Source organism: Treponema primitia ZAS-1 (assembly GCF_000297095.1).
Taxonomy (GTDB): Bacteria; Spirochaetota; Spirochaetia; order Treponematales; family Breznakiellaceae; genus Termitinema; species Termitinema primitia_A.
The window spans coordinates 1-46,063 of record NZ_AEEA01000079.1; the positions used below are offsets into that span (position 1 = coordinate 1).

The 46,063-nt window shown below is 44.3% G+C and carries 52 protein-coding genes and 1 tRNA gene; 15 read left to right on the plus strand and 38 right to left on the minus strand.

Annotated elements, in window-relative coordinates; all coding sequences use genetic code 11:
• Positions 1–395: 395 nt before the first annotated feature.
• The 10 genes from TPRIMZ1_RS0112990 to TPRIMZ1_RS0113035 form a co-directional block, all read right to left on the minus strand.
• Positions 396–1,577: a hypothetical protein gene (locus tag TPRIMZ1_RS0112990; RefSeq protein WP_010260575.1), complete on the minus strand. Its 1,182-nt coding sequence runs from the start codon at positions 1,575–1,577 to the stop codon at positions 396–398.
• A 349-nt stretch (positions 1,578–1,926) separates the two neighbouring features.
• Positions 1,927–2,892 carry an Rpn family recombination-promoting nuclease/putative transposase gene (locus tag TPRIMZ1_RS19020; RefSeq protein ID WP_010260579.1) on the minus strand — a complete coding sequence of 322 codons (966 nt, stop codon included), beginning with the start codon at positions 2,890–2,892 and terminating at the stop codon, positions 1,927–1,929.
• A 52-nt stretch (positions 2,893–2,944) separates the two neighbouring features.
• Positions 2,945–3,784, minus strand: a complete 840-nt coding sequence (locus TPRIMZ1_RS0113000) for a radical SAM protein (protein ID WP_010260582.1) — start codon at positions 3,782–3,784, stop codon at positions 2,945–2,947.
• Positions 3,785–3,827: 43 nt separating this feature from the next.
• Positions 3,828–4,931, minus strand: coding sequence for a histidinol-phosphate transaminase (gene hisC / locus TPRIMZ1_RS0113005; protein ID WP_010260585.1), 1,104 nt, complete (start codon positions 4,929–4,931; stop codon positions 3,828–3,830).
• Positions 4,928–6,268, minus strand: a complete 1,341-nt coding sequence (hisE, locus tag TPRIMZ1_RS0113010; protein ID WP_010260587.1) for a phosphoribosyl-ATP diphosphatase — start codon at positions 6,266–6,268, stop codon at positions 4,928–4,930. Before hisE ends, hisC begins: the two co-directional genes overlap by 4 nt.
• Positions 6,262–7,062, minus strand: coding sequence for an imidazole glycerol phosphate synthase subunit HisF (hisF, locus tag TPRIMZ1_RS0113015; protein ID WP_010260589.1), 801 nt, complete (start codon positions 7,060–7,062; stop codon positions 6,262–6,264). Before hisF ends, hisE begins: the two co-directional genes overlap by 7 nt.
• Before the next feature lie 13 nt (positions 7,063–7,075).
• Positions 7,076–7,708, minus strand: coding sequence for an imidazole glycerol phosphate synthase subunit HisH (hisH, locus tag TPRIMZ1_RS0113020; RefSeq protein WP_010260591.1), 633 nt, complete (start codon positions 7,706–7,708; stop codon positions 7,076–7,078).
• Positions 7,705–8,340 (minus strand): imidazoleglycerol-phosphate dehydratase HisB, encoded by a 636-nt coding sequence (gene hisB / locus TPRIMZ1_RS0113025; protein ID WP_010260594.1) that lies wholly within the window; start codon positions 8,338–8,340, stop codon positions 7,705–7,707. Before hisB ends, hisH begins: the two co-directional genes overlap by 4 nt.
• A gap of 16 nt (positions 8,341–8,356) precedes the next feature.
• The gene (gene hisG, locus TPRIMZ1_RS0113030; protein ID WP_010260596.1) at positions 8,357–9,208 is read right to left on the minus strand and encodes an ATP phosphoribosyltransferase; all 852 of its coding nucleotides are present in this window, start codon (positions 9,206–9,208) and stop codon (positions 8,357–8,359) included.
• A gap of 420 nt (positions 9,209–9,628) precedes the next feature.
• Entirely contained in the window at positions 9,629–10,159 is a 531-nt protein-coding gene (locus tag TPRIMZ1_RS0113035; protein WP_010260600.1) for a hypothetical protein, read from the minus strand.
• A 379-nt stretch (positions 10,160–10,538) separates the two neighbouring features.
• Here TPRIMZ1_RS0113035 and TPRIMZ1_RS0113040 point away from each other — a divergent pair, with 379 nt between their 5' ends.
• The 7 genes from TPRIMZ1_RS0113040 (at position 10,539) to TPRIMZ1_RS0113070 (ending at position 16,806) form a co-directional block, all read left to right on the plus strand.
• The gene (locus TPRIMZ1_RS0113040) at positions 10,539–11,069 is read left to right on the plus strand and encodes a nitroreductase family protein (RefSeq protein ID WP_010260604.1); all 531 of its coding nucleotides are present in this window, start codon (positions 10,539–10,541) and stop codon (positions 11,067–11,069) included.
• Positions 11,053–11,514, plus strand: coding sequence for a DUF3842 family protein (locus TPRIMZ1_RS0113045; RefSeq protein WP_010260607.1), 462 nt, complete (start codon positions 11,053–11,055; stop codon positions 11,512–11,514). The genes TPRIMZ1_RS0113040 and TPRIMZ1_RS0113045 overlap by 17 nt, the downstream gene beginning before the upstream one ends.
• Positions 11,515–11,517: 3 nt before the next feature.
• Positions 11,518–12,753, plus strand: a complete 1,236-nt coding sequence (locus TPRIMZ1_RS0113050) for an MFS transporter (protein ID WP_010260611.1) — start codon at positions 11,518–11,520, stop codon at positions 12,751–12,753.
• A 106-nt stretch (positions 12,754–12,859) separates the two neighbouring features.
• Positions 12,860–13,783 (plus strand): nickel pincer cofactor biosynthesis protein LarC, encoded by a 924-nt coding sequence (larC, locus tag TPRIMZ1_RS19025; protein ID WP_420082996.1) that lies wholly within the window; start codon positions 12,860–12,862, stop codon positions 13,781–13,783.
• 234 nt (positions 13,784–14,017) lie between these two features.
• Positions 14,018–14,090, plus strand: a tRNA-Asn gene (locus tag TPRIMZ1_RS0113060).
• A gap of 159 nt (positions 14,091–14,249) precedes the next feature.
• Positions 14,250–15,467: a tyrosine-type recombinase/integrase gene (locus TPRIMZ1_RS0113065; RefSeq protein WP_010260616.1), complete on the plus strand. Its 1,218-nt coding sequence runs from the start codon at positions 14,250–14,252 to the stop codon at positions 15,465–15,467.
• Positions 15,468–15,663: 196 nt separating this feature from the next.
• The gene (locus TPRIMZ1_RS0113070; protein ID WP_010260619.1) at positions 15,664–16,806 is read left to right on the plus strand and encodes a hypothetical protein; all 1,143 of its coding nucleotides are present in this window, start codon (positions 15,664–15,666) and stop codon (positions 16,804–16,806) included.
• Here TPRIMZ1_RS0113070 and TPRIMZ1_RS0113075 read toward each other — a convergent pair.
• The 10 genes from TPRIMZ1_RS0113075 to TPRIMZ1_RS0113120 form a co-directional block, all read right to left on the minus strand.
• Positions 16,803–17,936: a tyrosine-type recombinase/integrase gene (locus TPRIMZ1_RS0113075; protein WP_010260622.1), complete on the minus strand. Its 1,134-nt coding sequence runs from the start codon at positions 17,934–17,936 to the stop codon at positions 16,803–16,805. The genes TPRIMZ1_RS0113070 and TPRIMZ1_RS0113075 overlap by 4 nt on opposite strands.
• Before the next feature lie 121 nt (positions 17,937–18,057).
• Positions 18,058–19,008: a hypothetical protein gene (locus tag TPRIMZ1_RS0113080; RefSeq protein WP_010260625.1), complete on the minus strand. Its 951-nt coding sequence runs from the start codon at positions 19,006–19,008 to the stop codon at positions 18,058–18,060.
• Positions 19,005–19,187, minus strand: coding sequence for a helix-turn-helix domain-containing protein (locus TPRIMZ1_RS21145; RefSeq protein WP_010260628.1), 183 nt, complete (start codon positions 19,185–19,187; stop codon positions 19,005–19,007). Before TPRIMZ1_RS21145 ends, TPRIMZ1_RS0113080 begins: the two co-directional genes overlap by 4 nt.
• Before the next feature lie 1,106 nt (positions 19,188–20,293).
• Positions 20,294–21,859: a hypothetical protein gene (locus TPRIMZ1_RS19035; RefSeq protein WP_010260643.1), complete on the minus strand. Its 1,566-nt coding sequence runs from the start codon at positions 21,857–21,859 to the stop codon at positions 20,294–20,296.
• 67 nt (positions 21,860–21,926) lie between these two features.
• A complete protein-coding gene (locus TPRIMZ1_RS0113095) occupies positions 21,927–22,655 on the minus strand; it encodes a hypothetical protein (RefSeq protein ID WP_010260645.1) in 729 nt (242 codons plus the stop codon).
• 8 nt (positions 22,656–22,663) lie between these two features.
• Entirely contained in the window at positions 22,664–23,275 is a 612-nt protein-coding gene (locus TPRIMZ1_RS0113100; protein WP_010260647.1) for a TM1812 family CRISPR-associated protein, read from the minus strand.
• Between the two features lie 9 nt (positions 23,276–23,284).
• Positions 23,285–24,100 (minus strand): viperin family antiviral radical SAM protein, encoded by an 816-nt coding sequence (locus TPRIMZ1_RS0113105; protein WP_010260650.1) that lies wholly within the window; start codon positions 24,098–24,100, stop codon positions 23,285–23,287.
• Positions 24,101–24,155: 55 nt separating this feature from the next.
• The gene (locus tag TPRIMZ1_RS0113110; protein WP_198429939.1) at positions 24,156–25,403 is read right to left on the minus strand and encodes a hypothetical protein; all 1,248 of its coding nucleotides are present in this window, start codon (positions 25,401–25,403) and stop codon (positions 24,156–24,158) included.
• Positions 25,348–27,480 carry a DUF3696 domain-containing protein gene (locus TPRIMZ1_RS19845; protein WP_010260655.1) on the minus strand — a complete coding sequence of 711 codons (2,133 nt, stop codon included), beginning with the start codon at positions 27,478–27,480 and terminating at the stop codon, positions 25,348–25,350. Before TPRIMZ1_RS19845 ends, TPRIMZ1_RS0113110 begins: the two co-directional genes overlap by 56 nt.
• Positions 27,481–27,513: 33 nt before the next feature.
• Entirely contained in the window at positions 27,514–27,885 is a 372-nt protein-coding gene (locus tag TPRIMZ1_RS0113120) for a hypothetical protein (RefSeq protein WP_010260657.1), read from the minus strand.
• Between the two features lie 509 nt (positions 27,886–28,394).
• Here TPRIMZ1_RS0113120 and TPRIMZ1_RS19050 point away from each other — a divergent pair.
• Positions 28,395–28,613 carry a hypothetical protein gene (locus tag TPRIMZ1_RS19050; RefSeq protein WP_010260659.1) on the plus strand — a complete coding sequence of 73 codons (219 nt, stop codon included), beginning with the start codon at positions 28,395–28,397 and terminating at the stop codon, positions 28,611–28,613.
• Positions 28,606–28,797 (plus strand): hypothetical protein, encoded by a 192-nt coding sequence (locus TPRIMZ1_RS0113135; RefSeq protein WP_010260662.1) that lies wholly within the window; start codon positions 28,606–28,608, stop codon positions 28,795–28,797. The genes TPRIMZ1_RS19050 and TPRIMZ1_RS0113135 overlap by 8 nt, the downstream gene beginning before the upstream one ends.
• Before the next feature lie 33 nt (positions 28,798–28,830).
• Here the strand turns inward: TPRIMZ1_RS0113135 and TPRIMZ1_RS0113140 are convergent, their stop codons facing one another.
• The 18 genes from TPRIMZ1_RS0113140 to TPRIMZ1_RS0113230 form a co-directional block, all read right to left on the minus strand.
• Positions 28,831–29,532 carry a GNAT family N-acetyltransferase gene (locus TPRIMZ1_RS0113140; protein WP_010260665.1) on the minus strand — a complete coding sequence of 234 codons (702 nt, stop codon included), beginning with the start codon at positions 29,530–29,532 and terminating at the stop codon, positions 28,831–28,833.
• A 112-nt stretch (positions 29,533–29,644) separates the two neighbouring features.
• Positions 29,645–30,118 (minus strand): hypothetical protein, encoded by a 474-nt coding sequence (locus TPRIMZ1_RS0113145; protein ID WP_010260668.1) that lies wholly within the window; start codon positions 30,116–30,118, stop codon positions 29,645–29,647.
• A 32-nt stretch (positions 30,119–30,150) separates the two neighbouring features.
• Positions 30,151–30,684: a lecithin retinol acyltransferase family protein gene (locus tag TPRIMZ1_RS20105; RefSeq protein WP_081503675.1), complete on the minus strand. Its 534-nt coding sequence runs from the start codon at positions 30,682–30,684 to the stop codon at positions 30,151–30,153.
• A complete protein-coding gene (locus tag TPRIMZ1_RS0113160) occupies positions 30,672–31,205 on the minus strand; it encodes a helix-turn-helix domain-containing protein (protein ID WP_010260675.1) in 534 nt (177 codons plus the stop codon). Before TPRIMZ1_RS0113160 ends, TPRIMZ1_RS20105 begins: the two co-directional genes overlap by 13 nt.
• A gap of 13 nt (positions 31,206–31,218) precedes the next feature.
• Positions 31,219–31,380 carry a hypothetical protein gene (locus TPRIMZ1_RS20735; protein ID WP_010260677.1) on the minus strand — a complete coding sequence of 54 codons (162 nt, stop codon included), beginning with the start codon at positions 31,378–31,380 and terminating at the stop codon, positions 31,219–31,221.
• Positions 31,381–31,382: 2 nt separating this feature from the next.
• Positions 31,383–31,709, minus strand: coding sequence for a hypothetical protein (locus TPRIMZ1_RS0113170; RefSeq protein WP_010260680.1), 327 nt, complete (start codon positions 31,707–31,709; stop codon positions 31,383–31,385).
• A gap of 105 nt (positions 31,710–31,814) precedes the next feature.
• Positions 31,815–32,204, minus strand: a complete 390-nt coding sequence (locus TPRIMZ1_RS0113175; RefSeq protein ID WP_010260683.1) for a hypothetical protein — start codon at positions 32,202–32,204, stop codon at positions 31,815–31,817.
• Positions 32,194–33,024, minus strand: a complete 831-nt coding sequence (locus TPRIMZ1_RS0113180) for a hypothetical protein (RefSeq protein WP_010260699.1) — start codon at positions 33,022–33,024, stop codon at positions 32,194–32,196. Before TPRIMZ1_RS0113180 ends, TPRIMZ1_RS0113175 begins: the two co-directional genes overlap by 11 nt.
• A 127-nt stretch (positions 33,025–33,151) precedes the next feature.
• Positions 33,152–33,559 carry a single-stranded DNA-binding protein gene (locus TPRIMZ1_RS0113185; protein ID WP_010260702.1) on the minus strand — a complete coding sequence of 136 codons (408 nt, stop codon included), beginning with the start codon at positions 33,557–33,559 and terminating at the stop codon, positions 33,152–33,154.
• A gap of 60 nt (positions 33,560–33,619) precedes the next feature.
• The gene (locus TPRIMZ1_RS0113190) at positions 33,620–34,390 is read right to left on the minus strand and encodes a hypothetical protein (RefSeq protein ID WP_010260707.1); all 771 of its coding nucleotides are present in this window, start codon (positions 34,388–34,390) and stop codon (positions 33,620–33,622) included.
• A 131-nt stretch (positions 34,391–34,521) separates the two neighbouring features.
• Positions 34,522–35,583: an ATP-binding protein gene (locus TPRIMZ1_RS0113195; RefSeq protein ID WP_010260718.1), complete on the minus strand. Its 1,062-nt coding sequence runs from the start codon at positions 35,581–35,583 to the stop codon at positions 34,522–34,524.
• A gap of 340 nt (positions 35,584–35,923) precedes the next feature.
• Positions 35,924–36,802 (minus strand): PD-(D/E)XK nuclease family protein, encoded by an 879-nt coding sequence (locus TPRIMZ1_RS0113200; protein ID WP_010260727.1) that lies wholly within the window; start codon positions 36,800–36,802, stop codon positions 35,924–35,926.
• Between the two features lie 9 nt (positions 36,803–36,811).
• Complete coding sequence (locus tag TPRIMZ1_RS0113205; RefSeq protein WP_010260730.1) at positions 36,812–37,276, minus strand: hypothetical protein; 465 nt, start codon at positions 37,274–37,276, stop codon at positions 36,812–36,814.
• Position 37,277: 1 nt separating this feature from the next.
• Positions 37,278–37,526, minus strand: coding sequence for a hypothetical protein (locus TPRIMZ1_RS0113210; protein ID WP_010260732.1), 249 nt, complete (start codon positions 37,524–37,526; stop codon positions 37,278–37,280).
• 18 nt (positions 37,527–37,544) lie between these two features.
• Positions 37,545–37,736 (minus strand): hypothetical protein, encoded by a 192-nt coding sequence (locus TPRIMZ1_RS0113215; RefSeq protein ID WP_010260735.1) that lies wholly within the window; start codon positions 37,734–37,736, stop codon positions 37,545–37,547.
• Positions 37,733–37,966: a hypothetical protein gene (locus TPRIMZ1_RS0113220; protein ID WP_010260737.1), complete on the minus strand. Its 234-nt coding sequence runs from the start codon at positions 37,964–37,966 to the stop codon at positions 37,733–37,735. The genes TPRIMZ1_RS0113215 and TPRIMZ1_RS0113220 overlap by 4 nt, the downstream gene beginning before the upstream one ends.
• A gap of 78 nt (positions 37,967–38,044) precedes the next feature.
• Positions 38,045–38,998 (minus strand): DUF932 domain-containing protein, encoded by a 954-nt coding sequence (locus tag TPRIMZ1_RS0113225; RefSeq protein ID WP_010260739.1) that lies wholly within the window; start codon positions 38,996–38,998, stop codon positions 38,045–38,047.
• A 116-nt stretch (positions 38,999–39,114) separates the two neighbouring features.
• Positions 39,115–39,582, minus strand: a complete 468-nt coding sequence (locus TPRIMZ1_RS0113230; protein ID WP_010260741.1) for a JAB domain-containing protein — start codon at positions 39,580–39,582, stop codon at positions 39,115–39,117.
• Positions 39,583–40,532: 950 nt separating this feature from the next.
• Here TPRIMZ1_RS0113230 and TPRIMZ1_RS19850 point away from each other — a divergent pair.
• The 6 genes from TPRIMZ1_RS19850 to TPRIMZ1_RS0113265 all read left to right on the plus strand — a co-directional run.
• Complete coding sequence (locus TPRIMZ1_RS19850) at positions 40,533–42,218, plus strand: ATP-binding protein (RefSeq protein ID WP_010260745.1); 1,686 nt, start codon at positions 40,533–40,535, stop codon at positions 42,216–42,218.
• Between the two features lie 128 nt (positions 42,219–42,346).
• The gene (locus TPRIMZ1_RS19065) at positions 42,347–42,721 is read left to right on the plus strand and encodes a TerY-C metal binding domain-containing protein (RefSeq protein ID WP_010260747.1); all 375 of its coding nucleotides are present in this window, start codon (positions 42,347–42,349) and stop codon (positions 42,719–42,721) included.
• A gap of 17 nt (positions 42,722–42,738) precedes the next feature.
• Positions 42,739–44,016, plus strand: a complete 1,278-nt coding sequence (locus tag TPRIMZ1_RS0113250) for a protein kinase domain-containing protein (RefSeq protein WP_010260751.1) — start codon at positions 42,739–42,741, stop codon at positions 44,014–44,016.
• 20 nt (positions 44,017–44,036) lie between these two features.
• Positions 44,037–44,777 carry a vWA domain-containing protein gene (locus TPRIMZ1_RS0113255; protein ID WP_010260754.1) on the plus strand — a complete coding sequence of 247 codons (741 nt, stop codon included), beginning with the start codon at positions 44,037–44,039 and terminating at the stop codon, positions 44,775–44,777.
• Between the two features lie 3 nt (positions 44,778–44,780).
• Positions 44,781–45,776, plus strand: coding sequence for a protein phosphatase 2C domain-containing protein (locus tag TPRIMZ1_RS19070; RefSeq protein ID WP_010260758.1), 996 nt, complete (start codon positions 44,781–44,783; stop codon positions 45,774–45,776).
• Between the two features lies 1 nt (position 45,777).
• Positions 45,778–46,063 (plus strand): hypothetical protein (locus TPRIMZ1_RS0113265; RefSeq protein WP_010260761.1); only part of this gene is annotated, 286 nt, incomplete at its 3' end.

The window sequence follows — 46,063 nt, forward strand, 5'->3', positions numbered from 1 at the left end:
TTGGTCAATTGACAACGCGCCTACTGAAGATAGGCAACTTCCGCACCCCGGAGCCGGTAACGCCTAACTAATCCGAACCACCAAGCTACGTTGAGCGTATTCCCTAGGAAATATGCTCAAACACAGGCCCATCGTACAGGCGCCGGTGGGGACGGGGAAGCCACGCTGCGGGATATTGCGGACCTACGGTCCGAGGAATTCCCTGCTGTAGGAGACCCGAAGGGGCTCCGGAAGCAGACTCTACAGGCATCCCGCAGTGGGGATTCCCCGCCCCCACCGGCGTTTTTTCGATACGCCCGGATCGATGTCCCGAGCATATTTTCTACCCCCCACTACACCATAAAAAAACCGGCTCCCTAGGGAACCGGTTAGTAAAATCTAGGTTTCTAGTTAAATTAGAAAGCTATACGGAAGTCAAAGGAAACAGCATGCTGAGTAGCGGTAATGTCTTTGGCACCAGAAACATCAGGAGTAAGGGTAGCATTATCGAAAGCATAGGCAAATGTGATACTGGCATTCTCAGCAATGCTAAACCCAACACTCGGTTTAACCTGGAAATACACGATATCGGCTTTCGCTGCGGCACCATCAACTCCAGTACCACCGATAGCAAATGAAAGCTTAGGAAGGATGTTGCCAATGGCGTAGGAAACCCAAGGACTAAACTTCCAACCTAATTTAGTATCTTCAGCAGGTACTCCTTCTAAATATTTTCCAACAGTTTCATCACTATTACCCGTACCGATACCATCAAGATAGCCAGCTGAATTCACTTGGTTAATCCACTGATAAGCGGTAAGCCCTACATCTAAGGCGCCGAGATCGTAACTAATCTTTTCATCAATCTGCCAAGCGATATCCTTATCAGAGAGGTTTTTGCTGAACGCTTCAACGGCCAAACCGAGCTTATCAATAGCCTTAAGAGAGACACCGAACCAGAACTGGCGTAACATAGTATCGCTGGCACGAGCACTGAGAGCTACCCTGAAAAGATCATGGTCGAATGCAGCGCCAATGGTATAATCAGCATAAAAAATCCCATCATCACTCGAACTCCCTGGGGTGTACTCAGAATTGATCTCATTGTCATCATTGATGTAGAGACCAGCACCCACTGTTAAACCACCAATAGGAGCAACCTGTACCAAGGCACCAAGGCCTTCCCCGGCATCGCCGTCCTCATCACCACCGGTGTTCCAAACGCCGTTGTCTATCTTACCAGCATAGAGATCAATTATGTCAATAAACTTATAGGATAAATATGCAAAGTCAAAAATACTATTAACACCAAGTTTTTTAGGTTCTTCCAATTTGAACTTTATTTTGGCGCCAACGTTTCCATTAGCATAATCAAGTACCAGCTGAGCACGGAGAGGAGCGCCATTGTCTGCATCATAGCTATAGAACTTAAAATCCTCATCCTTGGTTGTATCATTACTACTTGGTAAGTTTTCATTCTTCGATTCTAAATAACTCGATTCGAAGCCGGTGCTTACATCACCGCTCCACTTTAATTCCTGAGCGAAGGCTCCCATAGCCATCGCAAGGATCAATAAAACAACTAACATTTTCTTCATTTGATAGGACCCTCCTAGATACGACAAGAGCGAATATTCTACGAATACCCGTGATCTCTTTATGCTTTGCCTTTAGTATATCGGTATTAAATCAGAATTGTCAAGATTTTTAGGAGATTTTGATTTTTTTTCGAATTTTCCAAGCATTTGGCAATTCCTTATAATATAACGAATTAAGTTAATAGACGACCGAGTGGGGATAAAACGGTTAAAAAAAGGTATGCTTTTTTCCGCAAATTATGTGTCGGATTATTGTGAAATTGGGGATCATTCAGGGGCATAGCCCGAACTATGGTTCAGCAGCGCCTTCGGTAACTCCACCCCACAATTTTAGCTTACTGCGGTAGTTTCAATATATTATCCCGGCTTCCTGTAGCTTTCGTCTAAGCTCCTGGTTTTCCCGATCTTTTTCCGCCAGTATGGACTGGTATTTCGCTTTTGTTTCTTCCCGGCCTTCCTCCCGGCCTTCTTCTCGACCTTCCTCTCGCCCCTCTTCCCTTTGAATACGGCGTTCCTCTTTTACTGCCTCTACAAACCCATCAAAAAGCATATTACCCTCCTTCCCGGTAATTTGCATGGTCACCTCCCGGATTGTTTCTTCGGGGTATTCCAGGCGGTTTAACAGAACGGTTATGACATCATCTATCACTTTACGCAGGTTTTCCGGGATTTTCAATGCCCGTTTTGCAAAATATTCCCGGGGTATTTTACTCAGCACCGAATTCCCATCATGGGTTTTCAGCTGATCGATGAGCATGATTAGGGAAATGGTGTCGTTAAACCGGGTAAGATCCTCCTGGGTATACTGGTTTAGATTCACCAGTTCGTACTCAAACTTGGGGATGTACTTGTAAAATACCTCATTCAGATCAGTCCGGTTCAGAAAGTTCAGCTCCGCCGTCCAGGGACCGGGGCCGTCATAGAAGACCACCGGCAGTACCGGGGGATAGTGGAAGTCCTTGGTTGAGCTTATCCCCTTCGTTTTTTGATTTTCCTCCTTTTCGTAGTTGTCCAGGACCAGACAAATGTACTGCAGCATTTTGAAGCTGGACCGGAAATTAACCTTGGACTCATGCTCCACGATGGCGATAACGAAAAGGGGTGTTTTTCCCCTTAGGCTAATCCGCTTCACCGTGTCCGAATCCTGTCCGTCCTGGAATAGGGGCAGGAACCGTTCGGTGAGGTCTTCTATATCCTCCGCTTGGATATCCTTTAACAGGTCGATGGGTATGAAATCCCGCAGGAATTCCACAAAAAGTTGGTGATTGCCCAGGATAAGTTTAATACTGTTATCCCTGGAATGATAAATAACCATAAATGCCTCCTAACCGGGATTAGGGGGTACACGTGGATTTTGCTTTAGTGTTCTATAAAAAAACTTCCACCGGGATGGGTTTTCCGTCCGGACTGCGCAGGCCGGCGGCGCTCAATGCGGTTCTCAGGGAGGCGGCGCGCTCTTCAAGGATCGGCGCCGGCAGGGAGGATGCGGCGGGGTCCCCGGGGCTTGGCCGGGCCTTGCCGTAGATTTGGAAGGAGGCGATATGGCCTGCGGCGGCCAGTTCCAGGGCGAGGCGCTCCCAAGCTGCTGCTTCCACCGGCGGCGGGGGGGCGCCGTTTATGGCGCAAATCATGGTCTGGAGGGTAAAGGGGGCGGTACGCGAAAGGGCTTTTATTGCGGCGATTAAACGGTCATAGGGTACGGCGGAACGATCCATTTGGGCGTACCAGTCTTCGGTACCGGCGTCCAGTTTGAGCCAGATCTTCAAAGCCTCCGGACCGACGGCGGCGCGGCGCAGAAACTCAAAGGTTTCGTCCTTCAAGAGGCCCGTAGCATTGGTAATCAGTACCAGAGCCGCCTGGGGAACAAGCTCAGAGCGGATCCGGGCCGCCGCTTCCAGGGCTTCGGGAAAATGCGGGGAAACCGTGGGCTCCCCGTTGCCGGAAAAACAGATATCCCTCACCACTTCGGACCGGCTATGGGCCTCTGCAAGAACATCCCGCAGTGTTTCCGCCATGGTATCCACAGAAAAACTAATATCAGTTTGAAAAGGAAAAACTTCACAGTAGGGACAATCAAACGTACAAATCTTACGATCCGGAAAAAGATTGATCCCAACAGAAAGGCCCTTGGAACGGCGGGAATAAACAGGGTACACCATGGCGCCCCCCTCACGGCCGCGGTGATTTTCCACAGAACCGATAGTCATATAACCCTCCTGGAAACTATTCCGTTAAAATATACTACAAACCTTAGTCAAAAACAATCTCTCCGCAGGCTTTGAGAAAAGCGTCCATATCTTCATCGGTACCGATGCTGACCCGGAGGAAATCTACGATCCGGGGCTTGTTAAAGTGCCGGACCAAAATGCCCCGCTCACGGAGGGCGGCGAATAACTCCGGGCCGGGTTTTTTTGGAGAACTGACAAAAAGGAAATTCGCCCCCGAGGGGATCACCCTAAAGCCCAGGGCAATGAGGGCGGCGGCGGTCCGTTCCCGGGTGGCGATTACTTTTTGTGTTACCCCGTCATAATAAGCAGTATCCCTGATGGCAGCGGCAGCCCCGGCCTGGGCAAGACGGTCCAGGGGGTAGGAGTTGAAGGAGTCCCGGACACGGCAGAGCCCTTCGATGAGCTCCTCACTGCCTATGGCGAAACCGGCCCGGAGCCCCGCCAGGGAACCCATCTTTGAAAAGGTGTGGACCGTAAGAAGGTTGGGATACTCCTTTATATGGGGAACCGCCGACACATCCCCCGCAGAGCCGCTAAAGGCGGTGTACGCTTCATCAACCACCACCACCCGGTTCTGCTTTTTCTGATAGCCTGCCACTGCCAGTATGTCCCGGAGGGGCAGAGTCCGGCCGGTGGGAGCGTTGGGGTTGGGAAAGATCACCCCGCCGGAGGGCACGAAGTAATCATCACTATTGATAGAAAAATCCTCCGTCAACGGGATGGTACGGAAGGGGATATTCCAAAGCCCCGCATAGACCGGATAAAAGCTATAGGTAATATCCGGAAACAGTATTGGTAACGCAATGTTACTGTTGAAAAACGCCCCAAAAACAAAGGCCAGAACTTCATCGGAACCGTTACCCGCAAAGACCTGATCAGGCTTGACGCCGTACCGCGCGGCGACAGCCTCCCGCAGTTCCCGGCAGCCGGGGTCGGGGTACAGCCGGAGCCGGTCCCCCATGGCGGGGCCGTCGGAAAGAACATTCCGTATCGCCTCTATCACCTTTGGTGAGGGCGGATAGGGGTTCTCGTTGGTGTTCAGCTTGACAAACTGTCCGTCCCGGGGCTGTTCGCCCGGCACATAGGGGTCCAGTTTTTGAACGCGGTCGTTCCAATAGCTGCTCATTTTTTGTGCCTCCGGTCCAGTTCGTCCAGTACCTCCCCCACGTCAACACCGGCGCGGGTGATCAGGGCGGTGGTGAAGTACAAAAGGTCCGCCGCTTCCCAGACGATTTCGTCGTGGGTTTTGGCGGTACAGACTTCCTCGGCTTCCTCCATCACCTTTTCCCGGACCAGTTCGTCGTCCAGGGTGGCGGTGTAAGAGCCCGGGGCGGGACTGCGGAATCGTTCGGCGATAATGGCCTGGAGGTATTCCCAGGTGTAGCGGCGGCCGGTCTCAAAGCAGGTCCAGGCGCCGGTGTGGCAGACGGGGCCTCTGGGCTCCACCACGGCGAGAATGGCGTCCCGGTCACAGTCGGCACGGAGACGCAGCAGTTTTAGTGTGTTTCCGGAACTCTCGCCCTTCATCCAGAGTTTGTTACGGGTGCGGCTGTGGAAACAGAGACTGCCCCGCTTGAAGGTTTCGCTCAGCGCTTCCCGGTTCGTGAAGCCGGTCATCAGGACCTGGCCGTCGGGGGACTGGGCTATTACCGGGAGAAGCGCCGCGGCATTTTCCGATGAAGCGGCTTTCTTCCAGTTGAGGGAGGCGATAAAGGCATCGGCGAGTTTTATTTTACCCGTATAGAGGGCCATACCCAGCTGAACATCACAGTTACGGGCGGCCAGGGATTCGATTTCTTCCAAGGTGGAAACCCCGCCGGCGGCGGTAATACCGCAGGAAACGGCTCCCCGCAGTTTTTCTACCGGGCCCAGGTCAATGCCGGTCATGGTACCTTCCCGGTCCACGCAGGTAAAGAGGAGTTCCGATGCGTAGGGCTCCACCGCCTTGGCGCTTTCAATAAGATCCAGCCCGGTTGGAGTTTTCCAGCCGTCCACTACGATTTCGTAGTTTCCCGTTCCATCACTCTGGGAATCTTTGATTCCCGAAGCGTCCACCGCAACGATCACCCGCTCCCGGCCAATGGCCTTAACCAGGGCTTCCAGAAAAGGTATATTGACGGTGAATTCTCCCCCGCTCATACCGGCCCCTTTCTTGGCGGGGTTACGAAACACCGAGGAGCCCAGGATAATTTTCTGTGCCCCAAGGCTTACCAATTCCCGCGCCTGTTCGGGGGTCCTGATCCCCCCTCCCACCCGGCACTGTGCCTTGCGGAACAGGGGTTTGATAAGATCCGCATTGCTTCCCTTACCCATGGCGGCGTCCAGGTCGATCACCGCCACTTCACCATAGCGGTCGAATTCCGCGGCTAACTCTTCCGGGTTGTCCCGTTGTAACACCAATTCTGAACCCTGTTTTAGCTGAACGACCTTGCCGCCCTGCACATCTATAGAAGCGATTACCATCTGACACACACTCCTTTTGATTCGGCGTATTTCTTTATTTCCGGTATGGTAGTTTTCCCAAAATGCAGCAGCGATGCTACCAGAGCAGCATCAGCGTTACCCCATTGATCGCCGCTCTGTTCCCCGGGGGGCAGCAATACGTTAGCAATCTGGTCCAGGGTCCCCGCCCCACCGGAGGCTATCACCGGAACCGGGACAGCTTCCAGGATGGTCCGGGTCAGTTCCAGATCGTAGCCCTCCCCGGTACCGTCGGCGTCGATGGAGTTGAGGAGTATTTCCCCCGCGCCCAGTTCCACCGCCCGTATCGCCCACTCCACCGCATCAAACCCCGTGTCCTCGCGGCCGCCGTGGGAATAGGCATGCCAGTAGGGTTTACCGCTGGGGGTAGTTCCGGCACGGGCGGCGTCTATGGACAGTACCACGCACTGGCTCCCGTAGGCCCTTGCCATTTCGGTAAGGAGGCCAGGGTTCTTCAAGGCCGAGGTACAGACCGAAACCTTGTCCGCACCGGCGTTCATGGCTTCCCGCATATCCTCCACGGTACGTATGCCGCCGCCCACGCAGAGGGGTATGAACACTTCCGCCGCCACCTTGCGGACCACGTCCAGCAAAGTAGCGCGGCTCTTATAGGAGGCGCCAATGTCCAGGAAGGTAAGCTCGTCCGCCCCTTGATCGTTGTAGCGCCGGGCCAGTTCCACCGGGTCTCCGGCGTCCTGTATACCCTTGAACTTTATTCCCTTAACCACCCGGCCATCGTCTACGTCCAGACAGGGAATTATTCGCTTGGCTTGCATATAAACGCCTCCTTTACTTGGCCCAGTTTTCCAGCAACTTCAGTCCCAGGGCGCCGGACTTTTCGGGGTGGAACTGGACGGCGGCTAGGGCGCCCCGCTCCACAACGGAACAGTAGCGGACATAGTATTCGGCCCAGGCGGCTGCGGCGGAATCATTATTCGGGACCGTATAATAGGAATGTATATAGTAGAAAAATGAATTTTCCGGCAGGTCCCGGAATAGTTTGGAGCCGGATCGGGCCTGGGTTTGGTTCCAGCCGATTTGGGGGACCTTGCGGCCGGGGAAGCGCTTTACCGTACCGGGGATCACCCCCAGGCCGGGTATGGGCTTACCATCAACCGGAGGTGCCTCCTCGGAGGAGTCGAACAAAAGCTGGAGGCCGATACAGATCCCCAGGAAGGGCTTATCCGCCTGTATCCACTCCCGCAAGGCCGCTGCGTAACCGGACTTTTCCAGGGAGGCCATGGCGGTGGCAAAGTGGCCGTCACCGGGGAAGAGGATCTTTTCGTAAGGCGCTTTAGCGCCCCCCATGCCGCCGGCTAACTCCTCCGGACCCTTAACAAAGCTGCTTTTATGTCCCAGCTGTTTCAGGGCGTTCATCACCGAACCCAGATTGCCCGCGCCATAGTCAATCACCCCTATCATGCCAATACGCCCTTTGTGGAGGGGATCAGGTCCGGCAAGCGGGGATCAATTTCCGACGCCTCCCGGAGCGCCCGGGCTGCGGCCTTGAACAGCGCTTCTATTTTGTGGTGATCGCTCCTGCCCCGGAGTATGTCCAGGTGCAGGGTTACTGCCGCCGCCGAAACAAAGCCCTGCCAGAAGTCCTCAATGGTATCGGTCTGGAATGTGGACGCCGCAGCGGAGCTGGAAGCAGAACCGGCGGGAGCCGACACCAGGGGTATCCCCGAAAGCTGGGCGTCAAATACCAGGAAGGCCCGGCCGGAAACATCCACCGCTGCCCGGGACAGGGTTTCGTCCATGGGGTAGAGACAGCTCCCTACCCTGCGTATCCCCCGCTTTTCCCCCAGGGCTTTAGCAAAACACTGCCCCAACACTATTCCTGTGTCTTCCACCAGGTGATGCTGATCCACCTCCAGGTCTCCCCGGGCCCGAACATCCAGATCAAACAAGCCGTGCCGGGCAAAGGTATTGAGCATATGCACCATAAACCCGATAGGATAATCCAGTTTCGCCTCTCCGGTCCCGTCCAGGTTCAACCGTATGGTAATATCCGTCTCCCGAGTCGCCCTGGTAATCTCCGCAATCCTCGCCATCATTCACCCCCTATTCTCAAGGAACTACTTTCCGTAAATCATATTCCACAATATCCACGGCGCCGAGTCTTTTTAAGCGGGGGATAATATCCGGAACTTCGTTTTTCCTTACCGCAATCTTCACCGCGTACCCCTCATCCCCATAGAGGGGCGCCACGGTGGGACTCTTCATGGCGGGAAGCCCGGCAACAAGCGCCGGGAACCGGTCCTTGGGGACATTCATTTCCAGCATCACCCTATCCCGGCCGTCCAGCACCGCCTTAAAAAGCATGGCCAGTTCTTCAATGCGCGACCGTTTTTCCGGATCCCCCATGGCCGCCCGGGAAGCCACAAAGCGGGTAGAGGATTCCAGAATTGTAGCGATGATCCGCAGGCCGTTATCCTTCAGGGTTTGGCCCGAGGAGGTATTGTCGATGATCATATCCGCATCGTCCGGAGGGAAAACCTCGGTAGCCCCGTACGTACGGAGTATGCGGTAGTTGTAGCCCCGGCTTTTAAGCCAGCCTTCGGCGATGTTCACATATTCCGTAGCCGCCGCCAGCTTCTTTGTTTTGAGGCTATCGTCGTCCAGCCCTATGGGAACCGCCGCCACGATCCGCACCCGGTCTAAGCCCAGGTCAAGCAGCTCCACCACATCGGCGCCGCTCTCCTTAATCCAGTCGACACCGGTAAACCCCGCATCGTGGCTCCCCATTTCCAGCAATTCCCCCACATTCTGGGGCTTCATGATCTTGGCATCCAGCCAATCGGCGATCACCGGCCTATAGGTCCGGTCCGCCAGGTAAATGGGGAACCCAGCCTCGGTAAAGAGCCTGGAAACATTGTCAAAAATCCGTCCCTTGGGGATCAAAATCCGCAGCTTATCCATATTTTTCTCCAAAAAAAAACCGTGGACTCCGGAGAATCCACGGTTATTACCGTTTTAACGCCTATAAGGCGCCGGACTCCGGGGTGAGTGGGTATCCCTGATGATGATGGTGGTCCAAAGTCCTGTACATATTTCGAGTTTATCTAATATTTGTTATCTGTGTCAATATGTGTTTCCATATTGATACAGATATCTCTATCGGCAAAAACGGGCGGGGGGAGGGGTGTACCCGGCTTCATGTGCGTGTAGAGTCTGCTTGCGGAGCCCAGTAGGTCTCCTCCAGCAGGGAATTCCACATACATGAAGACGGGTACACCCCTCCCCCCGCCCGCCTTTATCGGCTGGATAATGGCCAAAACTACGCTTAAACTTAATTGCCAAACTTCTACGAAGCGCCTTGCACGGATGCGTGGTGTGCTTTTAGTTTTTTCTGGATTCAAATTCTTTTATTTTATGTCTATTATACAGGTTAACCGCTTTAAATAGACTTTCCTGTCCTGACGGCAAAATAAAGGTGCCAATTAATTCGGTAACTAAACCACCCAACATTACGCCAAGTGATATTTGTACATTTTGTAAATAGGTATCAGAATCAGAATCATTATTTAATGCGAATAATGGATAATAGGCGCCACCCAAGACAACAGCTAAACCGCCCCACATTAAAATATTACCCGCTATATTTTTCCGATGATACGAATCATAATATTCCTTAGTATCTGCGTATTGGTTAAATGCCAAAACCATATTTTTATTTATTCCAAATAATGTTGCTGAATTAATATTTTGCAAAGTAAGATTCAATCCGCCAAGCACATTATAATCCCACCGGAATAATTCAGTATCATAAAATACCGTTAACTCATTATTAGCCGATATTACATCTTCCTGAGCATAAAGACCCAAGCTAATCATTATTACCATGAAAAATGCAACACCTGTTTTTTTCACAATAATTCCCCCTGCATATTACCAATGCCTCTTCCATAATATAATCAAACCCAACATTAATGTATATATTCCCTTAGCGGGCGTCAGCCCCTCCCCTCCCACCCCGGCATGCGAAGCCATCTGAGAAATATCCTTCTTCGTACTATGTGACATAGGCGGGCGGGGGGAGGGGTACACCCGGCTTCATGTATGTGGAATTCCCTGCTGGAGGAGACCCGAAGGGGCTCCGCAAGCAGACTCTACACGCACATGAAGCCGGGTGCACCCCTCCCCCCGCCCGTTTTTGCCGATAAGTCCGAAAAAAGGGTATTCCTCCGATATTGGTACTGGAAAATTTCCTGCCAATATGATTAAGTAAAACATAATAACGGAGGCGTCCATGTCTGCGATTTTTCAGCGCCGCTCAGTGCGGAGTTATCTGCCCAAACCGGTGGAAAGCGACAAAATAGAACGGCTTCTTCGGGCCGGAATGGAGGCCCCCTCGGCCCATAACCGGCGGCCCTGGGAGTTTTTGGTGATTACCGATAAGGCGGATCGGCAGGCTATTGCCGATATGAGTCCCTACGCCAAAATGATGCCCTCCGCTGCGGCGGCCATCGCGGTCTGCGCCAACCTCGACCTTGGCGGGGGCGGTGACCTTGAGGATACCTGGTGGGTCCAAGACCTGGCGGCGGCTACGGAAAATATCCTTCTGCAGATTGTGGAGGAAGGGCTGGGCGGCGTATGGCTCGGCTGGTATCCCGATAAAAACCGGGTCGGAGCCTTTTCGCAGCGCTTCGGTCTGCCGGGCAATATTGTTCCCTTCGCGGTGATCGCCCTGGGATATCCTGACCCTGAAAAAGTACCGGAAAAGAAGGATCGCTTTGATCCGCGCCGGGTCTATTATGGTGCATATGGCAAACAGAAATAGCAAAAAAACTATTGTAATTGTGGACGGTATGGGCGGTGGTATAGGGGGCCAGCTGATAGTCAAGATCCGGGAACTTATTGAAACGGAATGGCCCGGGGCGTGGGATATCATTGCCCTGGGGACTAATTCCGCCGCCACAGAACGGATGGTTAAAGCCGGCGCTCACCGGGGGGCTACGGGAGAAAACGCAGTAAAAGTATCGGTCTGCCTGGGAAATTTTATCCTCGGCCCCATCGGCATTGTATTGGCCAACAGCCTCATGGGGGAGATAAGCGCCTCCATGGCAGAGGCAATCCTTGCCGCGCCGGGGGAAAGAATTCTTATCCCCATACAGCAGGATCATTTTATCTTGGCGGGGTTTGATCCACTTCCCCTGGGAAAAATGATTGAACGGGCGGTGGAAATTCTCAAAGAACGGATGATCAGTTTTGCTAAGGAGCAATAATTCATGAAGCTTACTATTAAGCGGATTTCCCTAAAGGATATTTACCGTCCGGATATTAAATATTTACGTTTCCTCGCGGTCCTTCTCTTTACCGGTATCTCCTACGGCCTGTACCGGGGCATACAGGATAATTACCTGGCGGAGCTGGTCCATATCACCAACTTTGAACGGGGGGTGGTGGAATTCTTCCGGGAGATTCCCGGCCTTCTGGTGGTGGTGATATTCGCGGTACTGTACCGCCTCTCGGAAAACCGGATATTCAAGATCGGTTTATGTTTCATGACCCTGGGCCTCATTTGTCTTCTTTTCGCGGGAACCGGGAAGTTCATTGTAGTACTTTTCATGGTACTCTACAGTCTGGGTGAACATATCGTACTACCCCTGCGGAGTACCATATCCATGCATCTGGCAAAAAAAGAAACCGGCGGCGCAGCCCTGGGTGTAGCCGGCGCCCTTGATAATGTGGGGAGAATTACCGGGTTTATCCTGGTATCGATACTGTTCCTCATCTTCGCCCGGTTTGGATACAAACGGAATGATCTACTCCCCTTTAAAGTAATATACGGCGTATCCGTAGTTTTTATGATCGCCACAATAATCTTCGTATTGCCCCTGGAGGAAACGCAGAACAAAGCTCCGCGCCGACGTTTTTACTTTGCTAAAAAGTTTACCAAGTTCTATATGCTGGAAGTTTTTTACGGCGCCCGGAAGCAGGTCTTCCTCACCTTTGCGCCCTACGTACTGATCCTCCAGTACGGCGCCGATGCATCGGTCATCGCCATGCTTATGGCGATCAGCGCCGCCTTCGGTATCATCTTTAATCCCCTGATAGGAAAGCTCATCGATAAGGTGGGGTATAAGTTTATCATGGTTACCGATACCCTCATCCTGGTGGTGGTCTGTTTCTTCTATGGTTTTGCCCACCGGATTTTTCCCCCGCACATCGCTTTTAAAGTGGTCTATGCAAACTACATCCTGGACGCCATTATTTCCCTGGCTAGTATGGCCAGCAGCGTTTATGTTCGGGATATTGCCTCCAGCCAGGAGGAGGTTACCGCCACCATTTCCACGGGCATATCGGTAAACCATGTGATCAGCATCTTTATCGCCCTTATGGGGGGCTGGATATGGAAAGTTACCGGCATCGAGGTACTCTTTTCCCTCTCCGCCGTCCTGGGTATCCTCAACAGCATCTATGCGGCGACCATTAAGAAACCTTCGTTGACGGAAGAACCCTGAAATAGTATGACGGACATAGGAGCATTTTCATGCCGACACCTGAACAAACATTAGATAAAAAATACCAAGGTCTGTTGGCCATGATTGCCGAAAGAGCAGCCGGGCCCTGGATATTTTTACCCGCATCGCCGAAGCGGAAGCCCATGTGCACGGGACGGCGGTGGAGGATGTAGCCTTCCACGAAGTGGGAGCCCTGGATTCGATCATTGATATTGTGGGAGCCGCAATCTGCCTGGATCTATTGAGACCGGATCGCATCACCTGCTCGGAAGTCGAGCTCGGGGGCGGTATGGTCCGCTGTGCCCATGGCCTGCTGCCCGTACCCGCGCCGGCCACAGTAATCCTAACCCGGGGTATGCCGGTTAAAACCGGGGGCTTTCCGAAAGAGATGACCACCCCCACCGGAGCGGCGATCCTTGCCTCCTCTGTGGACGAATTTATCAGCGCCGCAAGTTTCCGGGAACTGAAAACCGGATACGGCATCGGGACCCGGAAGATGGATAAGCCCAATCTGCTCCGGGTTTCCTGGCGGGAAGAATCCGCCGCCGGTGATACCGGGACTAAAGCCCCTGGAACTGTAGTTCCCTGGAAAACCGAAGAACTGGTTCTGATGGAAGCCAATATCGACGACATGACCGGTGAGGCCCTGGGCTTCCTTATGGAGAGCCTCTTTGCCGCAGGAGCCCTGGATGTCACCTTTACCCCCTGCATGATGAAGAAGTCCCGGCCGGGAACTATTGTCTCGGTTTTGACCGGGCAGGAAAAGCTCAATATGCTCCGGGAAACCCTGTTTCGCGGCTCCACCACCATCGGCTTCCGGGAGAATACGGTACGGCGGCTTTCCCTGCGCCGGGAAGAGGAAAAACTGGACGCCGAGTATGGCGAAACGCAGCGGAAAACCGTGTACTACGGCGTAGAAAAGCTACGTTCGAAGGTCGAATTTGAAGACCGTGCCCGGCTTGCCCGGGAACGGGGCATAAGCCTGGAAGAAGCGGAAAGGATCATCAACAATGGATTCGCCGGAAAATAAGGACGATGAAACTTTAGATTGACAGCCGCCGGCGCCTCGGACCTCCCCATCACCAAGGAGGCAGCCTTTCCGCCCTGCTGGGCATATTCACCTCCTACGCTCCGGGTATCTCGGTGGTAAACATCGACAACGGCTTTGGCAGGGGTATCAGGCGCGGAACTGCATTAAAAGTTTCCACTTATGGCCCGCGGGCTTGACATATTTTTGCCATTTCGGATATACTATTTGCATCATTCCCCTGTAGCTCAGTTGGCAGAGCAAGTGGCTGTTAACCACTGGGTCCGTGGTTCAAACCCGCGCGGGGGAGTCTGTAGCCCATCCTTTCGGATGGGCTATTTCTTTATATGGCAAAGAATTAGTTCATCAGGTCAATTCTGACATATTTTAAAAACATGTCAGAAAAGTGACCAGAAAGCCCCTGACAACAGAACTGTCAACAAACTGTCAACAAAGTGTGGAGGTTTGTATGGCGGTTAAGATCGGGAAATATCACCTTTTCCAGCGTCGGCAGGATACCGGAACATTCTGGTATTACTGGTTTGAAGATGACGAGGGTAAACGAGTCCAAAGGGCTTGTGGACATGGATGCGAAAGTAAACGTGATGCAGCAACTTTCATTGAAAATCTGTTACGCATGGATCTTCTGGAAGAAAAGCGAAAGATTGAATTACGGACAAAGACCCTCTCAGACTTTGCCCAAGGAATGTTCCTTGACGGAGCTCCTCATTTAGCGCGATGGAAGGCTAAAGGTAAAATCCTGAAACCACAAACCATTGCACAGCATCGGCGACATCTGGTTAATTATCTCCTGCCTAAGTTTGGCAGATTGACCTTGGATAAGATCAAGCCGACTGCCGTTGAAGATTATCTTTTGGAAAAAGAACTCTCCAACTCCTGCCGAAATACCATTCTCTACACCTTGCAACTGATCATGCGGGAAGCCAAAAGGGATGGACTTATCGAAATGACGCCGGAATTTGAACCTTTTAAAAGGACCGGAAAACGGCAAGATATTCTATCCAGTAAGGAACTAACTTCACTTTTCCCATTTGATGAAAAAGAACTCATCGAGATATGGAAACGTCCTGACGATATGCGGAAGGAACAAGACTGGATAGCGCTGATGTTTGGAACCCTCTTTTGTGTAACGGTCTCTGCTGGTTTGCGTTCCGGGGAAATCCGGGCACTCCATAAAGAGCAAATAAGTATCCCCAATAGTGGTTTGGTGATAGACCGGGCCGTAGATGAGCGAGGACAGATAGGATCACTCAAGAAAGCTACCGCCGAAGATCCACGAAGCCGGGCAGTTATTATTCCCGAAATCACCTTGAAGATGCTAGAACGCTGGCTGGACAGAGTACCAGAAGTTCCCGATTATCCCGGCCTTGTATTTCCTTATCACGGGAAGCCCATCGCCAACTATTACATCCTTGATCGATTCCAGTTTGGCCTTGATCGCTTAAAAATAGACCATGAGACACGGCGGCTTACCGTCCATTGCCTTCGGTATACCTATAATACCCGGATGCGGACCCTGCTTTCGGAACAGGTCTTGCGGGAGTTTGTCGGGCATCGTTCTGTAGCCATGACGGATCACTATGATAATCCGATTCTAGCCGAGCGTTTAATCGCCTATCAGGGTGTACGGCCATCTGTGGAACAATTTTGGGGTAAATCCGGATAGAACAAAAACCAGTGGGTAGTCTGGAAGCCACCCACTGGTTTAATTATCTGAATTCGCCTTATCTTATCTTATATTAAAGAATATTAATATAATATTCTGTTATATTTATACTGACATATTATTGCATTTTTAGACATATTCGTCTATATTTAAATCATGGATATTCATATCAACCACCTTTTCTCAGGAAAAAAACATGGACAGAGATGAAAAAATGGCCGATGCCCGGATACGGGCAGAAGCAGAGCTAAAAACCAGAACTGAGAGGTTCTTGGATGAGCTTCAAATCCGCCACAGTTCGTTTAAAAAATTATACGAGAATGGACATACCCATGAGGTCGTGAAGACCTTCGGTATCAGTTATGGCGCTTTTTATAAGCTTATTGAGCGGATGCCAGGAGGAGGAGGATTATACAATAACCCTATACTACTCCGGGCAGTTCTGCATGATGCCGGATATCCGGCAAATTACCTGTTTGAGACAGAGGATGAAAAGCCGTTAAAGGCGGAACTAGTCTTAGGCCCGGGTACGGCAGATGAAGTTCGGCGTATCGTATCTGAAGCCGTACGCAATTCTTATATAAAACCGATGAGACAGCTAGGAATTAAGCGGCGGATAAATGCTGCATTTGTAGTTTTAACAATTACGCAAATACTTAGAAAGAATGAAAATTATGCCAATGCCATATGCATCCTTTTTTTCTCATATTCAAAATCAAATCTAGCTTCATATCCTCATGGTCGAATTAAGTCCATAGATGCCATCGACAATCTTATCCGATTTCATTTTTTAAACTGGTCTTCTGAGCAATATACGTTACTTGGCAGTGTATTGGTATTAGCATATTTACTTTTTGAAATTGCCCGGATCACATATTCATTGTTAACATATACAGAAAAATCAAAAAATAAACAAGAGGAATTACAGCCTGAAATATTAGGGTTTGTATTTGATAATGAAAATACCAAAAGAAACATTCGAAGTAAAATAGTATCGATTGAAGATACATTTTCCAGTGTCATCACTAATATCACAAATAGAAATGAATTTCCAAATTTTGTAATACCGAGTCATTCAATTAATTTTGCTATAGAATTGCTAGCAAAATTATTGTCATTTGAATATAAATATCCTAATAATTTCTTTACGATAAATGGAGATACTATAAATATGTTCAAATATTTTGTTGATTTACCAACCGATGTTACATTTCACAGCTATATTAATGTTACCGATGAGTTACTTTTATTATACAATAAGATTTTTAATTGTTTAACTGATTTCAATGATGACTTAACAGGTGGAAGCATTGTGTTACCTCCACCTGTTAAAAGCTAATTCGCTTCTAACCCAGTAACAACATTATTGTCAAATGATAATGCCGGTATCTGTAGATGGCTATAATGCGCCGTCATTTTCGCAGAATGTCCTGTAATCAGTCTCACGGTCTCCGGATTCATACCAGATTCAAGCAGCAGAGTATTAAAGGTGTGCCGATATGAATGAAAGCTAATATTCCGCTTTTCTTTTATATCCGGTTTGATACCGATTTTGCCCAAAGCCTGCCAAAAATACCGATACACCGTTTTATGGTCATAGGGTTGTTTACCATTACTGGCTGAAAAGATGAATTCCGTCTGATTGCTCTGAGATAGTCTATCTAACGCTTTGAAAAGTTGTTGCCCTATTGGTATAACTCGTGTTTTCCCAGTCTTGGTCCCCTTAAGCCCGTCCAAACTGTTCCAAGAGTGACTGACCAGAATTCTGTAATCATGAATATCACACATTCTGAGCGCAAGGATTTCCCCAAGTCTCATGCCAGTTGCTGCAGCGACATAGTTAAGTAAATAATGCCGGTCATTGGGCCACAGGTTTGATTTTTTGTCAACCTTAAATAATTCCGTCAATTCTTCCTTACTGAGTGTGCCTTTCTCACGGGTAATTACAAAAAACGAGCGTAACTTTTCAGCCGGGTTTATTTCGATTACCCCTTCCCGTTGAGCATAACCAAACATCGCTTTTATTACCGCTATAACATGGTTCCGTGTTTTGCCATTAATCCCACGAGTTGAGAGGTTTTTAACAAACCGTTCTAAATCTAATGCCGAAATGTTTTTGATAATAGTATCTTTAAATTCCGGCATAATAATAGTAGAGAGTATTGTACGCTGTTTCTGTGCCCAGGTTTTTGAATAGGAATAGCCTCTTTGTAGTTTATCTGAGATATACGGACATTCATCATACAGAAAGAAATCTTTAAAATATGCCAAGAAGTTACTATGCGAAGATGACAAGAGTAGTCCTTTTAGTTGCAGACTGCGGCAGTATTTTACTGCCTCATCCCAATTAAGCTTCCCGGTACTTTTATAATATCGTTTTCCTGATTCATCATAGGTCCAATAATAAAAAATTGCTTTGTCTCCCACCTTTCGTTTAAATATGCCAAACTCACCATTTCTGGGTCTCACAACCGTCTCCTTTGACTTTCGCCATTCGGTTGTTGCTTGGGATATATTCTTTTATATATTTGGAAACAAATAACAGCGGAGCAAAGATCTCTATATAGTCTTTGCTCTCAATGACCCCCTATTAAGTCCCCGTCTTATTTTTTTCCCCCTGTATTGCAAGGTTGACCAGTTCCTGAATGTTACTTTGTCCAATAGATGCACCTTTTGAAGCATTTTCTTCCTTTCTTTTTTCCCTGAAAAATTGCGCCTTGATAAATCGCTGCATAGTCTTCCTTGCATCGTCATTCGTTGCATTTTTGGCGGCATTCACAGATTCAGTTTTTTTGAGTTCCTTACCTGTATAACGTTTACCAGCTGATTCTGCCTTCTTTACGATTTGTTTTAACCTCTTATTGTCTCGACCCGTAACTTTGACATTATCCTTAAAGTACAAACCATACTGAACCGCTAAATATGGTGTGAATCGTTTAATCACTTCACTATATGGACCACGAAGATTTTCAATAGATAAGTACTTACAATTCCGGCTGGTTAGGCGAAACTCAAGCCGCGTCTTAAAAGGCCAATTGTCAATATTGGTGCGTTTGATGTGGTTATCTTTTTTGTTTTTTTCGTTCTTATCATACACAATCCCGATAGATTTTCGTTTATTTTTCTTTCCTTTGTTATAATCGGGAGTGTAGTAGCCTTTATCAAACTTTACTAAATTACCTTCTTCATTCATTGTAATGTGGCATGGCCGAAGGTCAAAGTAAAATTCGATTTCCTGAATACCTGTAACAAAATAGTCAAGGTGCTCTGTAACAAAATAAGGAGTTAACGAATTGTTGAAAAAAGTTATTATACCCCTCTTTATCAATTCGCATATCGCGATCACAATATTAGTTCGATAATCAACTAATAGATTCATGAACTCCGCTTCTATAGCTAAAGAAGCAAAGACCCCGCACCGATGAAGCGTTAAATGGTTATGGGTATCAACATGGGGAAGCTCATCCTGGCAATTTAGCCAAATTGGATTAAGCGTCACCTTGATTTTATCGATACCTTCAATGTCAATTGGAAACATCATTTTTTACCCTCCTGTCGTTTTGATTTTACCCAACGGTCAAGTCTACTCCGTTCAAACACCACGCGCCCTGCGAGCTTTGAACTCGGAATTATACGCTGATGTATATACGAATACACTGTACTTGTGGCAAGCGATAAATATTCTGCCGCTTGTTTTACACTAAAATAAGTTTGCTTCATTCAATCCTCCTGTAATTTTAATTCGGTCGATTTTTAATGTGATATCTATTTCACGGCCATAATAATGTACATAGAGTTTATAAATATTGGTGGAATTATTTCTGCAGGGTTTGTTTAAAAAGATAGAAATTAATAGGACATAAGAATGGAGAGGCTATTACACGAGTGGATGTTTCCTTTGGAAGATATAACAATCATTCGTCATAAAGCATGAACTTGGGAATATTATCGAAACATTGCAATGACCATCTACTAATAAAATATTTTGGGGGAAATATCACTCATTTCCCTAAAATGAATAAGTATTCTTTTTATTACAATTATTCATTTGAGGATTCCATATAGGAAATAGGATGACATGAAAACCCAACGACCTTAGCAGATTTCCCTAGCGATAATTTTTTAATCCCGCAAATTTTAAATACAATTATAAGTTAAGTAACGGTAACGATCAGGATATTTTTCGATATAAGCATGAATTATTTAGTAACCTATCAAAACTCAACTCCAAACGGTTTTAGTAGGGTTTGGAAGTCTAGTATTGAACCCGGCTATCGCGTTCGATATTCCAGCTGCCGCAATGAGGACATTTCTTACCAAGCGGCCAACTAAATATTCCCAGCATAGGGACTTTCCTAATAAAACCCAGAGTACAATCGTGGCATCGATAAATAATAGTCATCCCCGGTATTTGAGGAATAATCTGCATCTGTTTGTACATAATAAGCCTCATTTCCTATAAGATACTCCATGGAAATGATAAAAAGGTCGTTTGTCAATGGACGTCAATGCAAATATGATGCGGTATATTAACCAATAGTCAAAACACTTGTTATAAACTCATTTAAATTAATTATTGTATTTGAACATCGGGTAACCTTGCCGGGTTACTCAATTATTGTCTGAGCGTTATTTATTTTTCATCAAATTCAATTACCATAAATATTTTTTAGCATTTGAAAAACTTTCTTAAATTCGTGGTATTTGCTCCAGCTGTGATTGGTTAAGCTGAGCGAAACATCATTAATGTTTTAGGCATAATTAAGCTTTGACGCATTAGCGATAATATCGGTTAGGTTAACGCCTTTTTAGCTACCGTCTATCTATTACACCGCTAAAACATTTTTCTTCCCAAAAAATATTCTGATTTTATTCTTTATATATTCTAAAAAATAGACAAGATATGTCTTTCGAAATATTTTTCGTATTTTTCCAACATTTGGAATAATAATTTTTTCTCTATTTAAAATCGCTGTTGCAAATATTGGCTCGAGTTTTTTATATGCAAATTGAGATTGTATTACCCTTTTATTGCAATAGCCACAGCCACTTTGATACATCTGTTCAAGCCATTTAGGTGTTATTGTATCTGATATTTTGCTTGCAATTTTATTTTCAAATTCATCCTCGGTTATCATATAATCAGTTGCTAACTCTACAATGGAATCCTGCGCAAGTAAGAACATTATTTTTGCATCGTCTTCGCTAATCAGATCAAACAGTTTCTTTGCTCCTATTGCTGAACCTACACCAATTCCAATTCCACCTAAAATACCACCGATAATACCACCAGCAACATTACCAATTATAGGTATTGTAGAACCAAGAGCTGCTCCAACAATTGCACCGCTCCATGCACCAAGTGCTCCACTGGCAACTCCGGTGATATTTACTGTAAGATTTTTTATAAATTGTTTCCATGATATTTTTTTGCTTATAAGCGCTTTGTAAAAATCAGGCATGGTCATAACAACCGTTGTTACTGTCGATGTAACTAAATTAGTGCGCAGTAACTTTATTACTGCATTTTTTGCCGCTGCTCCGGCTAATTGTTTCCCTAGTATAGCTGTTGCAAGTTTATGGATGATTTTTTTACCGATTTCACTTTTATACAACTGATCAATTATACGTTTTGAAATACTTGAAGTAAATACAGCAAAACTTCTGCCCATTGTCGTTCTTAAAAATTGTTGTGTCAATACACCGACACCGAGAATAATACCACCACTTTTTAACCCCGCTGTCGCCGATAATTTTAAGGCATCCTTTTGGGACATACCATTCCACACGCAACTTGCATATTGTATTACAAAAGAAATACCGAAAGCACAACCGGCTGTGATACTCTGCGTTTTAATATCAAAAAGCAAAGAATCAATGTTGCCTGCTCTTGCGATATTCCGCGCTTGTTGGTATGTTACGTCACCCTGCTTGATAAGTCTTTTAGCTTCATTTTCAGCGTCATGAGGATTGCTTCCGGGAACTTTTCCTTCACGAATTTTTTTTGCCATTTCTTTTATGGCTTCTTCGTATTGGTCTTTGGGAACTTCCACAACTTGACCTTTATATCTAAATTGACCAGTTTCTTTATCAAATACCGCATTAACGGTATTTTCGGCTGTGTCATAGTATTTTGTTTGTATATATTGTGTATTCCCCTGTCTATCGGTGACAATTCTGTCGGCGCCATCTTTCTTGTTTGAGAGACCAATTTTATCTACTTTTTTTCCCCGTAATCTGTCATCCAACGCATTTGCATCTTCAGCAGAAAATCCATGCCCTGTTTTTTGATTTTTATATTTTACCCACTGTAAATTTTCAGTTTCTCTTGCCGATCCCACAGAAAAAGTGCCTTGCTTTCCTGCTTCAATTGCATTTTTTTTGCTAAACATTATTTTATCCTTTTCAATACGCTATATGTGTATATAGCACGGTCGTAACAAAACTTGACAGTTTTAATTAGAGTTTTTGAATATTTTCTTGAATTTTATTAAAAAAGACTCTCAGTGTACGGCTTGCGTCTGATTCAAGTTTGTCGAAAGCGGCGGCAATATCTTTTTGGCTGGGAGTATCTTCTACAGAAGTGTATTTTTTAAGCATATCATAATCTATAAATGAATAATTTTGGTTAAGATTGGGAATTTTAACTAAAGCATCAAATAATTTTAGCGTTAGAAGTTTTTGTAGATATGGTTTTGTTTTGTCTAATCTTCTTATAAATTGAATCTCAATTGACCTAAGCAATTTTTCTGTATCATCAAATAGTAACGCATCTGATTCTTCGTAATGTGATTGAGTTGTTTCGTAGATGTTATCATGTTTTTTACCATCAGAATCTTTTATTATATGGTCGGGCTCATTGTAAAATTTACTTGCCTCATCCATTTGAAATTCATGTACTAGGTGTGATATAGATCTTTTTAGATAGTGTATAAAAAACACATCTTTATTGGGATCAAACTTTTTCAAGCAATCATAAATACACTTGAATATTTTATCATCACATTCCTCGAATGTCCTCATTGACTTTTCTAGACTTGGATACCAGTAGTACCTACAATAATTCCAAATATTGAGTACGAGTTTTCCTTTTGCACTCTCTTTTGCCGCTTCCATGCTATCACCGGAAATAGTAAAATACGGAGACTCATTAATTTCTTTTTCAAGTCCTTCTTTGCTGTGTATCAAGGATTTTCCTATAATGCAAAAAAATCAGCGAGCATTTTTGAAGCCGTATCTTTGCTTCTGTCCTGCATCGCGCCAATTAATTTTTGCAGGTAATACAAAGACGTAACGTCATAAAGCATGGGGTCGCTTGGCTCCGGTTTGAATTCAACTTTCCCATATATAAGATATAGTATAGAAGCGTTATGAAAGCTTTCGGCAAAGTTAAGCGCACAGAGCAGTACAAATGGGAATGGTTTACCGCCAAAAGTGAAATCAGCAATAATCTCGCTGTCTTGACCAATTTTTGTGATTAATTCAGTAATAAGCTTATTAAACACTTCTTTTGAAGGATCGAAAGGGAGTTCGATAATCTCGTCGACAAACTCTGTTCGAATATCCTTATTTAATTCTGAAAATTCTGTTTTAAAAAGTTCAACATTTTCAAAACCATGGTCCTGGTTTCCCCGAGTAACGATGAAAATAAGTTTGACTTTTTCACCGGGCTTTAACGTTCTTGCCAAAACTCCATTCACAGGAAACTGAAGCCCACCATCGTATTCGATAGACTTGTTCCCTTGTACTGGATACTTTAACTTGTACACTTCTTTTTTCATCGGCATTGTTACAATAACAGTTTTCATACACACCTCCTATGCAACGTATCTTTGATTATAGACATCATAATTAAAATTGAGTCTTGAAAAACTTTCCGCAAAATCAATTTCTAAAAGCGATGCTACTATCGCATTATTCTCTGTTCCAGTATCTACCAAATTCCCCCAAGCGTCAACCATGATGTAGGCATTTTTCATCTCGCGTTCTGCAATAAGGGGCATATCACTGTGCCTTGCAACAAAAGATTCATAATCATAATTGTTTGGAATGAATATTTTATTATTATATTGCGCATTTTCAAAATGTTTCATTTTTAAGATTTTCCAGCGATCGGGCTGTACTTCTTTAATAAAGGAATGAAAATCTTCGTTTTTATTAAGTGTTGATACGAGAGTATTTATTTTCAATTTGATATCGTGTGTTTTTATGCTTTTACAAATGCTGACACAATGTGAGTGATTAAGTAATTCGTCCTTATATGTACATCGCCCTATTCGCCTAAGTGTCTCATCGTTGAGGGAATCAATACTAATTCCAACCATTGATACCATACCCGAAAAAAAATTGATACGGTTTTCGTTTAAAAGTAGACCGTTTGTTATTATGGATGTTTCTATATGCTTACTCGCGATATATCGTATCAAGTTATCGATTTCTGGATAAAGCAAAGGCTCGCCGCCTGCAAGGTTAAAACGCTTAACGTCCGAATTGGCTATGATATTGTCTATCACCCGTTTCCATTGCTCCAATGGCAGTACTTTAGGCATATTGAAATGTGCAAAGCAATGTCCACAGCGGTAATTACATGCATCGAGCAGATGCAGATTGATAATTGAGGCTTTATTTCCCATTATTTTCCTACTTATGCCTTATAGTAGGAGGGTGGATAGAAAACTTAACAGTTTTCTAAGGATTTCCGGAGTAATTTGGACATTCTTCTTTCGGGCAGGATTCACATAAGTGTAGATGATGACCTATAAATGCAATACGAAATATTTTATCTTGAATATCAAAATAAATTCGGACAGTGTGTCCTTTACTCTTAATACGGGTATATGGCTTGAAATGCAAAGAAAATAATTTTCTGTCGGTTCCTTCAATTACAAATTTCCTTTCGGGGCATATTTTGTATTCAGGACTTTCTTTTGAGCATATACATCCCCATGCATTCATCATTTCAGAGATTTTTTTGACTTTATCATTTTCAGGACAAGATAAGTCTCCCGATTCTATTTTACCGGCTATTTCATAAACTGTTTGCAGATAATAGTATATTCTTGCTGGCGGGTTTCCCGACTCAGGGGGGAGCTTTTGTTCAATACGACCTTTGTTGACTTCCGGTAAAAAGACAATTTTATCCGTAAAATTATTTTTTGCTACCGTGACAGCATCTGAAATACTCTGGAATTTCATGACATTCCCTGTATTGCCATCAATAATATTATTTATCTTGCGTATCCCAATCATATTAAATTCACCACTGATTTTTAACCGCATATTATTTTCAATTCCTTCTGCGGTTAATTTTGTGGTCATTTCCGAAAAATAATCACCATCAATTACAATGTAGTTATAATCAAGAGATTTATACCTATGATTTAGCTTGGCAATACGATAAGAATATTTATTAAATGTATCAAATAGCTCTTTGTATTTCTTAATTGGGTATTTATATCCTTTTAATACTATCGAACTAACATTTTTTGTTTCTTCTTCAATTGTTTTATAAAGCGCACCATGAATGCCACTTCCTCTGAATTTTTTCTTTTCCTTTTTTGAATAGGGGTCAATATATGTATCTGGTTTTTCAAGTTTATGACAAAGATACTCGTGATAATATATGAGAATATCTTTCGAATCAAAAGGTGACTTTTTTAATCCTTTATTTAAGGTTTCTTGTATATTTTTTACTGCTATTTTCACACTACAATTTATTTTTTCAAGTCGTAACTCTATGTTATCCATTAAGCTGATTGTAACAAGCGGATTCGATTCCAATTCCTGTAAAGCTAATATGTTACATTTGAAGTTTTCCCATTCTGTTTTCCAATTATCGGAATTTTCTGCTATGCCAAACACAGATGTATCAATTGTTAGATTAATCATCGCTTTCCTCGTATCCGTCATACGGATTGCTGCCCCATAGGGAATCATTTTTATCTGCTTCCTTGAGTTTTTTTCGGGTCGCATTTAAAATTTCCTCTGATACTATTAGTGATTCATCGAAAAATCCTGTGGGCCAATCTTCTGTTGCGCCATATTCTGAAACTTTTACTTCACGGAAAGTTGTTTGTAAGCTGTCTTTTGTGCTGAAATAGATTTTAATTGCATCACGGACAGAATTATCACCAAAAGGCGCTTTTGCAATTAGCAGTCTTAGTTTTTTTATAAAATACTCGCTATGGGTTTCGATAATGCACTGCTTCCCAAAAAGCGACATAGAAAGAAAAAAATCTGCTAAACGTGATTGCACTGCTGGATGCAGATGCAGTTCCGGCTGTTCAAAAACAAGGGTAGAACCTTTTTCTGCCAAAAGGCACATCACTACTATTGGCAAAACCTGACTTACCCCCACACCAACATGGGTAAGATCGTGGGCTTCATCTGCTACTGAAAGTTTTACTTGAAGTTCGTGCCCCAACTTTCCCTTATCTTGAGTTTCAACCGTTTCGGCAATTCCGAGATATTGAAGCCAATCGGTAACAGCTTTCTCAAGACTGATTTCAATTGTCGATAGATTCATATCTTTAAAACCTTCCGAAGGAATATACTCTATTTTCTTATCTTTATAAATATCAAGTACCGATGCGGTATTTTCTCCGCGCAATCCAACATCAACGGTATCGGCAGATGGTGCAATGGGATATAAAGCTTTTGGGGATTCCCTAAGGGGGCCAAGATATTTAAATGAATTTGTGAAATAGTCATCCAAATATTGTGCGGCTTTTTCTATCATGCGCGGTGTTTGTTCAATTTTTACGTATTTATTATTTTCCGTTTCTTCAAACACAGAATATATACGTCCTTTAAGATTCTCACATTGCTTAATCGCATCATAAACGGCTTCCTTTTTTTTCGGCTCTAATTCATCAATTCGTTCTCGCCATAGTCCTATGGTGTATTCTTGCCCTTGCTCTCTGTTATTAAAAACGTCATTATAATCGTCTGTGTTTTTTTCAATTACATCCTTAACAATATCCTGCAATAGTTCTATAATTCTATCTGGAATAGATATCGCATCTTCAATCGCCTTATTAATAGTTTTAATAGTTTTTAACTTTGATTTACTCATTCCATTTAAATTACTTTCTGACCTGGTTTTACCCAGTGTCTTAGACAAGCCAATCCCACCTGCCGCTGTAATTGCTACTGCAGTTGTCCATAGCGGTCCAATTATTGGAACCATACCAAATGCTATTGTACCCAGTCCTAATCCTATTGCACTTAATTCAAATGCTTTGCTTTTCGTATAAGCGACATCTTCTTTTGGAAACATTTCATTCTCTTGTGTGTTACCCTTTAACGCCTCAGCTATTAAAAATGCCTGCTCTTCAAAGTTGTCATAAGTACAGAACAGTTTTCCGGGAAGAAAATGACACGGGACACAACCAATCTTTTTTATCGATCTTACTTTTGTAGTTATTTCCCGTAACAAATTATCGGATATTTCTGCCTCATATTCATCTTCATTTGAAGACATAAGCGGATTTTCATTTTCACTAAACTGACTAACCGAAATATTATCATCAAAATCAATTCCATTCTCATCAGTAAACTTCCATGATAGTTTGGATTTAACGAGATGTGGCTGTACCTGAAATAGGGCGGTCAGTTTTTTATCAGACAAATCGGAACCGTGTCTTGCCGGTTCAGCATTAAAAGAAAAATCGCAGGCAATTTTATTTATAGATCCGTCTGCAAAGTATGGATTTCCGGAAAATTCATTTTTTACAATGTTTAGGGGATGATAAGTGCATCTTATAATTATCATGTCTGTCTCACTCCCGTTTGCTTTAATATCACTGAATTGTCCAAGCCTTGTCAAGAAACCATTCAAAACAACGGAGCGGGAACTGACTTTACTGGACAACGTTTGTGCTACCATCAGCATAGACTGAATGAGGGAGCTTTTCCCGCTACTGTTTGTGCCTGTAAGGACAGTAAGCGGTGCCAGATCGATATCCGCCTCATAAATTGATTTAAAATTGGTAAGTCCCCATTTAGTTAACATTGTTTAATCCTCGCTCATCTGTATTATATTGCACTATACCATTTTTGTCAATAAAAAATAACCAGAAAATAATACGGCTAAAAAAGCAGTCATCACAAGACTATAAACTTCGGCTTTTTTGTAATACAGTTTCTTGTATTTCGGCACTTCACGAAACGATGCTTCATAGTATTTGTCATCACGGATTTTATTTTTTGCTAATTCGGTTATTATACGATCAAGAGAAAAAATATTGATAATATTAGTTCGCTGTTCCCATTCGTTTTCGAACCTCCTGTTAAACTCACTTTCAAAACGCGCTCGAATCCGTGAATCAATTACCGGCTTGACGAATTTGGCAAGAACAAAAAAACGCACAACCATCAAACAAATACACTCGGCAATCACTACAACGATATTTATCATAAATTCCTCCATTAGCAATACTTGAAGCGAACTTGTACTGCAAGTCCAAGACGGGTTAGCCCTGCGCCTTGTCATAAGCGGTTTTTACCGCCAGGCGATCTTGATAGTGGTCGCTGCCCCTTTCAAGACAGTGGTCGTTATTGTCGCGGCAGTCAAAGTGCCCACCAGGACACTGATCAAGGATGCTCCAAACAGGATAGACAACATAATCATACTCCTTATCGAAAAGATGTTATACTTTTTGCAGTGCGGGTAAGCCGCAACCTTCATTATATTAATAGGGGGGGAGAGTTAAAAGTTGACATTTTTTTGGTGATTTTTTGCCCTTCTTTACACGCTGTACAGTACCTGCTCGCAGATAGTATCCAAGCACTGATCAACGATTGACTGATTATAAATCGCGTATTCAAGGCAATACCGAATCACAAGGTTGAAGCTCGAACGGGCATTCAATACCACATCTATAGAAAATGCATTCTGTGACGATACATTGAAAGGCAGCTGATTATTTGGCAAAAATTGTGAAAAACGTAACTCGCCTTGAGTTCAGAACTGGATTCAAGTGTGATATTATACTCCAGAGAAAAAACCGTATGCATGCAATTCATTCATCCCTTACCATTGAGGAAAACTCCCTTTTTCTAGGCGAAGTAACTGCCATGATTGAGGGAAAAGTTGTCGCTGGTAAGCAGATGGAAATTAAGGCCCCACCCGGATATTTTGGTTAGGCTTGCCATTGCCCTGGGAGTAGAAGTTCGGGACCTTTTTAGCTCTGAAAGCCCTGTTGCCGCCGACATTAAAGGGATAGTCGATAAGCTGACCGTTGATATGGCTTCCCTGGTAAATTCTTCACTGGAACTCATGGGCAAGGTCTCCGAGAAGGAATCCAATCCACCGGGTAAAAAGAGATAAAAACCCGGCCCCCATAACAGGGACCGGATAGGTTTATGTAATTTTAAGCGCCTTCTCTTTTTGGCGATATTTCTTCATAGTTTTGGCATCGGCGGTATACGCATAAATAAAATGGTGTTCTTTTCCCTTGATTTTTTTATCCCATACTCGGGCAAAGCCCATGTGTTCATAGAAACCAAAATTGGAGTCCGTGGTTGTTAGTACGATAATAGGGTAGTTTTTCGCCTGCGCCATAAAATCGGTGATAAGTTGCTTGCCATATCCTTTTCCTTGGAAACTTTCCATGGTCTTGAAAAAAGTGAGCCAGGCACATTGCGATATTGAAACTCCGATTGTGTTTCTGATAACATCACTGATCCGTTCTCCACTGCCGCCGCCAAGTTGTATCATAATGAACTCATCTTTCGCATTTCGTTGACTCTCAAGATAGGTGATGTATTTTTTGACATTATTTCTCTGCTGCCGATGGTTATTAAAACCTGGAATTCTCCCGATTAAGAAGCCTGCGGATTTTTTATTGGCATCAAACGCATATCCGAAATAATTGGCGTTTATATCAATGAGATATTGGAGCGCATCTATCCGGAATTCATCGTGATCCAACCAGGGGTCTATTTTGATATGGCCATCGTATCGAAACTTCACATATTCATCCAGAATGGCTTGGTCTTTTATTTTGGTATCAGTAAAGTCCTCAAGGCTGAAAATGTAATCAATTTGTTCATAAAGGTTCATATAAACCTCCGTTAGTCTATTTAAATGTTCCCCTTCCGGACTCGAATAAAAAAAGGCAGCCGAAGCTGCCAATGAGGTTTTTTCTATTGATAGAAAACTTCCTAAATTATATTTATTGTACCGGTTGTTCCGGTCCTTTTGCCTTTACACAAAAGAATACCAGGTTAAATCTGATTGCCCTCTGCCATAATTTGAAATCCCCCAAGTACCCGATACTAGCCTTATAGCCCTCTTGTTCAAGACGCTTTACAAACGAGGTATACGCCGTAACGACTTGCTTATTTGGCCGATGTGCAGACCACCGTACTTCCCGATGTGTCTTGAGTAGTTCGGTAACATATTCCTCCACATCATTCGTGGGGATACCGGATTTATCAAACCGAAATGCCAATAATTCATCAACAACTTGATGATCCTTTGGATTCTCATAACAGCCAATAAAACCGAGAAACTCGTTGGTATCATCATCCCTAATGAATACTCCTTGCCGGTCCTTCAGTTCAGGACATTTTACAACATCTTCAATGATCTCACGAATTGTATTCAATCCTTTTCTTCTTGTAATTATTTCTAAATAATTAACCATATTTCCTCCTTCACTACTATGTTTGTTATTATTTACCGTACCTTTGCCGGAATCGCCGCCAAAATCGATACTATTGAACTTACTTGCGAAGACGCTGAAATACCCGTTTTACACCAGATTGCGAAATGCTCACAGTTATTAAATATGAGGTTATACTTGCCCTCACCGATCCTGGAACGGGCGCGGTCCGCCGTTTCTTTGCCCGAATATAAATGGAAACCGGAACTTGAAAGCTCTACTACGAAGGCAGACACCGAATCTATAACCGTAAAAAGATTTGGATGCTCTATCATGGTAAATATTTTTGTTCCAAGATCCAGCTTCCGGTATGTGTCTGAAAATCTACATATCATGTATCGTCTCCCGTAACAGAAACGATTAAGTGTTGTTTCATGTATGCAAATAGTATCGCCAAATTCTCTGCTCTTAGCGGCATAGTGAATAACCCGATTTTCCCCGGCATAAACTCCATAGTGATAATACATGCCACGACTTACCACAAGAATGTCCCCGAGCTTTGGTATGTTTCTATCAGTTTTCAAAATGGCTTTCTCTATTCCCGGCATAATACTTTTTGTCCCGATTCAAAGAGCAGCGCATTTACATCGGCAATATCCCAAAGCTCATGCTCTATACAGAAGCGAATAACCAAATCCGATATAGAGCTATCGCTTAATGTAAATCCAGCCGTTTTTAAAAAGCCGTTAAATTCGGTAATTGTCAGGTGCAGGGCAAGACCAAACGCGATAGCCGTTTCTTTCTTAGGCTTGTAATTGCCGGTTGTCAGTAGTTTTGAGTACAGACGTTTGTCAATCCAAGCCCGTTTGTAAAGTTCCGCTGGTTTTAAGCCCTTTCCTTCCCGCAATCTCTCAAGGGTAAAGGCAAATAGTTCATGTTGATTTTGTTTCACAAAGGAGGCCAATAATTCTGTAGCTTCTCCGAAGGCATTCGGCCTTATGCCCCGCTCGGTACCGGACGGCAATGGCAATGACTTGGCTTTTCCCTTAAAAATTGGGGGAATTGACACAAGCCGGTATCGTTTCTTGATATACTCACGGAGTTCCGCAATCAGCGTTTCATGTACCATAGGGAGCCTCCTCCTACTCATCGTCATCAATGATATCATCCGTTTGCGGTAACGATGTGGTTATCAGGTTAGTAAACGGTTTTAAGGTGTCTGCGGCAGGATTCGTACCGATAACTCTCTGCTCCCTGATAACACCATGGATCATGCTATCGAGTTTTGACGTATCTTTGCTCATACTTACCCCTTTTCCGCAAAAATGTTGTTAAGAAAGTTCTCGGTCATTTCAAGAACCTTTTCTGTTGCCCCGTAGATTTCAGCGGTTGCTGCATCCAGGGCATCCACAATAGGACCGGCGATTTGAGCCGCCAGCTCGTCTTCCGCATCAATTTCATCCTGGGTTTTACCGGCATTAATTTCTTCCGGTTCCTCATCGGTACCATCCAAAGATTCCGCAAGCTCGTACAGTTTATCCGCCGCATCATCGAGGATCGTGGTGATCTTTTCAGTACCTTCGCTGAATCCATCTTCATTCTGAAAGTCATCAGTTTCGCTTTCCTTTATCATATATAATCCTCCAATTAGTATATTAGGACCGCTTTGCTGCAATCCTTATTGATTAAGATAAAACAGCATACCAAGAAAATGGTCGCCTCTCAGGGGACTTTCAGGCTATATCTGTTCTGTCTGCGGTGAATTTGAACCAAGTTTTCTGAAAATCCCGATCCGGCAGGGATCATCCCGGTAAACTTCCAGGATATTGGCAAGAATAGACCGGACAATTTCAGTATCCTGGTTTTCCAAAGCGCTGGTTAATAAGCTGAAGTACCCGGTGTAAAGCGCCGCCTTTTCACCAAACCGCTTCGTAAGATATTGGACCAATAGAACACGCTCGTTCCGTATGAGTTCCAAAGCTACATCCCGCTTCGCGCTGATTTCCTGCCGCCTGGTTTTTCCCTTTTCTACAAGGCCGGCATAATCGGTAACGGCTTTGAGTAATTCCCCAAATAAATCACCCTGCGGGATTGGCATAGGAAAAATGGGCATCACATCATGCTGCATTGAAAACCTCCCTTTTAACTTTGGAAAAGACAATTTCCGAATTTCCATTGAGCAGGCCATCGTGTGTAAGGATGTCAACCTCGATGACCGCTTTCAGGGCTTGCGTGAGCATGATACCTTTCTCAACCTGCTTCATGATGGAAACCGATGGTTGCCTTTTACCGGTAAAATGATAGGTTTTCAGCTCCGAAATAACCGGAGCGGCTCTGCTAATGAGCCCTTGGATGATATATTCACCCTCTTTTATCCGGACGCTCATTGCTTTCAGCGCTATCATGGTCTTTTCCATTCGGGCGATTTCAATGTCCGTATGTGCAGCGATCATTTCCGCTTGGGTTTTCGCCTCTGACCCTCCGATGGCATGGATAAACCCAGCGATTGGGATAGTTACCAAAGCGGCCCTAGCTAAAAATGACAGTACATCCTCCGGTTCACTGACGAAACCCTCAAGACATTTAATATTCTGCGCCATATAATGCAGATTTTTAATATTGGTTTCCTGATAGGCGGAAAGATTCACCGCCTTATACTGCGACAGTACTTTTACCGCATTTTTTATCTCGTTTTGATACACGGATCGTTTCATATCCGCAAAGTTTTTAAGCTGGTTTTTTACCGATGCCGTTTTTCGGCAGATCCGGTTATACATTACCTGGTACGATTCCGCTGCTTCGGCACTTATCTTCTCCGCCTCATTTCGGTCAATCATGCCTTTGATACCGGCGCCAATGCCCACGGCGGTTAAGCCAAGCCCAACCGCTTCACTTGCCGTCAATGCCGATGCGACACCGGCCGCTATTATTCCTAGTATTGGAAACATACATACCCTCCTCATTGAACTATACCCCACATACATGGGATGCCATAATTTTTAGATACCCTTCTCACCGGAATAAAAACAGGCCGCCCACTATTGGGACGGCCGTTTATCGTTCTCTGCCATTTGCCTAAAAGGGAACCGCAAACCCTTCTTCTGTATCGCCTGCGCCCGGTTGTTCCCCGGTTTCGTCCTGTTTAAACTCCGACCGGAACTCCGGACGGAACTCCACATGCTCCGCCACAATCGTTACCCTGGAACGGGCTTTTCCATCGGAGCCGGTCCACCGGTCCTGTTTTAATCGCCCTACCACTTTTACTGCTCTGCCTTTATGTCCTAAGTTTTGGACATTCTGGGCAAGTTTTGACCATGATTCAACATCGAAAAAGCTTACCTCCTTTTCCAGCCCTTCACCCTGTTTAAAAAAGCGGTTTGAAGCGATGCTGAACGTACAAATCGGCGTGCCTTTCGCTGTTTCATGGTACGCAGGGTCCCGTATCAGATTGCCTTCGATAATAATAGAATTGAGATTGTTCATGGTTCGTGCTCCTTGATTAATAGTAAACCACCCTATAAAAGGACGGCTTTTGCATGATAACTACGCCGCTTTCTTATCGGCATCAGCTTCGGGTAGGGGCATGATGACCGCAAATACGGATTCCTCCGCGCCATACTCTTTCAGTACGATTGCCTTACCTTTTTCGTTCTGGCAATACACCGACCATATTTTCTTGGGAAGGTCTTCAAGATAGCTCAGATTGATAAGCTCCCCCGTTTGGTTCATAACAGCGTGGAACACCCTGGACAGCCGCTCGGTTTGGCTGCGGTCTTTTCTCCGGCTGGTGTCCGTAAGATCAATGACCCCCCGTTTTCGGGTATTTTCGGGAATAACCCTTGTCCAATTCGGATAGTGTATGTTCTCCACCAGTTTGCCAAAAATGATCGTGTCTTTAGTCAAGACCGGCTTGTAATTCCCACCCGTAATTTTCAGACCAATCTCGGCAACATGAAGCCGTACACCATCAGATGCGATAAGGCGGCTGCCTTTTTTGGTTTCCTCAACATGCAGGACCGTGAGGTATTCACGGTTTACCTCTTTTGCGCTGGCTTTGAAGACAAAGGATATTGTTTCAAACTCAATTGGGTTTTCCTTACGGTTCAAAATGAAAGCAGCGGTTTCCGGCTTTGCTTCATTCTTTCTGCCCTTTGCTTTTCTAACCGGTTTAACCATTGTTTTGATCGCCGGTTTAAGTTCCGCCTTCTTGGACGGTTTTTTAGAAAAGACTTTCTTCCAATCTCTGACAATAGACGGATTGGTGTAGCCCATCCGTTCAAGGACAGGACGGGGAACGATGTTTGTTGCGCTCATAGTGCGCCTCCTATAGGGTAATTTAACGTAAGACCGCCACTGACAGCGGCGGCCGCAATAAGAAGGCCGATACTGCTTCGCCGGGAGGGGACCTGACAGAACGCGGTATCGGCCAAAGAAACAATGCGGGGTTACGCGGCTTGAGTAGCCGCAGGTACAGATGCGGGGATCGCCGTTTTTGGCTCATTGGCAGCTTTCCGCTTGGAAAGTTCATCGTTCAGGAACGTTTTGAGATCTTCCAAGTCTTTGATACCCGCTTCATCAGAATGGATCGATTCAATGATTTTCCGGGATTCCCCTTTTTCCATTTCGGTAAAATAGGGGTTTCCGGATTCTGAATTAGCCGTAATGATAACACCGATCTCATCAACAATCTTCTTGCCTTTTTCTTTTACGCTGCCGGCTATTGGCGGTTCCGTAAGCGGCGTTTTAGCAGGGACCGCTTTTGGAGGTTCGGTCTTAGCCTTCCCGGTTTTAGCGGGTTTCGTCTCAGGAACTGGAACCACCGTACCGCTTGAAAGCCAATCATACAGGGCAACGCCGAAAGCCTCCCCCGGCTTGTCAATGCTCTCATCCTGAAACTTGCCGGTACGGTCTTTGGTTACCGTCGCCTGATGTTTTTGGTCCAACTCCATGAGCAGGTCAAATTCAAACTCAATGCCCTTTCCCTGCTCCGGTTTTAACCCAACTTTTTCCGGTACCGATTTTCCGTCCTTCCGCTCACCGATTACCCATTCGGTATTACTCCGCATGGTAGCGATGATATGCCCGGGAAAATTGAGGATCGCGTCAATGAACTGCTTCTGCTTCGGGTTTACCTTCGCCCAGGGCGAAAAGGTGTTTTTGCTGGCGCTGTTTTGGGCGATACGGTCTACCTCGTCGGTGAGTTCCCGCCACGCATGGGAGAGGGAATCAATAACCAGTACTTTATACCCCGCCTTGATTGCCTCGTTCATGGCGGTGATATAATCATCCACCGTCTTTTTCCCCAGGTCATTTACATCAAATGAGATGCGGTCGGAATACTTGGATGCTGATCTGGCCTCCGTATCGATAACCGCGAAGGGTACGCCCATCGTATCGGCAATCCCCTTCGCCATCAGCAAGGCCGTCATGGTTTTCCCGGAACCTGACGGGCCGAATAACGCGCACCGCAAATAGAGTTGGGTACGCTCCGCTTTCTTAAAAGCCATTTTACTTCTCCTTTGCCGGGTTATTTAGTAACCCGACTTCGTACTATCAACTTCGGTATTGATCATCATCCATACCGGATTTGTATACCGTAAGCTGTTCTGTTAAATCATGTGCCGGTTATATAAGCGCTGATACAGAGTACCCTCACCATGCCGGATATTGATTTTAAAGATATATGCCCCCTGTCGGATAATGTCGCAGTCATGTCCCCAAAATAATTTCCGCATCCCTGTTATGCTTGGGTGAGGGCCTGCCGAGGGTATATCGGCATCAGTTAAATCAAGCGCCGACCGGGGTACATAGACAGTCCTTCCCTTCAAGTAATTCTCCTTCCACCTGTTAGGCCGCCGCCTTGATATCCGGGATGTTGACACCATCCTGACAGTAATTGCAGAACCCCCGGCAAAGACAGTAAGACTGACATTTCACCGATTCCCCGGGACGTATTTCAACGGAGTGGCCTTTACCCAGTTCGGCGGCCATAGACTCCGCCGTTTCTTTGTCATCCAAAACACACACCGCCGTTTTCCTTCCCTCCTTCTTGACGGCATATTTAGTCGGCTTATCCCACCGTTCATCGGGAGTACAGGGGGGAATATCGTTATCCCCAAGTTCCTGACACCGTACATATTCCCGGATCTTATTTTTAATAAAGTTTTCTATCTTGAGAATATTCAGGAAGCTAACGCCAAACTCATAGACGTATACCGGGTTTTTGGGATATTGGTAATCACGGGTTGCATCGGTTTTACTATGGTCTTTCAGTAAGGCGATGAACCGGCACTGCTTAACCATAAATCCGTTTCGGGCAAGGAGCCAGGAATATATCATTCCCTGCTTGTACCAATCGTCAAAATCACCAACCTTAATCTTCCAGATCGAGGCGGTTTTATAATCGCAGATAATACCGTTTTGCATGTCGTAGTTGTCGATTCGGCCTGTTACGGTAATATCACCTACGGGGTAGCTTATTTCCTGTTCGGTAAAGTCATGCTCCCCTTCCTGTTCCAAGAGAGAGTGAACCGCTGTACCCCAGATAGCCCATATCCGGTCTGATACATCATCCTCCAAATGCTCCCAATGGCGGTCGGTAAGGATGATTTGTTTTACCCCCTGTAAAAGTGTCGTAGCCGAAATACACCCCGGCTGATTGTGCCGTTCCGTGGAAACTGCTTTTACCAGCCCCTCCGGAAGATTCAATTTGTTGGTTATTATCATAGATACCTCCTATGCAGTTTCTTCGTCCTCATCCGCATCCAGGTAACCGAGTTCAACCATGTCCTCGCGGGTCATGTCCCAGCTATCATCCCGGATCACTTCGCCCTGCCGGCTTTCAAAAACACCCCTGAAACCGATACCGCCTTCGCTGTATTCAAGCGTAAAAGATAGAGCGGTGTACCTTTTGGTAAGGGCTTCCAGTATCGGGATCGGGGGAGACCAGGCGGTTTCAAACCAGACCGAAATAGAACCGTCATTATCTTCAATATCGCACTCTGAGATATTCCCGTTTGTACCCCAATGGTCATACTGTTTTTCATACCAGTCTTCACCCGGTTCCCCTAAAGGAACTATCTTCTCAAAGTCTAAGGTTTTTCGGTTATACTCGTTCTCTGAAAAACATTCAGACAGAAAAACATCCACGTCTTTCCTAGAACCTTCCGCTTTTAAACGGTTTTCACACCAGTTCGGCATACTACCCTCCTGCAATAGACGTTTGCTGAGTAACCGGCTTGTAGCTTTGATGAAGCTTTTCACGCAGTTCGGCAAACTCACCGATATGAAATACTCTGCTCCCAACCCGCAGGTGGTATTCATCAATATACTGACAGACCTCATGCACCACAGAACCGTCATTCAAGCTAATCTCAATTTCGTCTCCGTCTTTGATGGTAAACAGCGTTTTATACGAACTGTTAATAAAACGAATTTCTTTCGTTTCCATATAAATCCTCCTTTGGGTTTATAATAAGCCTTTTGTTATCAGGTTCAGGATTTCCTGACTAATCGCCTGAACACGGACGGTTGCTTCACGATACCCTTGATCGTCCGAACGAACAGATGCCCACCGTTCATTGAATAATTGCATCAATGGACTGCCGACTCGCGCATGGCGTTCAACTATTTTCAGTTTTTCAGAAATATCGGTTTTCATGGTACCCCTCCGCTTTTATCTGCATCACCCTTTTTTCTGAAATCATCCAGTAATCCGATATAGTCAAAATCTTCAAGTTCGCTGAGTAGGCCATCAAAGTCTTCTGACGGCCCGAGCATATCCGCAATCGCACGAATGGCCATTGAATCAACTCCATAGTCATCCGCAAGATTATTGAGGTAATCGTCACGATCTTTATAACCATGTGAGGTATAATTTGGTTCTCTCATTCCATTACTTCCGTTATTTGCGTTAAAATAAGCCGCCCTTACGGACGGCCTTTAAGATGGTAAGAATGGGTTTGCGTACTATGCCGCAAGCTCCAGGATAATTTCCTGGGCATGAGTCATCACTTCATCACCGTCCAGAAACCGCGCCATTTTTGTGTCCGCATAAGTCGCCGTTTTACGTCTTGGTTCCGCATTGGAACGGTAATCCGCGATTGCCTGATATGCTCCCCATGCCGTTCCCCGGAAGTTTTGTAAATCATCCTTCTGCTTAAAGAGAGTTTTGATAAGCTCCTTTACTTCGAGGTTTGATTTGACTTGGCGGGTAGACATCTGTTTTGAAGCAGGGAACAGTTTATCCAGCACTTTCGTGATATTTACCTTCTTTCCGGCGAGCATGGATGCAAATACTTCAAGATCGTGGAAGTATTTAGATGCCGCGCCCATGGTTCGCAGAGCTTCGTCTTTCCGCTGTTCCATATTAGTCAGGTGACGGATTGATATTTTCCGTTTTGCCGTATGGAGCGCTGCCGTTAGGGTGTTGTTACAAACTACCCGGATACCGGTCAAGAAAACTTGCAGGGATGCCGTGCCGTCGTGGGCATTGGATAGACAAAGATAGGGCTGATAGTCATCGCCTACAATTCGGCTTTTTGGCATATTTACCAGCATGAAAACCCTCCGGCCATTCCAAAGACTACCGGCAGTTTCGTAGGTACATTTTGCCTTATTTGTCCCTATCAATTCATCCGCAAAGGCAAAAACATCTTTGTTTTGAGCAACACAGTACCGGTCCGTTACGATACCAAGGACTTCCTTTGTGTCACTCCTGACATTTGCCACAAAACCCGGAATTGCTTGCACCCAGTTCCCCGCAGCAAACACCGAAATTTGGTCAACCTTCCAGATAAGTTTCGCCGCTTTGATGGCTTCATCCGAAGTAAGTACGCCGTCCAATACCGTTCCAATTTCATGCCACGGTACAACGCCTTTGCCGCTGAACATCCAATCGTTTTCCATAATTCCATGTGCCATAATTAAGCACCTCCAAAAATGAAATAGGCCGCCTCAATCGGGCGGCCTTTGTGTGATATTTCCAGGCAGCAACGCTGCCATAATAAGGAAGTTAATAGTTCTGAGGGATCATAGATTTATGTTCCTTCCAAAAAATCTTTCAATGTAAATTTCAAGATTTCATCATCTTCCGGCAGGCAGCCGTTTTTCCTAAAGCTGAAATACTCTGATTTCCCTATAATAAGATGATCCAGTACATTGACTCCTATGATATGACCTGCGGCTACAAGTCTATTGGTTATGCCCTTGTCTTCGTTTGATGGCTCTAAATCTCCGGAAGGATGATTGTGGCAAAGAACTACGGCAGTGGCCAGGTCTTGTATAGCCGGGTAGAATACTTCCCGGGGATGGATGATTGTCCGGTTAATAAGACCGGTAGTTACAATACGGACAGACAATGGCTCATGGACGCTATTGAGCGTCACTACAATGAACTGCTCCTTTTTAGCCTGGGCATATCGTTTGACAAGGTCGTATATATCATCGGGGTTCTGAATCTTTCCAGCGTATGCTACTTTCCGTTCAGAGACGATTTCATAGAGCATAGAGATACCTCCTGTAAATGAATAAGGCCGCCCCATGCGGAGCGGCCCAGATAACTTATAAGTTATTCTAAGTAATAATATATAAGTGTAGGAGGGGTTTGATACGGTTTTAAATTATTTACTAGTATTAATGTCTCAATTTATACTGTTTAATTAAAACATCTCTTTCATCTCGATTCTTTAAATATTCTTTTTTAACATTTTTTAAAAAATCAAAATGCCAATTATATTTCGCAACAATTTCATGATCCATTTCTTTTTCCATGAAATCAAGTTAAAACGGCTTTTAACCCCTGGATATTTCACAAAGGTAATATTTGGGGGGATTTTAAGCAGATTGGGTTTGGCGGCTATATATTATCAGTCAAATACTACCCGTACCGCAAAAAAGTAAAATTTCGCTATCTTAAAGAATATTTGCTCTTATCGCCCTTGACACTTTGAACTATATGTAGTATCTTTTTCATGATGAATCCCACCTAAAACCAGATTTAATATCGCATCTGTATGATTTTACGCAATAGGTATGCCTATTGAGGTAAAAAATAGTACGGAACGGATTAGGTCTTAAAATGACTTGTATCGGCTGTGGCAAATCCTTCTCCTTTTCTCAAAAGGGGCAAGGTTTCAATTGGCCCAGCAAGACAGGCCAGAAAAAACCTCATCTTAAAGAACCCAGACGCTAAAAATGTGAAGGTCGCTATCAGGACAAGCGATCTTCCATAAAACAAAGGGGACCGGCGCTCCCCCCTCTATATGCGGAAACCGTTCAGTCGAAGACCGGGACTCATCCGCCAAAAACTATCGACCTTATAGAAGCACCCTTTGCCTTTTACAAATGCAGAGCGTTCATGTTGCGTTATACCGGTTTTAGGTTCCACCAGTATATCGGTGGTTTAATTTTTTTGGATGGCATTAGCCAACCAGTTTCTAAATAATGAGGAAATATCATGGAAAACAAAGAGTTGAATGAGATGACATTACTTGATTCAATCGGTCAGATATTGGAATTTTCAAAAGATTCCGGGCTGAGTAAAACTTTTTTTGAAGCTGCTAAAGACCATTTGAATTTTGTTTCAAACGAGTTGCATATTACACCCATTCAAGCAGCCCTCTTTGCCCATATTTTTGATTCAAGCATCGCAGGAAGCCAATACATGGGGGATCATTTGTTTATTGAATCTTTAAAATGTACAAAGGTTCAATATCTTGAATACCTGAACGATATTGATGAGCTGGTTAATATAAACTATGTTACTCAAATTATTCAACATGATGTTTCACCAACATACCGTATCCCCAGAGAAATCATTTTTGCCCTCAGAAAAGGAAAGGTTATAAAGCCGGAGAACTATATTAATATTTCTATTGGTAAATTATTTTCAGTCCTTAAAAAGACGTTCCTGCGCCGCTATAATGATGCGCTTGTTTATGATGAATTTATGGCGCTTTTGTCTTTCCTCCTGGACAATAATCAGCACCTTGAATTCGTCAAATTGATAAAGGGGTATAATCTGCTACTTGCAGATGCCGCTTTGCTCCTCTATTTCTGTCATAAGCATGTTGCCAGCCCGTACTATTATATGGATGACACGGTTATTAATTTTGACTCTATACGAAAAGAATTTGGAAACGAAGATGATCCTATTTTTGCAGATATGCAATTTATCGATCCCCTGCGGAATGGGAATCACCGCTTACAGGAATTGGGATTAGTAGAAAATGCAAACAATAACGGTTATGCGATGGGAGATGTTTTTTGTTTAACCGACAAGGCAGTCGATATGCTGTTAAAGGAAATAATTGTTAAAAAGCCCGGAAATAATCAAAACATGATTTTGTGCAATGATATACCGGAAAAGACATTGTATTATAATGCAGACCAGAACGATAAGGTACAAAACCTTATTGATCTGCTGCTTCCGCTTAATTTCAAGGGAGTAGAGAAACGCCTTAAAGAAAAAGGTATGCGGAATGGCTTCGCCTGCCTCTTTTCCGGGCTGCCGGGAACTGGAAAAACAGAAACGGTCTATCAAATAGCCAAAAAAACCGGCCGCGATATTTTACAGGTTGACATTTCAGAAATAAAAAGCAAGTGGGTTGGTGAAAGTGAGAAACAAATTAAAAAGATTTTTACCGATTACAAAAAACAGTTAGAATCTGTGGATACAGCGCCTATCCTGCTTTTTAACGAAGCTGATGCTATTATCGGCCAGCGTATGAATTTTAACGGGAATAGCCATGCCGTTGATCAGATGGAGAATACTATCCAGAATATTATTTTACAGGAACTGGAAGATCTTTCCGGGATATTGATAGCCACCACCAATCTGACCAAAAACATGGACAAGGCTTTTGAGAGGCGTTTCCTCTATAAAATTGAATTTGAAAAACCGGAACTGGAAGCAAAAAAATCAATCTGGCAGTCTATGATACCGGAATTATCCGAAAATGATGCCGCACTCCTAGCAATTCGTTTTGATTTTTCCGGCGGTCAAATAGAGAATATTGCCCGGAAACGCACGGTGGATGAAATTTTAACCGGGGCGGCTCCTTCTATTGAACAACTACTGGCTTATTGCCGTGATGAAGTTGTGGTTACGGATACGGTTCAACGGATAGGATTTGCTGCGTAAAACAGAACTTGAGAAGCGGGAAGGCTATTTCATACATTTTTGTAGGAAATAATGATAAAACATAGGTCAGTAAGTCATCTTAATCTTTTTCCATAAAGAAGATACGATACTAGGTAAGGATTTTAGACATGGCCGGACCATTAAATGCAAAAGTCATCATTGCCCGATGCTCAAAAACGAAAAAAACATTTGGAATCCGTATCGAACAGCGGCAGAATGATTGGGTACGCACCTGGGCTTTTAAGATTGATGAAAAGAAGGCAAAGCATGAAGGCTTTCATGCTGGCCTGGTTACTGGTACAATGAAAGCAACCGATGGCTACCCCGGTTGCCCTCATTGTAGGAGCAACGACCTGTTTTTTTGTTTAAAAGAAGCTGGCGGTTGCGGGAACATAGGATGTTATGACGGGCCTATTGGTCAATATTATACCTGTCCTTGGTGCGGATTCCAATGCAAAACTGTAGAATCGAACATCGTTGATGTTTCAGGTGGTAATTTATGAATATTTTGGAGAAATAAATGGCAGATTTACCCAATGGATATACCACAAAAACAAAGGCTTATAAAACCGTAAAAGTGTTGCAGAAACTTGGTGAAGGCGGTCAGGGTGCGGTTTACAAAGTTGACTACAACGGTCATTTGAAGGCATTGAAATGGTATTCCGGTATGAAACTGGAATATCCTGAAAAATTCATCGCAAACCTCGAAAACAATATCAAAAACGGTGCGCCAACAAAGTCTTTTTTATGGCCCGAAGATATTACCGAAATGAGCGGTGATGCTTTTGGCTATATCATGGATTTGTTCCCACCTGAATATGAGGATTTTTCTAAACTTTTGCGTGGTAAGGCCCGTTTTGCCGGTGGTTATACAGCCATGCTCAATACCGCACTGCATATTACTGCTGGTTTCCGTGAACTGCATAATGCCGGTTACAGTTACCAGGACTTAAATGATGGCAATTTCCGTTTTAATCCTACAACCGGGGATGTCTTAATTTGTGACAATGATAATGTTGCCGCAAAGCCAACTGGAATTGCCGGAAAAGCCCGCTATATGGCGCCTGAAATTGTCGCAAGGCGCGCTACGCCAAACCGTTACACCGACAGTTTCTCACTTGCCGTTATACTTTTTATGCTTTTCACCCGTAATCATCCCCTTGAGGGGAAAAAATGGGCTAGCGTCCCTTGCCTGAGTGCAAAATATGAAAAGAAACTTTATGGTGAAGAACCTGTTTTTATTTTTGACCCTACAGACACTTCAAATCAGCCTGTACCGGGATTGCATAAAGGGGCGATAAATAACTGGCCTTCGCTGCCTTTATATATTCAAGATGCATTTACTAAATCTTTCAGTAAAAAGGCAATGACAGACCCTAATGAACGGCTTATTGAACGCGATTGGCTCAGGTTATTTATCCGCATGAGAAGTGAAATTTTCAAGTGCCCTTCTTGCGGTGAAATCTACTTTGCCGACCCCGTTAATCTTAACCCCTGCACAAAATGCGGAAAGGCAAATACTTTTTTTGCTTACATTAAAACACCACGATACAATGTGGCTTTACATCAACGCACCAAACTTTATTTATGCCATACAGATAAAGAATCCGAAGATTTTCAGTCTCTTACTGGTGAGACAACATTAAATAACGGCAATTTTGAATTAAAGAATCTTTCCGGTAAAAATTGGTCTGTAATTGAAAGTAAAAATACAACGGCTCTTGGTCATAATGGTATAGCAGTCTTAAAGAAGGGCATAGAAATTGATTTTGGCGGAACAATCGCTCAAATTGTATAATTAATTAAGGGGGTAAGTAAATGTCATTAGTAGACGATGTGGAAATGCCGCGCAGGACGATGGTTCTCTTTTTTGTAATCGACTCTTCCGGCAGCATGGACGGAGATAGAATTGAATCGGTAAATTCTTCCATTCGGGAAGTTCTTCCCGACATTCAAGAAATATCCGATGAAAATGCAGATGCGGAAATTAAAATTGCCGTTCTGGAATTTTCGTCCGGTGTTCTGTGGTTAACCGTAGGTGGGCCAATGCCTCTTGACCAGTTCAGGTGGAACGATATAAAAGCCGCAGGAGTTACTGACTTTGGAGCAGCCTGTAGAGAATTGAATGACAAACTTTCAACCAAAGCTTTTATGAAAGATGCAACTGGTTCATTTGCCCCGGCCATATTCCTTATGTCCGATGGTGAACCGACCGACAACTGGAAAGATGAATTGACTAAGCTCAAAACAAATAACTGGTTTAAGTCCGCAATAAAAGCTGCCATTGCTATTGGACACGATGCAAATACGGATGTACTTAAAGAATTTACCGGCAGTATAGAATCCGTTTTTGAAATTCAAAACAAACACATGTTAAAACGCATGATCCGCTTTGTTAGTGTCACCGCATCACGGGTTGCAAGTAAAAGCTCCAACGCAGGTTCTGTTGATGGAGATGAGGCAAAACAGGCCGAATTGAACGCCGGCATAAAAGAAGAACTTCAAGAAGCGCAAACAGAAGCTAAATCAAATCCATCATTAGTTGAAGAAGTGTGGTAAAGTATGAATAATTATCGTTCTTTTTCCATCACGGCTAAAGGGAGAGATCATGTCAAAGTTGGAAAAGAATGTCAGGATTATTCCTATCACTATGAAAATGACTTAATTTCTCTATCTTTAGTTGCCGATGGACACGGTGATGATAATTGTTTTCGATCAGAGCGTGGCGCTGAATTCGCTATAAAATGTGCCAAGGAAGGTATATTTGAATTTGTTCGGGATATAAATAAATATATAAAGAATAACAGCGATAAAAATTCAAACCGCTTTGAACTGGAGAAGCTACTAAAAGAAAGGCTTGTTGCCAGTGTATGCCGTTCTTGGCATGTTAAAGTCATTGATGATATTGAAAAACATCCGCTTACGCACATTGAGTTAGAAAAAACGGATGAAAAATATCGCGGCAGATACAGTGCCGGTGAAAAATTGCACCATATATATGGAACAACGCTTCTAGCCGCTGTTGTTACGCAGAATTATTGGTTTGGTTTTCATATCGGCGATGGGCGCTGGACAGCATTGTATAAAGGCGGCGAATTTGACCAGCCTGTCCCTTGGGATGATCGTTGTTACTTAAATGTAACGACATCACTCTCCGATGAAGATGCCGCCGAAACAGCCCGAGTGGTTTTTTGGCTAAACAAAGAAAAAAAACCACCGGCGGCCATTTTTCTTTGCAGTGACGGTGTTGATGATAACTACCCGGTAAATGAAAACGACAAGCATCTTTTTCGCAAAGTCTACCGAAAAATTGCATTATGTTTTAGCAAGGATGGTTTTGATTCTACATATAAACAGCTAGAAGAATTGGTTAATCTTTGTGCCGCTAAATGGAAGGGAGATGATACCAGTATTGCTGGAATTGTTGATTTGGAAACAATTAAATCGCTTGAACCGATATATGAGCGACAAATTGCGGAAGAAAAAACAATTACAGAACCCATAAACCTGAATAGTGAATTGGCATTAAAAATTTTTTATACTCCCGGAGACAATTAATATGTTTAGTGCCGATTTTATTAAGATACTTCAAACACTTCTGGCCGAACAAGGTAAAGCAGCCCTTCTTAGCGGATCAAAATGTAAAGCCATGCTGTTTGATTATACCCATAGAGAATACCCGAAGGAATGTCGGCTTATAGTTCAGGCGGTTGAGGCGGGTATTTCAAAGGCATTGGACAACACAAATGAATTAGCAATTTGCAAATTACAACAAGCCCGTATATTGCACGATGATTATTTTTTATCCCAAGATATTGCAATGGAAGTAATAAATTGTCTTGCCT

Bases quoted from the DNA above. Each gene is read 5' to 3' on its own strand.
- TPRIMZ1_RS0112990 (WP_010260575.1), bottom strand. From the start codon at position 1,577: ATGAAGAAAATGTTAGTTGTTTTATTGATCCTTGCGATGGCTATGGGA.
- TPRIMZ1_RS19020 (WP_010260579.1), bottom strand. From the start codon at position 2,892: ATGGTTATTTATCATTCCAGGGATAACAGTATTAAACTTATCCTGGGC.
- TPRIMZ1_RS0113000 (WP_010260582.1), bottom strand. From the start codon at position 3,784: ATGACTATCGGTTCTGTGGAAAATCACCGCGGCCGTGAGGGGGGCGCC.
- hisC (WP_010260585.1), bottom strand. From the start codon at position 4,931: ATGAGCAGCTATTGGAACGACCGCGTTCAAAAACTGGACCCCTATGTG.
- hisE (WP_010260587.1), bottom strand. From the start codon at position 6,268: ATGGTAATCGCTTCTATAGATGTGCAGGGCGGCAAGGTCGTTCAGCTA.
- hisF (WP_010260589.1), bottom strand. From the start codon at position 7,062: ATGCAAGCCAAGCGAATAATTCCCTGTCTGGACGTAGACGATGGCCGG.
- hisH (WP_010260591.1), bottom strand. From the start codon at position 7,708: ATGATAGGGGTGATTGACTATGGCGCGGGCAATCTGGGTTCGGTGATG.
- hisB (WP_010260594.1), bottom strand. From the start codon at position 8,340: ATGGCGAGGATTGCGGAGATTACCAGGGCGACTCGGGAGACGGATATT.
- hisG (WP_010260596.1), bottom strand. From the start codon at position 9,208: ATGGATAAGCTGCGGATTTTGATCCCCAAGGGACGGATTTTTGACAAT.
- TPRIMZ1_RS0113040 (WP_010260604.1), top strand. From the start codon at position 10,539: ATGTCTGCGATTTTTCAGCGCCGCTCAGTGCGGAGTTATCTGCCCAAA.
- TPRIMZ1_RS0113045 (WP_010260607.1), top strand. From the start codon at position 11,053: ATGGCAAACAGAAATAGCAAAAAAACTATTGTAATTGTGGACGGTATG.
- TPRIMZ1_RS0113050 (WP_010260611.1), top strand. From the start codon at position 11,518: ATGAAGCTTACTATTAAGCGGATTTCCCTAAAGGATATTTACCGTCCG.
- TPRIMZ1_RS0113065 (WP_010260616.1), top strand. From the start codon at position 14,250: ATGGCGGTTAAGATCGGGAAATATCACCTTTTCCAGCGTCGGCAGGAT.
- TPRIMZ1_RS0113070 (WP_010260619.1), top strand. From the start codon at position 15,664: ATGGACAGAGATGAAAAAATGGCCGATGCCCGGATACGGGCAGAAGCA.
- TPRIMZ1_RS0113080 (WP_010260625.1), bottom strand. From the start codon at position 19,008: ATGATGTTTCCAATTGACATTGAAGGTATCGATAAAATCAAGGTGACG.
- TPRIMZ1_RS21145 (WP_010260628.1), bottom strand. From the start codon at position 19,187: ATGAAGCAAACTTATTTTAGTGTAAAACAAGCGGCAGAATATTTATCG.
- TPRIMZ1_RS19035 (WP_010260643.1), bottom strand. From the start codon at position 21,859: ATGTTTAGCAAAAAAAATGCAATTGAAGCAGGAAAGCAAGGCACTTTT.
- TPRIMZ1_RS0113100 (WP_010260647.1), bottom strand. From the start codon at position 23,275: ATGAAAACTGTTATTGTAACAATGCCGATGAAAAAAGAAGTGTACAAG.
- TPRIMZ1_RS0113105 (WP_010260650.1), bottom strand. From the start codon at position 24,100: ATGGGAAATAAAGCCTCAATTATCAATCTGCATCTGCTCGATGCATGT.
- TPRIMZ1_RS0113110 (WP_198429939.1), bottom strand. From the start codon at position 25,403: ATGATTCCCTATGGGGCAGCAATCCGTATGACGGATACGAGGAAAGCG.
- TPRIMZ1_RS19845 (WP_010260655.1), bottom strand. From the start codon at position 27,480: ATGTTAACTAAATGGGGACTTACCAATTTTAAATCAATTTATGAGGCG.
- TPRIMZ1_RS0113120 (WP_010260657.1), bottom strand. From the start codon at position 27,885: ATGATAAATATCGTTGTAGTGATTGCCGAGTGTATTTGTTTGATGGTT.
- TPRIMZ1_RS0113140 (WP_010260665.1), bottom strand. From the start codon at position 29,532: ATGAACCTTTATGAACAAATTGATTACATTTTCAGCCTTGAGGACTTT.
- TPRIMZ1_RS0113145 (WP_010260668.1), bottom strand. From the start codon at position 30,118: ATGGTTAATTATTTAGAAATAATTACAAGAAGAAAAGGATTGAATACA.
- TPRIMZ1_RS20105 (WP_081503675.1), bottom strand. From the start codon at position 30,684: ATGCCGGGAATAGAGAAAGCCATTTTGAAAACTGATAGAAACATACCA.
- TPRIMZ1_RS0113160 (WP_010260675.1), bottom strand. From the start codon at position 31,205: ATGGTACATGAAACGCTGATTGCGGAACTCCGTGAGTATATCAAGAAA.
- TPRIMZ1_RS20735 (WP_010260677.1), bottom strand. From the start codon at position 31,380: ATGAGCAAAGATACGTCAAAACTCGATAGCATGATCCATGGTGTTATC.
- TPRIMZ1_RS0113170 (WP_010260680.1), bottom strand. From the start codon at position 31,709: ATGATAAAGGAAAGCGAAACTGATGACTTTCAGAATGAAGATGGATTC.
- TPRIMZ1_RS0113175 (WP_010260683.1), bottom strand. From the start codon at position 32,204: ATGCAGCATGATGTGATGCCCATTTTTCCTATGCCAATCCCGCAGGGT.
- TPRIMZ1_RS0113180 (WP_010260699.1), bottom strand. From the start codon at position 33,024: ATGTTTCCAATACTAGGAATAATAGCGGCCGGTGTCGCATCGGCATTG.
- TPRIMZ1_RS0113185 (WP_010260702.1), bottom strand. From the start codon at position 33,559: ATGAACAATCTCAATTCTATTATTATCGAAGGCAATCTGATACGGGAC.
- TPRIMZ1_RS0113190 (WP_010260707.1), bottom strand. From the start codon at position 34,390: ATGAGCGCAACAAACATCGTTCCCCGTCCTGTCCTTGAACGGATGGGC.
- TPRIMZ1_RS0113195 (WP_010260718.1), bottom strand. From the start codon at position 35,583: ATGGCTTTTAAGAAAGCGGAGCGTACCCAACTCTATTTGCGGTGCGCG.
- TPRIMZ1_RS0113200 (WP_010260727.1), bottom strand. From the start codon at position 36,802: ATGATAATAACCAACAAATTGAATCTTCCGGAGGGGCTGGTAAAAGCA.
- TPRIMZ1_RS0113205 (WP_010260730.1), bottom strand. From the start codon at position 37,276: ATGCCGAACTGGTGTGAAAACCGTTTAAAAGCGGAAGGTTCTAGGAAA.
- TPRIMZ1_RS0113210 (WP_010260732.1), bottom strand. From the start codon at position 37,526: ATGGAAACGAAAGAAATTCGTTTTATTAACAGTTCGTATAAAACGCTG.
- TPRIMZ1_RS0113215 (WP_010260735.1), bottom strand. From the start codon at position 37,736: ATGAAAACCGATATTTCTGAAAAACTGAAAATAGTTGAACGCCATGCG.
- TPRIMZ1_RS0113220 (WP_010260737.1), bottom strand. From the start codon at position 37,966: ATGAGAGAACCAAATTATACCTCACATGGTTATAAAGATCGTGACGAT.
- TPRIMZ1_RS0113225 (WP_010260739.1), bottom strand. From the start codon at position 38,998: ATGGCACATGGAATTATGGAAAACGATTGGATGTTCAGCGGCAAAGGC.
- TPRIMZ1_RS0113230 (WP_010260741.1), bottom strand. From the start codon at position 39,582: ATGCTCTATGAAATCGTCTCTGAACGGAAAGTAGCATACGCTGGAAAG.
- TPRIMZ1_RS19850 (WP_010260745.1), top strand. From the start codon at position 40,533: ATGGAAAACAAAGAGTTGAATGAGATGACATTACTTGATTCAATCGGT.
- TPRIMZ1_RS19065 (WP_010260747.1), top strand. From the start codon at position 42,347: ATGGCCGGACCATTAAATGCAAAAGTCATCATTGCCCGATGCTCAAAA.
- TPRIMZ1_RS0113250 (WP_010260751.1), top strand. From the start codon at position 42,739: ATGGCAGATTTACCCAATGGATATACCACAAAAACAAAGGCTTATAAA.
- TPRIMZ1_RS0113255 (WP_010260754.1), top strand. From the start codon at position 44,037: ATGTCATTAGTAGACGATGTGGAAATGCCGCGCAGGACGATGGTTCTC.
- TPRIMZ1_RS19070 (WP_010260758.1), top strand. From the start codon at position 44,781: ATGAATAATTATCGTTCTTTTTCCATCACGGCTAAAGGGAGAGATCAT.